This is a genomic window from Blautia sp. Marseille-P2398, assembly GCF_964240315.1.
Taxonomy (GTDB): domain Bacteria; phylum Bacillota; class Clostridia; order Lachnospirales; family Lachnospiraceae; genus Blautia_A; species Blautia_A wexlerae.
Map to the genome: position 1 here is coordinate 115,344 of NZ_CAXSTD010000006.1, position 57,671 is coordinate 173,014.

Here is a 57,671-nt window from a genome sequence, read left to right on the forward strand (position 1 = left end):
CACTCTCATAATCATCTGGTGAAACTGTATTATCAGAATCAATCACATTGCCATACTCATCGTACTCTACATCATCAGAAGCTCCTGCATTGTCAACAGGATCACCATTTTCATCATATTCTACACCATCATCTGATTCAGACTCATCATCCGCATCATCAGTATTCTCAATCTCATTTCCGTCTTCATCATACTCTACATTTTCTTCCTCTTCTGATTCAGAGTCCTGTTCCTGCTCTGCAGCTTTTGCTGCTGCCTCTTCTTCTGCCGCCTGTCTTGCAGCCTCTTCCTCAGCCTGTCGTCTTGCCTCTTCTTCTGCTGCGATTCTTTCAGCTTCCAATCTCTGAATTTCAGCTGTCTGTTCTGCTAACAGATTTGCATATTCTGTCGCCTGCTGCTGTGCATATGCAATTTCATTCTCATAATCGGCTGATTCAGATTTCTTCTGATCGATCTGGCACTGAAGATCATAAGACTGCTGTTCATAAGAAGCCTTCATCTCTTCCAGTTCTGCTTTGTCAGATTCATACTGAGTCTTTAAATTATTCACCTCATTAATAGTATTCACATATTTATCAAGATTCTTTCTGTCCTGCTCATACATCTGCTGTGTATTCTCAGCACGTGTCAGAAGTTCACTTAAATCTTCTGAATTAAGCATCATCTGAAACCACGCTGCATCCCCACCCTGTTCATACAGTGCCTGAATACGAAGCTTCATGCTCTCATACTGCTTATCTCTCGCCTTCTGAGCCTTAGCCAGATCCTGTTTTGTCTTAATAATATCTACTTCTTTATTATCGATATCTCCTTTAAGAGTATCAATAGAAACCATAACACTTACAAGATTGGAATCCAGTTCGGAAATCTCATTCTCAAGCTGTGATTTCGCATATGCAAGCTCATCCATTCTGGAATATGTAGCATCCAGCTGCTGACTTGTGATCGCCTGCTCTTCTCTCAATTCATCCTCTCTTGAAGCACTTACACTAACAACCTGTGTTGCGCTCATCAGGAGTGCTAATGTAAGACATACAATTCTTTTCTTCATGAATTCTCACCCTCGTAACATTTTCTTTCTATATCTTAATGTTTTTGCAATATCTAAGTTAATTCTTATACATATTAACACACCGCACTCAAAAACGCAAGGATTAATTACCATAAATTTTATATTTCTGTAACATTTATTAATCTTTTTGTTATTCTTCGCATTTCTTTCTACAATTCAAACATATTCCATTTCATGTTTGTAATAATTTGACACAGGACAAAGATATCTGATGCAGGGTTACTGTTCACACACCACTATCCCGAGACATACAAGCCAAAATTCCATTGCCGCAGGCAATCTGGAATGAATTTTGGCTACGTTACTGTGAACGGAGTGGACAGTAACGTAGCAGGACTTCACGCTATAGTGGACTGGATTGTTTGCATTATTTATGGAATTACTACAGAACGCAAAAAAAGAAGCAGCCTCCTTATTCGAAAGCTGCTTCCATTTTCTTAACTATTCACTTCTCAGCTAAACAGATCTGCAAGAATCTGGTCTGCGGTCATATTCATATATCCATCCGGATCAGAAAGCGTACTTCTATTCCATCTCAGATAATTACCTCTTCTGATATAGTTACCAGATGAAGTATGATAATCATATTTGGTATATCCCGGATATCTTGACATATACTTCTGTGCCAGTGCAATCGCCTGACTGGAATAACCACCGGACGGAGTAGGTGTACCTGCAATCTGAACACCTGCATTCGGGGTAGAATGCACGATCACTGCACTCTTATCAGCACACTGTCCGAGAATGATCCATGTATGTCCACTGTCATATCCCACATCTCCGGGATATACTGTCCAGTCATCACTTGCCAGATTCGCCTGAGTGAGAATACTTCCCCAGCCCATGGACTTATAATAAGAACCAATCTCACCGGAAACTACCGTATATCCGCTTCCTACACCGGACTTACTCTGCATTACCTGATAAGCTGACCATCCTACGAAACCGGAACAGTCAAAACCTTTTGCTCTGTTGGCTGTGCTGAGATCTCTGTAGTTATTGTAATCATAACTGCTGCTCTGACTGTTATAGAAATCAGTCATTGTCTGACTTGTTCCTTTTCTGGTGGAATCATTCCATCCGCCACCCCATACGTACAGAGCCTGACCAACAGGCTGTAATGCACCTGCCAGATAATTCTTGATTGTTCTGGAACCGGTCGGACTTGTAGTATTGCTCAATATACCATTGGAATTAAAATGGTATTTCTGTCCATCAATTGTTACATCTCCGGTAGCCATCACACCGGTTTCCTTATCAAAATAATACTTATTTCCGTCAATTGTCGTCCAGCCTACAGCCATCTTGCCGCTGCCTGTATTAAAGTAGTATTTCTTTCCATCCAGTGTCTGGAAACCTTTTGCCATAATTCCGTCTTCAGTTTCAAAATATCTGTATTCATTGCTGGAATTCTTTGTCCAGCCGGTAAGCATATAACATGCACTTGTAAAATATCTGGTATTTTTCTTACTGTCTGTAAGGAATGTCTTGCAGGCAGCCACTCCACTGTTACTGTAGAAATAATATCTCTTTCCCTTCAATGTCAGCCATTTCGTCTGCATGAATCCGGTAGATGGATTAAAATATCTTTTCTGATCCTTTGAATCAGTGACCCAGCCTGTCATCATGATACCAGCCTGTTTACTGAAATATCTCTTTCGTCCTTTACTGTCAGTAACCCAGCCTTTTACCTGAACACCGGTCTTTGTGTTAAAGTAATATTTCTTCCCTTCAAGTTCCAGCCAACCCTTCTGTTTAGAGCCATCTTTATTTATGTAGTATGAATCTCCGTTAATAGTTACAAAACCTGTTTTCGTTGCAGCCTGTACATTTGCCGCAGTAAAATACATGGAAACTCCCACAGCAAAAAACAGCAGAAACAGAAGTGCCCCCCAGATTTTAAACTTCCTGTTTACGTTTTGCATACATACCTTCCTTTTCTTTTTTCGTTATCAGAGCGTGTCTGAAAAGTATGAATCGTAGGTATCGCTCTGATATCTCACATACTTCTCAGATACGCTCTAAGGTTTAACAAAGTTTTTTACAATGTTGTTACGTTTCTATGACCCTATTATATTACACTTTAAATAACCCGTCAACAGACAAGTAAAATTCTGTTAAACATTCACTAATTTTTCACAGTCTGTTCCATAAAAAAAGAGACAAAGTCCACAAATACTTTGTCTCTTTTCACAAGATAACACTGTGAAATATAACCTGTATACCTGTTTTCTCTTTATTTTTTCAACAGACAGAATATTATCTTATATCCCTGATCACAACAGATGCTTTCTTAATTCAGCACCATCAGCAGCACATAAATAAGCAGGTGCCACATCAAATACGGTCTTCGCACCACTCTGTCCTTCTTTATTCATACGATATGCAGCTCTTGCATATGCAACAAGTACAGAAGATGTAAACTCCGGATTGGAATCCAGCTTCAGACTATATTCGATCACATGATTGTTCTCATCATTCCAGCCCGTTTTTCCGGATCGGATCACGAAACCGCCATGTGGGATTCCACTGTGATCTCGCTTCAGTTCTTCTTCAGAAATAAAATGTACAGTTGTATCATAGTCAGAGAAATAGTTAGGCATAGTCTTGATATCATTCTCAATCTGTGCCAGATCCGCACCTTCTTCTGCAACTACAAAGCATTCTCTTGTATGTTTCTGTCTTGTTGTAAGATCCGGATTTTCTCCGTTTCTCACTGCTTCCAGTGCTGCTTCAACAGGAATTGTATACTGTTTTGCATCTTTTACGCCTTTGATACGGCGTACTGCATCTGAGTGTCCCTGGCTTACACCCTTGCCCCAGAATGTATAATCCTTTCCGTTTGTAAGGATTGCATTTGCATAGAGACGGTTCAGTGAGAACATTCCCGGATCCCAGCCCACTGAAATAATTCCGATATGACCGCTTTCTTTTGCAGCTGCATCTACTGAATCAAAATGCTCTGGAATTCTTGCATGTGTATCAAAGCTGTCAATTACATTAAACATCTTCGCATATTCCGGTGTCTGTTTCGGAAGATCTGTTGCACTTCCACCACAGATGATAAGTACATCGATCTTATCTTTCATTTTTTCGGCATCATTGACAGAATATACCGCTGCTGTCTCTGTAAGGATTTTAACAGTTTCCGGAGCACGACGTGTAAATACAGCAACAAGCTCCAGATCCGGATTATGTTTGATTGCGCACTCTACACCGCGGCCAAGATTGCCGTAGCCTAAAATACCAATACGAATACTCATTATGATTTCCTCCTGTAACCTTAATTATATGTTTGCAACTGTTGCATATCATTACAGTTGCACATTATCACTTTACTATAGTAATATTTTCACTTTTAATTGTCAATCCAATTATTACCAAAATTCCATTGCCGCAGGCAATCTGGAATGAATTTTGACTACGTTACTGAGAACGGAGTGAACAATAACGTTTTAGCAGCAAAATATGCCGCTTCCCGGGCAACACAGACTGCATGCCATATTTGCCAGGCACAGCTTCATACAATAATCATCACCGCCTGTCGGCATACCTCCAAAAGGATTCTGCATCTCCTGATACCAGTTTCCTCCGCCTTCCATCTGCTGCAAAACCATCTGATACTGTACATTATCCGGTTCCAGACGGATAGCCTGCTTAATATCATTCAATGCATTTACGTTATTTCCAAGTCCCATGTTTGCCATGGAAGACAGATAATACCACTGTCCGTTCCTCTGTGAAAGTGACTGCAGAACATTCATAGCCTCACGATAATGACCGCTCTGGATATAATTGGCTGCCGCCTGCCTGCGCATAGACTCTTCATCCTGATAGCCAGAGTCTGCCTGTCCGGAAAATCCGCCAAAACCACCGTAATTATTGCTGCCATAATTCCCGTAATCGATTCCCTGCTCTCTTTCCTTCATAATCTGCTCATAAGCCTGCTGAACCTGCTTGAATTTCTCCTCAGCCTGTTCTTTATTCGGATTGTCAATATTGGCATCCGGATGATACTTTCTGCTCATCTTACGATATGCCTTCTTCACTTCCTCATCGGATGCATCTCTGGAAATCCCCAGTATACTGTACGGATCAATCATTATCTTTCTCTCCTGCTTCTTTTCTCTTCTTATGTATCACCTCAAACCGACACCATACCCCTGAGTAAAGAATATTTCTCAAAATATCAGTGTATTTTATAATAGGAAGTTTCTCAAACTCCCTGCAGGTCTGCGCCATCATCATAATCAGAATCCGGCGTACCTGCTCATCGAACCCTTCTATTATATATTGTTCTGAAAAAGGATTGTAATTTTTATTTTTTATATCCTCTTCCACATCATCGTATGCATCCAGAAGATAAATAAATTTGCCAAGAAAAAATCCCATTCTGCGCAGAGTATCTTCCCATACATCCTGTTTCCATGCAAAAATCTCTTCCATAATTTTTCCGAAACAGCCCGCCATTTTGTCAATGTCTTTTTCTCCGGATTTCTCCATCTCAGACAATTCACTGAGAAGCTTCTGTATTCTTCGGGATTTATCCGGATATTTCTGATCCAGTTTTTTAACTTTTCCCTGAAGAACTTTTGAATAACCAAGAGCAGTTACTTTTTTTTCATCCTCCCAGTCGTCCCGGCATTTATAATAAGTAAGAAGTACATTCATATCTGCCGCATATTCTGTCACTGTATTTCTTCTGACCGGCTGTTTACATACCGGATGAATGATACATCTTGTGCTTCCCTTTTGTGTGCGCGGCTCATAAAGCGCACTGAGAAGAATCACCACAAATGTCATATCATAAGTCAGAGAAATCTGTCCTGATATTCCATATTTACTTTTGAGTTCTCTGCACAATCCACAGTAAAAGGATCTGTACAGATCAAAATCTTTAAACTTGATTTCAGGCTTATTCATTACTATATAACCAAACATAATTCCTCCAGCCCATAACTTATGATGATCTGCCAGAGCGTGTTTGCAGCAAATCAACGTCTTTTGATAAACTTCTCATGACATTTCGGACATTCAATCTCTACCTTCTGTCCTTTTCCTCTGGGAATACGAATTTTCTGTCCACAACCCGGGCAGGTATAGATATGATGTGTTTTTCTCTGCTCCATCATATTTTTTTCTCTGGTAAACCGGCTGCGGATTTTCTGAGTATATCCCAGATATTTCTGGTTTTCCGCATATCGTGCAGAGATATTTCTGGAAAGGATTCTGAAATATGTATAAATGATAAGAATAAATCCAACTGTATCCAGAACGCCTCCGGCTGCATTTTGTCTCATAAAAGAACCTACAACAATGACGAAAAGTGCCACACCGAGAGTGAATCTTGCAAAATTATCCACTCCATAACGCCCCTGCATGAATCTGTTTAATTTGTCTTTCATTAAACTACCTCTTTTTTTACTGTTTGTAATGCATTTTTTTACTCTCTGACAAGAACTTTCAGGATCTCTGCAATATACATGGTATGGTAGTCTTTCTGCGGATACCACTTACCGTCGTTTTCCCCGGCATCAAAGCATTCCGGTTTAATCTCATCATGATACATTTTTTTGCAGACCATGATCATGTCAGCTTCTTCAATTCCGGCTGTTCCGTCTGTAAAGTAAGGAGTCAGTCCTGCTTCTTTAATCTTGTTATCCACATTTTTTCCGGAAACCTTTCCGCAATAATTTAATGCCTTGCGATACTCTTCTCCCAGAACAGAAATTGTAAATGTATCTTCCCTGTCCACAAATTCCTTGGTGTATCTCTGAGGACGGATATACACTGTCACTGCGTTCTTTCCCCACATAACACCCATTGCACCCCAGCTTGCTGTCATGGTATTGCATTTTTCTTCATTTCCGGCTGTGATCAGCAGCCATTCCTTTCCAATCTTGGTAAATGGATTCATTGTCAGTTCTTCTGCTTTTACTTCTCTGAAACTCATAATATTATTTCCTCTCTTTCTTTATTCTCAAACATCCGGAATCCTCTGCTCTGCTACAGAAATCCCTGTTTTCTCAAAAATCTTATCGTGCAAGTACACTCTGGCTCTGATATCATATTATATAATTATCTGTCATTGCATACCTGGAAGATATAGAACTTCAGATAATAAGACTCATCTGCCGCCCACAGGATTGGATGATCCGGTGCCTGTGTCCTGTATTCTACCTGGCGAAGTCTTTTATGTACATTCTTTGCTGCCTGTCCGATGGTTTTGGTAAATAATTCATAGTCCATAAAATGAGAACAGGAACAGGTTGCCAGAAATCCGCCGTCTTTTACCAGTTTCATGGCACGCAGATTAATCTCTCTGTATCCTTTTACTGCATTTTTAATGGAATTTCTGGACTTGGTAAATGCAGGAGGATCAAGAATTACAACATCAAATTTCTCACCTTTCTCTTCCAGCTCAGGGAGCAGTTCAAAAACATCCTCGCAAATAAATTTCACATTGTCGGATAAACCATTCAATGCCGCATTAGCGGTTGCCTGATCTACTGCCAGCTGAGAGGCGTCCACACCGGTTACGCTCGCAGCTCCTGCAATTCCCGCATTCAGTGCAAAAGAACCTGTATGTGTAAAGCAATCCAGAACTTTCGCATTCTTACAGAGCTTCTGAATTGCAAGCCTGTTATATTTCTGATCCAGGAAAAATCCTGTTTTCTGCCCGTCTTTTACGTCAACTTCATATTTTACACCATTTTCTTCAATCTGCACAAGTGTTGGAAACTCTGGTCCTATAAAACCCTTAACCATTTCCATTCCTTCCTGTTTGCGCACCTTCACATCGCTTCTTTCGTAAACACCGCGAATAGTGATCCCATCTTCTGCCAGGACTTTCCTGAGGAGTTCTACGATTGTTTCTTTAAAACGATCGATCCCCAGAGCCAGTGACTGAACTACCAGTACATCCGAAAATTTATCCACCACAATTCCCGGAAGGAAATCTGCCTCTGCAAAAATCAGACGACAGCACCCTGTATCTACCACTTTCTTACGATATTCCCATGCATCACGTACACGCTTCTCCAAAAGTTCTTCATTAATATCAACATTTTCATCTCTGGTCATAAGACGCACCGTAATCTTAGAATTAGTATTAATGAACCCTCTTCCCATAGGATATCCGTCAAAATCATGGACAAGTACAATATCACCGTTCTCGAAATTTCCCATGACTGTATCTATCTCATTATCAAAAATCCACATTCCGCCGGATTTCAGAAGTCTTCCCTCTCCCTTTTTCAGAGTTACTACTGCCATTCCCATTCGTATTTCTCCTTGTATTTTTATGTTTATCTTTTGTCAATTATATGACTCTGTTTTCTATAGCAGCCCTCATAAATAAGTTACTGTTCACTCCGTTCCCAGCAACACGCTTCGCGATGCAGGAAATATGAACCTCCTTGTGCAATGCCCAAGGAGTATCGTTTGCTTCGCAAACTTAATTTATGCTAATCGCATAAATTCGCGCAGTATGTCTCGGGTTTTCTGTGACCTTCGCTCACAAAAAACACCTCGTGGGATACTACCAGTGAACAGTAACATAAATAATGCATTTAAGACAGTTTCAGATTTCACACTCTGATGGGCCGGATTAAGATTCATTATTTACGAGGATTGCTATAATCACATTATTTTATCACATTCATCTCATTTTTTCCATACATAACAAAAAGCAGCCGGCAAAATCACAAAAATTTCACCAACTGCTTTCCATTGCTATTATTGTTTGCTGCTTTTCACAACCTGTGCAGGGGACTTCCCTGATTCGGTTAACTCCTTAAGAAGGATACATCTTGGCAGACCTCCGTAACAGAGTGCCGTTCTCTTAACTTCATATCCATGGATTTCCATATTATGTCTGCTGAACTGATTATCCGGATGTATGGTGCACATCAGATAATAATATTGGTCTGTATCCAGCAATCTCTCCGCTTCTTCCAGCATATGCCCCTGCAGCCCGTTTCCCCTGTATGCACAACACACAACTGCCGAATCCATAACTGCAACATGGGAAAGCTGTTCCTCATCAAAATCAAGATAAGTTCCCAGATTATCTTCCCTGTTTTCAGGATATTTAATAAGGAAGAAACCCGCAACAGAACCATCTGCTGTCTGTGCCACGATCACAAACCCCTGTTCTTCTATATGTGTCCTGACATATTCCTCATCATCAGATACAAACCAGTCCGGATGCTCTTTATCATTCTTCGCTCCATGCATAACAGCCATGATCTCATCCACATCTGACATCTCTGCTTTTCGTATTCTGAACAATACCTTTGCAGAACCATCCTTATTCTCTGAAATCTGCATGATACTTTGATTATTCTGCATTTTCCTCGCCGCCTGCAGTCTCTGTGGAATCTGCATCCGTTGTATCATAAGTCTCTGTGCTTTCTCCGTAGAGTTTCTCAAAGAACTTCATTGTTTCATTATATAAGGTCTGTCTGTCATCATCTGAAAGTTCTCCCAGTTCCGGACTTGCCTGTGCATCTGCACTTAATCCGAAGATTTCCTTCATGGACTTATCTACCATATTAAGTTCTGTACTCATGTAAGTTTCGGTTCCATCTGCCTGATAAGAATCTGTACCTTCTGTAAGAACTTTCAGATATGCCTTCTCCACATTCTTAGCAAGAGTTGCACCATTTTCAGCATCAAGAGTTACGGAAGCTGTTGCTGTTTCATCTTCCATAGCTGTTGTAAGAGCGGTGGTATCGCCTTCATATTCTCCCTTGCAGAAATTCTCAGCTTTATCAAACATGGCCTTCTGATCTTCTGTCAGTGCAGAAGTATCCAATTCATCTGATGTGGTATCATTTTCTGTATCATCTGTTCCTTCATCGGAGTCTGTATCACCTTCATCTGTATTTCCAAGCGTACTGTCATCCGTAGTTTCATCACCATCCGGCTCCTGCGGTTCCTCTGTTTCGCTGAGGTCTCCGTCACTCTGATCGTCTCCGTCGTCCTCAATCAGACCTGAATCCTCCTCCAGCGATGGATTCTCTGTGGAACTCTCTACGATATCTCCGCCTAAAGCACTGTTATCCACATTGTTCAGGATATCATCACCATCTGCGGAATCACCTGCATTTACAGTGTCATCCTCTTCATCATCAATATCACCAAGCTCATCATTATCACCGGATGTATTCTGTTCTACCTGCTCCAGTGTTGCTTTTACATCATCATAATTGTACTCCTGCTGCGCAATCTGTTTCAGAAGCTCTACGATCTTATTAATCTGGTCAGAATCCAGATTTACATTATTCTGCTGAGCAACATTTACTACGATATTATAGATATCATCCACATTCTGGACATTATCTTTGATAACCTGTATCTTGGAGTTATTCATAACAGTAGTTGCATCATTCTTTCCAACCTCATCAGCCAGATTTCCTGTTACTACCATTTCCTCTGTAGCAAGTTCTTTCTTCGTGCTGTCAAGCTGCTCACCTGTAGCTGTCTCATACGCCATCTGAATACCTGTAAGCGCTCCGGTTCCGGATACCTCAAACGGGCAGGCTGCTACCACTTCACAGTTCTTGACACCTGATGTGGAAAGTGACGTTGCGATCATGTTACATGTTACCCAGTTAAGATTGGCTGTCCTTACTTTGATACCGCCTGACTGAGTCGGCTTTACATATGCACAGCTCACTGTTCTGGTTCCGATCTGCTCTAACGGTACATAAGCACTCAGATGATCTCTCTCATCCTGATTAGTGATAGTGAGAATCTGTACCTGGTTACTGTCTACATTAAAATATTTCATCATTGTATTCTTCTGGTCCTGAGTAAGATCAGCTCCCAGCGTCACAACCTTCACTGAATCTGCCATTGTCGGTACAGCAGTTCCTGAAAGTACCAGACATGCACTGCATAAAAGTGCTGCTGCTGTTTTTACTTTTTTCATAATAGAAACCTCCCTGATATGTTATTTAAATTATTCAGGCGGATAATCATTTCATGCCTGTTCATTGATAGTAGTATTATAACACGTTTGAGTTGAGATTTGTAATTATTATTTATATCATTCCCAGTCCTTCCAGCAGGATTTTTGTACCTATGAGGATAAGGATAATACCTCCGCATAATTCCGCTTTGGATTTGTATTTCATTCCGAAAAGACTGCCTATCTTTACCCCTGCTGCTGAACAGACAAAGGTGATCACACCGATAAAGGATACTGCTGATACGATCTCTACTTTCAGAAAAGCAAATGTCACTCCCACTGCCAGTGCATCAATACTGGTAGCCACTGCAAGGATGAACATGGATTTTATATCCATATCCGCATTTACATGTTCTTCCTCTTTCGATTCTTTGATCATGCCGGCACCAATGAACACCAGAAGGACAAAAGCTACCCAGTGACTGTATCGAGTAACCTTATCTGCAAAGAATCGTCCGCCGAAATATCCCACAAGGGGCATTAATGCCTGAAATCCCCCGAACCATGCGCCTGCGATACACATATGCTTTGCATTGATTCTGCCTAGGGAAAGGCCCTTACAGACAGATACTGCAAATGCATCCATAGACAGGCCTATCGCCAGTATAAAAAGTTCAAAAATATTCATGTGTTTTTTGCTCCTTTTCCTGTATAAAATAATTTTTCAGTGACATAGAACCCTTCCCGGAAGACTTTTTTATGTTATCTGAACTGCTGTAATGTTCCTGCAGCATAAAAAAAGAGACACACAGACAGCTGTTTTAACTGTCCATGAGTCTCATCGTTTACTGTAATACCGGGTGCATATGGCACCATTATGTCGATAGTACTACACACTCTTCAAAACATATCTGAAAAATGTTCCGGAATATGCCGATTACTCCCTCGCGGAGAATGGCCTTATTTTATCATATTGATCTATATTTATCAAGTAGATTTTTTGTCAGTCTGGAGCTCATAAGCACCACCTCGTTACTGTTCACAGCAACACGCTTCACGATGCCAAAAATATGCACCTCCTAGTCAACAAATATCAATCATGTATTGACTCAAATGATGATTCTTTAAATTCCAGTCATCAGTTTCCCTGACATACGTTGACTTATATGACAATTCTTCAAATTCCAGTCATATGCTTTCCCGATATTCGTTGACTTATATGGCGATTCTTCGAATTCCAGTCATCTGCTTTCCCGGCATTCGTTGACTTATATGGCAATTCTTCGAATTCTAGTCATCAGTTTACCCGGCATTTGTTGACTTATATGGCGATTCTTCGAATTCTAGTACATCGTTTCGTAAATAACTATACCAATCGCGTAGGATGCGGATTCGAGTGTGCTGGTATAAAAACGCAGGCGTAGCGGGCTACGCTGAGGCTTTTAGACCTGTGCAATCGGATTCGCAGACAAGTGAGTGGTATAGTTATTTCGAAAACGATGTACTAGTCACCTTCTCATCCAGTTTTTATTCTAGTTTAGACAATAAAGCGCAACTTTCAACGGTACTTTCGTTGTCCCAACAAAGTTCCTGTGTCTCTCTATCTCCAAAATACACCGGAAAACGGAACTTTATGTGCTTCAGGAATCTGCCATCTGGCTGCTCCTGCTCGTAAATGTCCACCTGTTCTACAAAGCTGTTAAGAAATTCTTTCTTCTCCAGGTCGGTGAACTTATCATATAGTTTATCAAAATATAAAAGAAATTGATAGACATTTTCTTCTGATATTTTCTGTTGCCGGATATTCAACAGGCGGTTCTTGACTTCTTCTATACTGTTCTCCACGCCTTCAATCTCATCATACAAACGGTATAACCTTGTCTCCATATCCTGATATTTCTTCTCATAAAATTTATCCATGATATCCAGGCTATCCATCTGCTGTCCAAGTCTTCCTTTTGCTCCGGTCAACTGCCTGTACTGTTTTTCCAGTCTTTCAATCTCTTTTTCTATTTCTTCTGTATCAATTCTTGAACCGATTTTATTCAGAATTGCTTCTTCAAATTTCGGATTCTTCACCAGCTTCCGAATAACTTCTTCCACTGCATTATTAATCTTCTCCTCGCTCCATTGTTTACGATATCCACATTTATGACCATCTACCAGGCGACGATGTTTGCAGGCATAATAGAAATAATCCTTATATAAAGTTCCGTCTTTCTTTTTCTTTCGGTTCACGTTTCCATACATACCGCTTCCACATAACGGACATCTCAATATTCCGGATAAAATATGCTCATGATCGAGGCTATGTGTCTTTTCATATTTCACACCTGTTTTTTCCCGTTTTTGATGAGCCAGCTCCCAGTCTGTTTCTGAAATAATCCCTTCGTGGATACCATCGTGCAGCATATAATTTTCCTGCTTTTCAATGCGATATTCATTTCTTGTACCAGAGACTTTCTCGTTTTTCCTTCGTCCATAAGCCAGCTTTCCACAGTATACCGGATTATCCAGAACGCCTTTTATAAATGAAGCGGCAAATGCGTCCAAAGTGTTATTCTGTCGTTTTTTCTTTTTATATCCATGCTGGTTCAGCCATGTAGCAATCGCAGAAATTCCCATATTGGTATGAATAAATTTATCATAGATCAGACGAATAATCTCTGCTTCGTCCTCTGCGATCTGCAATTCTCCATTTACCAATTCATAGCCATACGGAGCAAATCCATCGTTCCATTTTCCTTCCCTGGCTTTCTGCTTACGTCCCTCCATTGTCTGAACAAGGATATTCTCTCGTTCAATCTCTGCCACCGCAGACAGAACAGAAATCATCAGCTTTCCGCTATCTTTTGAGCTGTCAATTCCATCTTCTACACAGATCAGATTCACTCCAAAATCCTGCATCCTCTGCAAAGAATTTAAAACATCTGCCGCATTATGCCCGAATCTGGAAAGCTTGAACACCAGTACAAACTGTACCTCATCTGTTCCATTCTCAATATTATCCAACATTCTCTGAAATTCCGGTCTGCCCTCTACGCTTTTTCCAGACTTACCTTCATCAGAATACTCATTTACGATTTCCATATTCTGAAATTCCGCATATCTCTTCAGTTTTTCTTTCTGAGCATCCAGACTGTAGCCATCCACCTGCATGGTTGTGGATACTCTGGTATATATATCGCATCTAATCTTTTTATTCTTCATAATCTTCCTCGCAATATGGCTTTGTTTTATTGTCCCAACTATATTTTAGTACTTGTTCCAACTATTTTCAATACTTCTTTTTATTTTTTATTGACATATTTTCGTTACAACCATATAATAATGATAGAGACAGGATTTCTGTCATCGAAAATATTGTTCGCCCACCGTTGGCGGCTTATAAGTAATCGGCTCGAAAATATTGTTCGCTCACCGGAAGCGTCTAATAAATGTCCGGCTCGAAAATTTCGGCCCTGCCGCATGGCAGGGCTTTTTTTATAGGTGATGAACATGATATATCAAGAAGGGTACGTTTACCATATTAAAGATGAATATTTTGAGAAAGTACATGATTCCAACTTAATGCAGAACAAAGAGGGCGGTACATACCGTCCTACTTTTTACTGTCTGCGTGACAATAAAACTTCTCTGTTATGGATGGTTCCACTCAGTTCTCGTGTAGAAAAGTTTAAAGCAATACACGATAAACAGGTGGCTAAATACGGAAAGTGCCTAACGATTGTTTTAGGTGAATTTGATGGAAAAGAAGCTGCTTTTCTTCTCCAGAATATGTTTCCAATCAGAGATTACTATCTTGACCATATACATACTCGAAATAATAATCCGGTTCCTGTTAAGCATTCCATTCACAGGGAAGTAACAACACGTATGAAAAAAATTCGTCAACTTCATTCCAGAGGCAAAAAAGTGGTATTTCCAGATATTGACCGACTTGAGCAAATTATGCTTGCAGAAGTAAAAGATAACACAACTACGCTTTCCTGACTCATCTTTTTAAACTGATACTTTGGAATCGCATATGCAATTCCACTTAATATCGGAACCATAAGCAGGCACGGCACGATTGTAAGATGCAGTTGAAAGAAAAATACCGTAGCAAACGTATTTGATAAAATCTTTTCTGCACCAAACACAACCAGTACGATTGCAATAACAAATGCATCTCCCAAATATATGAATCCTCTGCAATCAGCATTTTTGATATCTGCTTTTTCGTCATTCCTACAACTTCCAAAAGTGCCAGCTCCTTTTTCCTGCTAATCACAGAAGTTGTTGTTGTATTAAAGAAATTCATAATACATATAAAAGCTAAAATAACAACAAGGAAACCACCGATCATATAATATTTTCCGACAAACCGCCTAAAGCTCGCCTTCATATCCAATACAGAAGAAACATTTATCATATCATTTTCTTTCAAAACATTTTTATCAATGTATTCTTTTACCTGCTTATCCTCTCCCTTCTTGGCATCAATAGCAGCATACATTGCTGATTGATTTCCGTCTGGGTGATATACTCTTCTTCTGGGACCATTACTGCAATACAAACAGTAATATAACAAATAGAGTCATTATAATTAAGGAAGAAAATGAAAATGAATCCTCTTCAAAGAGATTATATGCCGGATTGATTTCCATTCCTGTCCCAGCTTTCGTAAATCCCGCTGCCTTAGATATCTTTTCCGTTTTCTTTTCCAGATTCCAAAGGTTCTTGTACCAGACAGAATACTCTTTTTCTCCATTGTAGATGCCATTTTCTAATGCCTCCTGCGTAACGGGATAACGATTCTCCTTTGCATAGTCTTTTGATACCCAGACCATCTGACCTAAAACAGCTTTATCCCCCTGCCAGAATCCACATATCTGAAACGTATCTGTCTTATATTGTTTCAGCATGGGATTTACTTCCCAGGTCAGCGTTACTTCTTCCCCAATCTTTAGTGTAACACCCAGAGATTCCAATATCATACTGCTAAGTGCTACTTCATTTTCTTTCTCTAGCAGTCTTCCTGTAGTTGACAGACAATTGAAACTTTCTGCCATATTTTCATCTGCATATCGGACCTCTACGGAAAACCCAAACCGCTCATCCATTCCAGATCCCAAGAAAATACCGGAACCATATCGCTTAACATCTTCACTCTGTTCGATTGTTTGTTGCAATCGCTTTGCACCTTCTTCTGACAGATTCTGTGCACTGGCATGAGCAGAATCCATAAACTGCTTAATTTCCGTTGCTCTTTTGGAAAGAATCATAGATACACTTCCCACAAAGAGACTTGTGAATAAAAGGGAAGTCAGCATGATTGCAATAACAGCAATAACATTCCTAGAGTGTGTCTGAAAAATGCCTCTTCTTATTTTAATCTAACATAAAATGTAGATTTCCCTCTGCCTTCCCTGCGAAGTTCTCCTTCTGCTACAAGCTTACGAAGTGAACCTTCTATCGAACTCACACTGAGTGCCGGGCATAGTTCTCGAATATCTTGCTTATTGAATTTCCCAATCCTTTGCTGTGTGGCTTTACGAACCATCTCAATTGCCGGAAGTTTCTCTTCTACAATTTCAAATCGGTCTTCAAAATCTTTGTAAGCAGCAAGAATTGTTCCAAGTAAATATTTGATAAAAGGAACTGCGTCCTCTTCTCCTTCATGCCAGCCATCCTGTGAATGGCCCAAAGCCTCATAATACAAATCCTTGTTCTTTGCAATTTTAGCTTCAAGCGAGATGTACTTACCTACATAAAATCCACTACGATAAAGCAGTAGAGTTGTAAGCAGTCTGCTCATTCTGCCGTTACCATCATTAAATGGATGGATACACAGGAAGTCATGTATAAAAATAGGAATAGCCAATAATGGCTCCACCTCATAATTTCCAATTACCCTGTTATACTCTTCACAGATTCTATCAAGAGCCTCTGGTGTTTCAAATGGTGCCAATGGTGTAAACAGCACCTCCGTATGTCCGTCTGGATATGTGGCACTAATATAATTCTGTACATTCTTGGTTCGCCCAGCGAGTGGATTATTCATATGGCTGCACAGTATTTTATGCAACTGCAAAATATAGTTTTGAGTAATAGGAATCGCATTAAAACTCTCATGGATAATATTTAATACATCACGGTATCCTGCGATTTCCTCTTCATCTCTATTCTTTGGTGTGGTCTTCTCCTCCACCAACTGCTTAATTCTTGTATTGGTTGTTACAATACCCTCTATCGCATTTGAAGCCTCGGTACTCTGAATCTTTGCTATCTCCACAAGTTTCTCCAACTCGTCTGGTCTTTGCTTAAGATATAGTTCCTGTTTCCCTGCGAACTTGTATATTGCTGCTATGAGACCAAGAATTTCTGAATCCCACTTTTCTTCTTTAATTTTTGAATAGTTAAACGGTCTCATTATTTAAGCACCTTCCTTTCATTTTTCCCTTAAAGCATCTAGTTTTCCTTAAATTATAGTCAATAATAAGGGAAAGTCAATATATTTAAGGTTGTTTTCCCTTAAACTCGTTCGTTTTTTGCGGGATAAATAATATTTTATGCGATTTACAGGGATATATTCACATTTCATTTAATATTTTTGCCGCAAACGGCATGTTTATGAAAAATGCGATGGATATTTCCGCTTTCGGATCATAATCTATGTTCGTTGCATAAATTTCCAGTGCCTGGCGATAAAATACCTTCTCGGATGCACGAATATCACGGATTCTCTCTAGCAATTCCTTAAAATATCCACCGCCACCCAAATTTTTTAAACGATCATCATCTAAGGTAAAACCTTTTCTCATGTATTCTTTTAAAATCCCGGTTGCCCAAATTCTGAACTGTGTTCCTCGGTTTGATTTTACACGATAGCCAACAGAAATAATAACATCAAGATTGTAATAGTCTACATTGTAAGCTTTTCCATCAGAAGCAGTTGTTGCAAATTTTGCAACAACTGAATCCCGCTGTAATTCACCTTCTGTAAATATATTTTTTATATGTCTGGAAATGGTTGATTTATCTCTCTGAAACAATTCTGCCATCTGATCAATGGACAACCGACTGTATCACCATCAAAAGTAGTTTCAACTTTCGTCGGACCATCCTCTGTCGTATAAATAATCATGTCTGCTTTTTCTTTGTTCATAAATCTATTTTCCTCCAAAATCAGATACATTATCAATGTGAATGATTAAAAAAATAGAAGTTCAACACGATTGCTATAGCAAAATCATCATTCTGTATCTTTACCATTTATAATACGGTAGTAATCATCCATATCCACGCTAAGTTTTATTGTGGTATCTGGTTTTCGGTTGTCCAAAAGGCAAACAGTCTCCACATGGGACGATACGTCCTGATTAATGTCTGGTTTTGTGCCCGTTCGTGGAAACATATCTTGTTAAAACGGAAACAGGTCCACACCTTCTGAAACCGCACATTCACAGCTGTAAACAGATACAATCTGTGACAAAATTGGCCTCCATATCAAAGTCTTGGCCACCCTAGAGCGTGTCTGAAAAATAAAAATTGCACAAAACGCATGTTTTATTTCCCTTTTCATGATAAAATAAAGAAAAGGGGTGTTCACTATGTTGAGACGATATGAGTTGACTGATGAAGAATGGCTTCGCATTGAACCTTTATTACCTCCTGAAAATACTGGAAAACAAGGACGTCCAAGGAAAGACAATCGTATCATTATGAATGGAATTGTATGGCTTGCACGTAGTGGGGCACCTTGGCGCGATCTTCCTGAACGTTATGGTTCATGGAAAACTGTCTATAGCCGATTCCGAAAATGGATCGATGATGGTATCCTTGATAATATTTTCCGTATTTTAAGTCTTGAAGCAGAATTGGAAGAATTATCCATTGATGCTTCTATTATCCAGGCGCACCAGCATAGTGCCGGTGCAAAAAAAGGGGGCCTTCAAATGAAATCGGGCATAGCCGTGGAGGAGCCAGCACCAAAATCCATGCGGCAGTAGATGCCTATGGATATCCAGTTTATTTAATGATCAGTGAGGGACAGCGTAATGATATCAATTATGCAATCCCTTTGCTCGATCAAATTGAAATAAACGGAAGCAATGTGTTAGCTGACCGAGGATATGACAGTAATAAATTACTTGATTATGTGTACGCCCGCGGTGGAGAGCCAACCATTCCATCCCGAAAGGGAGCTAAATTTGAACGTCATTGTGATTGGTGGTTATACAAAGAACGCCATTTAGTAGAAAAGTATTTTCTGAAATTAAAAGCATTCCGACGAATCGCTACACGTTATGACAAATTAGCTGCAACTTACTTGGGATTTATTTGTATCGCCTCAATATTAATTTGGTTAAAATAAATGTGAACTTCCAGTCTTTTTCCGCCTAAATCGAGAGTCCCGGTAGTGTAAAATAGTTTGTGTTTTTGGTAAAAAATAACTCCTTTTTGGTAAGAATTCAGATATGACAATTCTTATCGTAAAGGAGTATTTTTTATGGCAGTTGCAAAAGAACAAATTCGACAGATTATCTCAGAAAACAACATTAATAGCGTTGCAGATATATACACGCTTCTGAAAGACAGTTTCAAGGATATCCTGCAGGAGCTGATGGAGGCAGAACTGGATGCAACTCTTGGCTACGAGAAAAACCATAAGGGAGATCTACAGACAGACAATAAAAGGAATGGTCATTCTACAAAAAACTTAAAGAGTCAATACGGTGAATTTCAAATCGACGTACCAAGAGACCGTAACGGTGAGTTTGAACCAAAACTCATCCCTAAATACCAGAGAGATATTTCCGGGATTGAGGAAAAAGTGATCTCTTTATATGCCCGTGGTATGAGTACACGTGACATCCACGACCAGCTCCATGATCTTTATGGGATTGAGCTATCAGCTGAAATGGTCAGCAAGATCACAGACAAGATACTTCCTCAGGTTAAGGAATGGCAGTCCCGTCCTCTGAACCCGGTTTATCCGTTTGTCTTTATGGACTGTATTCATTATAAAGTACGTGAGGATGGCAGAATCCTGAGCCGTGCTGCGTATGTAGTTCTTGGCGTTACAGTGGAGGGATACAAAGATATCCTCAGCATCACAGTAGGCGCAAATGAAACCAGCAAGTTCTGGCTTGGGATGCTTAATGATCTTAAGAACCGCGGAGTAAAAGATGTCCTTTTCTTCTGCGTGGATGGTCTTCCGGGTTTTAAAGAAGCGATTCAGGCAGTTTATCCGCAGGCAGAGATCCAGAGATGTGTGATCCATATGCTACGCAATTCTTTCAAATATGTAAATTATAATGATCTGAAAAAGTTTTCCTCGGATTTCAAAGAAGTGTACAATGCTCCGAACGAAACAGCCGCTTTAACAGAGCTGGAGAACATGAAAGAAAAATGGGGGAAGAAATATCCGTACGCGATCAGTAACTGGGAAAATAATTGGGAAGATGTAAGTTCCTTTTTCCAGTTTTCTAATGATATCAGACGCATTATGTACACGACAAATATCATAGAAGGATTGAACCGCCAGTATCGGAAAGTCACGAAAACGAAAAGCGTATTCCCAAGCGATCCTGCATTGGAAAAGATGCTGTATCTTGCCAGCGAGAACGTAGTCAAAAAGTGGACGCAGAGATACCGGAACTGGGATCAGGTATTGAATCAGCTGATAGTCCTTTACGGAGAACGGCTTACTGCTTATCTGTAAGAGAAAAGAAAAGCAGGAATGGGGAAGCTCTTTTAAGCCCCTCATTCCTGCTCTCTGTCTATTCCTTCGGCATTTATATTATTGCCAGAAATTTCCGATCCTATTCCAGAGATCGGGTGTGGGCAGAGCCCACAAAAGGCAATAATCATGATGCCTTACTTGTCATGCAAAAAAATCGAAAATGATGTATATAATTTTCCTACATGGCAATACTGTAAGTACAAAGATATATTCGACAGCCGCATAATCATTAATTCGACAGCAAAATTTTACATATCTATTTCTTATCAGAAAGATTTACTTTCCATAGACACAAGAATTTTTACACCCTCAGATAATATACTCTTACAAATCTCTTGTTCAAAAATAAACTCCTTTCAAAAAGGCGTATGGAAATCAAAACTTCCATACGCCAATTTTATATTCCGCTCTGTAAGTTGTCTAAAAGTTGACTAAAATTATATTACCATTCATTATCATCTTTGATCAAATAAAACAACTCCTTATATCCAGACTGTATAAGTAATTGTTTAAATCCTGAAAGTACTTCTTCTTTTGTATAATTATTGTTCTCCAAGAATTCATTATCCTTCTCACTAAGGTATTGGTAAAAAAGAGCAGCTGCCATTACCTCCTCTTTATTTGTATAATCAATGTTATCTAAAAGTATGTTTTCTGCTTCATTAATTTGTCCTAAATCAATCATATCCAAAAAACTTTTCAGTTTTTTTCCTGATACTTCATATTTATTTTCTTTTTCAAGCTCAACAGAAACATATTTTTTCCCAAATACTAAAGAAAATAATACCCTTACCATTTCTTTTATCATTCGCATAATGTAATCTTTCTCATCTGTGAAGTACATTTTCATCACCCCAAACATCAATTTCTGTAAATGGACTTTATCATCAAATAAATCCCACCTATATTCCAACTGCTATAAGTAATATACCCAACATTCTTCCTAGAAGTTTTGACTTCCGATATCCTAAAAGAGCATTTGTTTCAGGAGTAGCAAATGGTAGTAAAACGATATCTATGCCCATTGTCGTAATTCCAATTCCTATTATGAAAACGTTATTGTTAGAAATAATGCCATAAAACATAACCCAAAAGCCCCCCAATAATACTAAGGTAAAATACTTAATTTTATGGCTGTCTTTATACACCATCTTTTCATAACAATTTTCACATTCACTGTTACAAAATTCAGAATAGTCATTTAGCTCTTTGCCACAGTATTTGCATTTTTTCATACTGTTCCCTCGGTAATCTCAAAAATCTCATTCAACAATTATCCCGATTTGAGTAAAAGCCCAAGGGACTTTAATGTCCCTTATGATTTTCTCTTTTCTTTCGTTGTTTCAGTTCAAACATTCGCCGTTCTTCCGCCTCTTTTTTCTTGCGGTCTTTCTCTTTGCGTTCCTGCTTGTTCTGTTCCTGTTGTAGTTTCAGCGCCTGTTGCGATTTTGTACCAATACCTATTTCTAGCGTCTGCTTTTTTGCTTCTCGCTGCATCCGTTTCGGATTTCTTTTGATATCCTTTACAACTGTTTCAACAACCGGACTGAATTTCAAACTGAAGTACCACTTTTGAATATATTCCTGCACTTCACAATCTTTCGGCTCTGCACCAAATGTTACCTTTGCCACAGATAGTTTACCATTTTCGATGTGTTCAAAGATTCCCACCCAAAACGGCTCTTCAAAAAATACTGTCAGCTTTCCATTTACTTTGTCCATAAGAATCCCTCCTAAAATTGATTGAACAAAGAATGGACAACCCGGAGGGGCAGGTTACTTACCCTATTTATATAGGACGGCCGGGCTACCTACCGGCTCTGGCACATCAAAGATGTACGTTGCGTTTTTATCTTTGCTTTTATAATCAAACCATATGGCACGATTAACGTAATTCTGTAACTTCAGTTCAAATCATACCACATGATTAATGTATTTTCTATATACTTTCTTTATAATCAGCAAAAAGCTCCCGAAGGAGCTTTCCACACTTTAAATATACACTAATTCTTTTAAAACAATCTCTTCTGCTGCATGCCATATTTCCCGTGAAGAATGTTGTAAATTAGTACTATCCATAACGGTAATCGAAAATTTAATTATTCGTATTTTTTCCCGATAATGTAAATCGAAACTACCATACCACCTAATATCATAATTAAGAAAATGTTATTTAAAATATCCCATAAAGCTATATTGAAACAATTGATTATTATAATACCTGCAAGAGGATATAGAACAACCGTTGCAAGTGTCCATATTTTTAAAGTTGTGCAGATGTACATCCAATTTCCATTGTTAAAAGATAGACCAACTAGATGTATTCTAAAAATTCCTTGTGAAACATAATTTATCTTGTTGTCATCATAATATGTTGGTAATATGTCTTTTGCAAAGAAACAAAACCATGCACCAAATAAAAGCATTACCCCAGTAACCAGCAATATATCCCCTTTCATCTCAGCTAATGAACTTCCAGATACAACTAACATAATAATTTCTGTAATAGATATAAAAAAACATAACAAATATGCTAATATCCAGTTTTTTCTATGCTGGTGAATAGAATCCCTAACAGCCATATCGAGAGATCCTACTACCAATTCCTCGATTTCTTTTTTATCAATATTTTTCTGTGTATCTATTTTTTCTCCACGTAACAATTCTGTAACGGTGACCTCTAATATATCAGCTATTGGTATGAGTAATACGACATTGGGCATACTAAGACCACGTTCCCATTTGCTAACTGTTTTATCTGATACATATAATTTTTCAGCCAAATCCTTTTGAGTTAAATTCTTTTCCTTTCTTAATTCGGTTACAAATAAACCGAATTTTTCATTACTAATCTGATACATATATCCACCTCCTGCACACATATTATAATGAGAGTGTGCATAAATCAATCGACTAGCAGTAGAATTACAGAATATTAGCACAAAATTCATCAAATAATCTCCCCATCATGATTATTTCTATAAAGTTATATTCGGATATTTTTTAAGCCATACTATGGAATAATTAAATCGGCAACTTATGACCAAGACGGAAAAAAACAGCCTTCAGAAACTTAGAAAAGATCACTTGCTATAGAATTGTAATATGCTTCTTCTTTGACCCCTTATAAATACAAAAGCTGAACAAATAGGATTTTTCGTCCTACCTGTTCAGCTCTTTGTTTACCTGTAAATCAATTCTTTCAACACAATCTCCTCTGCTACATTTCGGATATTATTTACAGCCCTGACCCATTCCATCTGATCACGAACTTTCATTTCTTCCGTAATGCCTTGCTTTTCCAACATCTGACGTACCAAAATATTCATTCTCTCCTGTGCTTCATCGTCCACAAGATTCAGATGTTCCACCAGTCTGTCTTCCAACATATACAGTGAATACATTGCCGGACGATGCTCTTTCAGATATACTTTCCGCATCATTCCATATTTTCCATAATGCGGTTCTTCATCTGTGCTGACAAGATTCGGATAATAAATTCCGTCTGTGCCAAGTGTGTAGGTTCCACCCATTTTTTCAAATGTGCTTTTCATGTGTTATTCCTCCTTGAAATCAGCGATGTTCTTAGATCATCGCAAAATATTTCAGGGCAGCCTTGATAGCATCTTCTTTCTCTTTCGGGCATTGTGGAACTCTTGTATTTTCTGATTTTGGAAGATTATAGTTTTCCCCCACTTCAATTCCACATTTGCGTTTTACCTGAGAAATATATAAATTCGAAACCTTCAGGTCAAATTCTTTCAGCACATAATCTTTGATTTCCTGATAGGTTGCTTTCAACTCGGCACTGGTGGCATCCAACTCATCCAGGTCTAAGTCGATCTCTATCGTGTCATCTGGCTTCTGTTGGGACAAAAGAACAACCGTCTCCACATGAACAGTCATCCCAAATTGATCAACCGGGCATACTTTTCTAAGCTCATATCCTCTCTCACACAGATACTTCAGATCCCTTGCCAACGTCGCACTGTCGCAACTTACATACACAATCCTCTCCGGGTTCATCTCGACCATGGTCTCCAGCAGAGTTTCATCACAGCCTTTTCTTGGCGGGTCTACAACGATAACATCTGCATAAACACCATTTTTCTTATACTCTCTTGGCAGCACTTCTTCTGCCTTACCCACAAAGAACTCTGTATTCTCCAGGCCATTAAGTTTCGCATTTTCTTTCGCATTCTCTATAGCTGCCGGAACAATTTCCACACCGCGGACAAATTTTGCTTTCTGTGTCAGGAACAGGGAAATGGTTCCGATCCCACAGTAGAGATCCCATACTGTTTCCTGACCGTGAAGATCTGCGTATTCCAGTGCCTTTGCATAAAGCTTCTGGGTCTGCATAGGATTTACCTGATAGAAAGACAGAGGAGAAATCTGATAGGAAATATCTCCGATCCTGTCTGTGATATATTCCTGACCCCAGAGCAGACGGATTTCCTCACCAAGGATTACATTGCTGTGTTTCTTATTTACATTGATGGTGATACTTGTCATTCCCGGAATCTCACACAGAGATTTTACAAGCTGCTCCTCTTTCGGGAGCTTGTTTCCGTTCAGAATCAGACAGACCATCACTTCTTTTGTGAAGTATCCGTAACGGATCAGGACATGGCGCACCAGCCCTTTGCCTGTTGCTTCATTATATGGTTCAATCCCGTATTTCTCCATATGTGCGATCACACGGTCCAGAACTTCTTTATTCTCAGCTACACCAAGTGCACAGTCACGGTTCTCGATAATATTGTGGGTTCTTCCCGCATAGAAACCTGTAACGATTTTTCCCTCTTTATTTCTGCCTACAGGAAACTGTGCCTTATTTCTGTAATGAAAAAGTTCATCCATGCCAATGATCGGCTCCATGGGGATATCTGTAAAGCCACCGATACGTTCCAGATGTCCCTTCACCTTATTTGTCTTAAATACAAGCTGTTGGTCATAGGAAAGTGCCTGAAGCTGGCATCCGCCACACTGACGGGCAAATTCGCACTTGGGCTCAACTCTGTACGGAGATGGCTTCAGCACCTCCATAAGACGTCCGTAACCATAATTTTTCTTTGCCTTGATAATTTTGGCTGTTACTGTATCTCCGATCACTGCGTCCTTGACAAAAACGGTGAAGCCATCGGCTTTTCCGATACCTTCACCGTCAATTCCGCAATCTTCTATCTCTAACGTAACAAGATCGTTCTTACGAAATTCCATAAAGATTACACCTCATCTGTTCTTCTTAAGTTGGATTCAAACAATTTATTATATCCAAGCCATTCTTTTTTGCTCTTGTTTGCTGCAAAAATCTCTGTGATGGTTTCCATTCTTGCATCTGTATTATCTGCAAGATTGAGGGCTACAGCCTCCACCAGTGCAGGTTTCTTCGGGGAACCGTATTCCAGTTCTCCATGGTGGGACAGGATACAATGGATCAGCTCATTCTTAAGCACCTCCGGAAATTCCGGTATCTGGCGTGCAAGATCATTGATCATCTGCGCTCCCATATAAATATGTCCCAGAAGCTGGCCTTCATCTGTATAATCATTTAACGGAAATGCAGATAATTCTTTTGTCTTTCCGATATCATGAAGAAGTGATGCTGTGATCAGTAAATCCCTGTTGATGACCGGGTATGCCTTTGACATATAATCGCAGAGTCTGGTCACTCCCAGAGTATGCTCCATCAGACCGCCGATAAATCCGTGATGTACTGTCTTCGCTGCAGAATGTCCTTCAAACGCTTTCACAAAAGCTTCATCTTCCACAAATAATTTCTTCAGAAGTGCAGACAGATAATGATTCTCCACACTGTCAATAAATGCTCTCAGCTGGCTGTACATATCATCTGTGCTGTTCTCACTTACAGGAAGATAATCTGCCGGGTCATATTCATCTTCGGCTGCTTTGCGCACACGCTTGATATTCAACTGCATAGCCCCTGCAAAGCTGGTTACATCTCCTACAACATCAATATAATCCAGGGCATCGAAATCATCAATTCCCAGAGAATTCGGATCCCAGATCTTGCCATCCATGATTCCGGTTTTATCCTGGAGGATAATATTCTCATAGGGTTTTCCATTCTTCGTTACCGCAGACTGTTTCTGCTTGCACAGATAAATCCCATTAATTCTGTCTCCCTCATGTAACTCATTTAAAAAACGCATAAAGCCTGCCTCTCTATCCTTTATTTTTAGTATTATAACAATTCCACAAGAAAGAATCCTGCTTGTAGGATTCTCCGCCTGTCACTATCTCTCTCCAACTGTTACCTTATAATCTTTCTCCGCATACTCACCATCGGAATTTTTGCGAAGAACCGTTATGGTAAGATTTTCTCCCTGCTTTTTTGTCTGAAGATATGTATAGTAAGACTGCATACTCTCTGTGGGAGTTCCATCAATCTTACTTATGATATCTCCACACTGTATCCCTGCCTTCATCGCAGGAGATTCTTCTTGTGTACGCTCCACGTAAAGTCCCTGATCAATTCCCAGTTTTCTACATTGTGCCTGAGTTATCTCTGTTCCATAAATACCTGTATATCTGATTGTCTCTTTGTTAGCCAGATGTTCTACCAACGGAAGAATCTGCGAAATGGAAACTGCATGAATATTATCTCCGTCGTTTTCATTCTTCTTCAGTATCATACCTGCCACATTTCCGTCAGAATCAAGCAGCACACCACTTCCATCTTCATTCCCCTGCACATCTGTAGCCAACACATTATACTCCGTATCCGCTACCGATAGTTTTTCAGAAACAGAAGTGATCATTCCATAAACCACCGCATCACTGTCACCGGCAGGACTTCCGATAGCAATTACTATATCGCTCTGTCCCAGTTTCTTTGTGTCTGTCAGATCAGATACCACGATACCTTCTCTTGTACTGTCATTGAGAAGATTTTTTCTCACAGTTGCAACTGCAAATCCGGAATCTGCATCTCCCCTGCATATCTCTCCCTGCACTGTCGAACCATCTGCAAAAGTCACCTGCAGTTCCTGCAGATTTTCCAGTTCTTCCTCATAGGTCAGGATATAAAATTGCGTCTCTGTTTCAAGAAAGACAAGACCTTCCGTATCTTCCTGCTGAAAATAAGAATTATTCAGCAAATCCTCATCCTTTGAAATTCCTCTCACGTTTACAAGAGATTTTCGGGATTTTTGAGAAACCTTCAGCACTTCCCTATACATCTCCTGACGCATTGCCAGAAGACTCTTCTCCTCTTGTTCAGAAACTGAAGCGACAGATTCCCTCTCTGTTGCCTGTTCTTCAGATATCGTCTCCGCTACATCCGATCCTGTCAGTTCGATTTTCTGCTGTGTATTCTCTTCTCTGTCCGCCATAACCGGAAACACACTGGCAAAGGTTACGGCTGCGCAGCCTCCAAACAAAACGCCACAGCCTGCTATCATAAGCAGCCTGCGCAACAGACTGCCATTCTCTTTTGGCTGTTTTTTTACCGTTTCTTTTATAAACTGATATTCCTGTGTGTCCATTTTGTTTTTTTTCATACCTGATTCTCCTGCCGCACTCCATTCAGGATAACTGCCCAGTGTCATACAAAACAGCAATCTGCCAAACAGTTACCATTCAGGTTCAATATCGCTTGTATTCAAACAAATTATATCGTAACAATCTACACATTATTTTAACAAAAAGATATGAATTTTTTATGAATATACTATAAGTAATTTCCCACAGTACAAAAAAGAAGCTCCTACTGAAACACTTATCGTATCAGCGAAACACTGAAGCTCAGGTTATTATGATGACACAAAAAAACGGTTTAAATGCACATATAATAGCATTCAAACCGTTTCTTATGCGGAAGATGGGACTTGAACCCACACGAGCGCAATGCTCACAAGATCCTTAGTCTTGCTCGTCTGCCAGTTCCGACACTTCCGCATATCGCATTTCTGTTATAAGTTTTACTTATTGTTGCGACAATTGGTACTATACCAAAAACTATATAAACTGTCAATAGCTTTTTTGAATTTTTTTTATTTTTTTGTAAAAACTATCATTTTTATGTATTTCTATCCTTTTTGCTTTCCATAGATTCCAAAATCATATATAATAGGAAAAGTATTTGTAACTGCTTATTTCACAGTAACACAGTTACAATTATGTTACTGTTCACACACCACTATTCCGCGAGGTGTTTTGGCATGAATATGCCAAAATCCCGAGACATACAAGCCAAAATTCCATTGCCGCAGGCAATCTGGAATGAATTTTGGCTACGTTACTGTGAACGGAGTGAACAGTAACACAATTATTTTTTAGAATTGCTATAATCCCGGAGTACATTTCCATAACAAAAAATGCTATAATATCAGGGACAGCAAATTATAAAGATATCTATCAGGAGATTTAAACAGACAATGAATCAGAAAGCATATAAAGCACTTGAATATTATAAAATCGTCAATATGCTGACAGACAAGGCTTCCTCTTCCATGGGAAAAGAAATCTGCCGGAAGCTGGAGCCATCCACAGATATTGATGAAATCCGACATATGCAGACTCAGACCAGAGATGCACTTACCCGTCTTTTCCAGAAAGGAAATATTTCCTTTGGCAGCGTCAAAGATGTGCGTGGTTCTCTGAAACGTCTGGAAATCGGAAGTTCTCTGGGGATTGGTGAACTTCTTGCCATCTGCAGCCTTCTTGAGAACACCAATCGTGTCAAAGCTTATTCCAGAAGTGAGCGCGGTGATTCTCTCCCGGACTCTCTGGACGGGATGTTCGAGGCACTGGAACCACTGACTCCTCTTACAACAGAGATCCGCAGATGCATCCTCTCAGAAGATGAGATCAGTGATGATGCAAGCAGCAACCTCCGCCAGATTCGAAGAAACATGAAGATTACCGGAGACAGGATCCATACACAGCTCTCCTCTCTTGTAAACGGAAGTGCCCGCAATTATCTGCAGGATTCCGTTATTACCATGAGAAACGGACGCTACTGCATTCCGGTCAAGGCAGAATACAAAGGACAGGTTCCGGGTATGGTACACGATCAGTCCTCCACAGGTTCTACTTTATTTATCGAACCTATGGCAATCGTAAAACTAAATAATGACATCCGCGAGCTGGAACTGGAAGAACAAAAAGAGATTGAAGTGATCCTTTCCACCCTGAGCCAGCAAACTGCAGAACAGACCGACTCTATCCGCGCAGATCTTAATATCATGGTACAGCTTGACGTCATTTTTGCCAGAGCATCCCTTGCCATGGATATGAATGCAACAGAACCAATCTTCAATGATGAAGGACGCATCCGTCTGAAACAGGCACGCCACCCTCTCATTGATAAGAAGAAAGCTGTTCCCATTGATATCCGTCTCGGCGATGATTTCGACTTGCTTGTTATCACCGGTCCGAACACCGGTGGTAAAACTGTATCTTTAAAGACTGTCGGACTTCTCACTCTCATGGGCCAGTCCGGTCTTCATATTCCCACACTGGACCGCTCAGAGCTTGCACTGTTTGAAGAAGTTTATGCTGATATCGGTGATGAACAGAGTATTGAACAGTCATTAAGTACATTCTCCTCACATATGACCAACGTGGTTTCTTTCCTGAAAAAAGCCAACCGTCACTCTCTTGTCCTTTTCGATGAGCTTGGTGCAGGTACAGATCCGACAGAGGGTGCTGCCCTTGCCATTGCGATCCTTTCCCATCTTCATGAACAGGGAATCCGCACTATGGCAACCACCCATTACAGTGAGCTGAAGGTATATGCACTCTCCACCTCAGGTGTAGAAAATGCCTGCTGCGAATTTGACGTGGAAACGCTCCGCCCGACCTACCGCCTGCTGATCGGTGTTCCCGGGAAAAGTAATGCATTCGCCATTTCTTCCAAGCTTGGACTTCCGGACTATATCATCGATAAGGCCAAAGAACAGATCAGTGAACAGGATGAATCTTTCGAAGATGTTCTCAGTTCCCTGGAAAGCAGCCGTATAACTATTGAAAATGAACGCCGCGAGATTGAACAGTATAAACAGGAAATTGCCTCTCTGAAATCCGAAATGGAATCCAAGCAGGAGAAGTTGAACGAGCAGCGAGACCGCATCATCCGTCAGGCCAATGAGGAAGCTCATGCAGTTCTCCGCGAAGCCAAGGAATATGCAGACCAGACTATGAAGATGTTCCACAAATTCCAGAAAGACCATGTGGATCTCTCTGCTGTGGAAAAAGAACGCCAGAATCTGCGCAAACATATGAATAAAGCAGAGAAAGGCATGACTCAGAAAACTGCTGCAAAGAAACCGAAGAAGGAACTCACAGCCAAAGATATCTCCCTCGGCGATGCAGTTAAGGTTCTCAGCATGAATCTTAAGGGGACTGTCAGCAGCCGTCCGGACAACAAAGGTTTCCTCTTCGTTCAGATGGGTATCATCCGTTCCAAGGTTCACATCTCTGATCTGGAACTGATCGATGAAGCAGAGATCACCACACCAACCATGCAGCGTACAGGTGCAGGTAAAATCCGCATGTCAAAAGCAGCCCATGTATCCACAGAGATCAACCTGCTTGGCAAAACGGTAGATGAAGCAGTTGCAGAGCTTGACAAATATCTGGATGATGCTTATATCGCTCATCTGAAATCTGTCCGTATTGTTCATGGTAAAGGAACCGGTGCTCTAAGAAAAGGTGTACACAATTATCTGAAGCGCCAGAAGCATGTGGAATCCTTCCGCCTTGGAGAATTCGGCGAAGGAGATGCAGGTGTTACTATTGTAGAATTTAAGAAATAGGAGGGACCACCATGGTTTCCAAACAGAAAATCCTTATTGTTGATGATGATAACAATATCGCAGAGCTTATTGCCCTGTATCTTACCAAAGAATGCTTCGAGACAAAAATCGTAAATGACGGAGAAGAAGCGTTAAGGGAATTTGCCTCCTTCCGCCCGGATCTGATCATTCTGGATCTGATGCTTCCGGGAATTGACGGTTATCAGGTATGTCGTGAAATCCGACATACCTCTGATGTTCCCATCATTATGCTTTCAGCAAAAGGCGAAACCTTTGACAAGGTTCTCGGACTTGAACTGGGTGCAGATGACTATATGATCAAACCCTTTGATTCCAAGGAACTGGTTGCCCGTGTACGTGCTGTCCTGCGCCGTTTCCAGGTTAAGCAGCCATCGCCTTCTTCCAGTGAAAAATGTGTTACTTACCCGGATCTGACCGTTAATCTGACAAACTATGCAGTCACATACATGGGTCGTCAGGTTGATATGCCGCCAAAGGAACTGGAACTTCTCTATTTCCTTGCAGCATCACCAAACCAGGTATTTACCCGCGAGCAGCTTCTGGATCATATCTGGGGTTACGAATACATCGGTGATACCCGTACTGTAGACGTTCATATCAAACGTCTTCGTGAAAAGATCAAAGACAATCCTCACTGGTCCATTGCCACCGTATGGGGAATCGGATACAAATTTGAGGTAAAAAATCCATGAAACAGCATCATCTTTCCACAAAATTCCTGAGATTTTATATTCTCATCGGGATTTTAGGATTTTTCCTCATAACCCTCGGCGGTTCTTATATGGTGGAAAAGCATCTGGAACACTCTTTAAGTGCCGCACTTTATACAGAAGCGCACAATATCGCATCTAACGAAGCAGTTAAAAGCAATATCTCTTCCAGTACAGTAGATACTCTTCAGGAACACTTATGTGCAATTTCCGATTTTCAGGATGCTGTATTGTGGATCATCAACAGTAACGGTGAAATCATTGTAAGTACACAGAAAAATATTGATGTCCGGGATCCAATCCCACTGGAAGAATTCGATGCTTCCAAATGGGGAAGCAACTATTATCAGATTGGAAAGTTTTATGGTTTCTTTAAAACAGATCATTTGAGTGTTATTGCCCCGATCACCTCTGATATGGAAACCAAAGGTTACGTGGCAATCCATTATTCGATGACAAACCTTTATCAGAGCCGAAGCAGTATTCTTTTTATCATGCAGGTAATCTTTCTCCTGTGCTATGCAGCCACCAGTCTTCTGCTCTGGGCTTACAGCCACTACATACGTAAGCCCCTGGCCAGGATCATGAAAGGTGCCAGTGAATATGCAGGAGGTAATCTTGCATATAAAATAGACGTTACTTCTGATGATGAAATGGGATATCTTGCCAAAACTCTGAATTATATGTCCGATGAACTGAACAAAAACGGAGAATATCAGCGTAAATTCATTGCAAATGTCTCTCATGATTTCCGTTCTCCCCTTACCTCCATCAAGGGATATGTCAATGCCATACTGGACGGTACCATCCCCTATGAGATGCAGGAACGGTATCTGAAGATCATCGCTTTTGAATCTGAACGTCTTGAAAAACTCACCCGCAGTCTTCTGACTCTGAATGAACTGGATATGAAAAAACGGATGATGCACATTCAGCGTTTTGATATCAATGATACCATCAAAAACACAGCAGCTACATTTGAAGGCATCTGCACCAGCCGCCAGATCCGTCTGGAGCTGCTTCTCTCCGGACATGAACTTTATGTCAGAGCTGATATGGAACAGATTCAGCAGGTCCTTTACAACCTTCTTGATAATGCCATTAAATTCAGCAATGATAATTCCTCTGTTCAAATTGAAACAACTGTAAAAAGCGGTAAGGTCTTCGTTTCTGTAAAAGATTACGGAACCGGCATTCCCAAAGAAAGCCTGGGCAAAATCTGGGATCGTTTCTACAAAATTGATGCATCCCGCGGAAAAGACCGTAAAGGCACCGGACTTGGACTTTCTATAGTCAAAGAGATCATCAATGCACATAACCAAAATATTGATGTGATCAGTACAGAAGGTGTGGGAACCGAATTTATCTTTACTCTGGAGAAAACGAAATAAATTTCTTTCACTTGAAAAATATTGTCTTAAATATACCTGTAACAACCCTCTTACCTGGAGCGTGTCTGAGAGGACTGCTATAAAAAATACCGTAACAAAAGTATATATCATTTACTTTTATTACGGTATTTTTTTTATTCTATGGCAATCCTCGTAAATAATGCATTTAAGACATTTCACCCACCTTAACTAAACGGTGTTCTCAGCATTCTGTCTTCATTTACGAGATAGATTCCTCTCGGTGTGATCCTGATTTCAGGAATCACAGGAAGTGCCATAAATGACAGGGTGATAAACGGATCAAATCCTTCTTTCACTCCCATCTCATGGGCCTTCGGAATCATTTTTGCAAGTGCTTCGTTTACACTCTCGTAGCCGGCATCGCTCATCAGTCCCATGACAGGAAGTGGTAAGGTTCCATAAATCTCTCCATTGCATACCAGAGTATAACCACCTTGCGTCCGCATCATTTCTTTTACAGCAACAGCCATATCACGATCATTATCTCCTACTACAATAATATTGTGGGAATCATGAGAAACACTGGAAGCAATGGCTCCGCCGCGGATTCCATAGCCTTTTATAATGCCCACTCCCATCTTGCCCGTATTCTTATGACGCTCGATCACTGCAATCTTCTGATATTCCCCGTCCGGAGCAAAATATTTCTCACCATCCGATTCTATCCATGGAACCTCTTCCAGAACATCCCTTGTCACAATCTGTTTTTCAAGCATCTGAATCACTCTTGCCTTTGTTCCCGGATGTTTCAGTTTCAGACGTTCCTCACTGAAACCTGATACATGAACTGTATTTTTCAGATATGGAGGACATGGTTTCAATTCTGCTTTCTCATCTTTAATGATCTTCTTACCACAATGATATACATCTACAACATTCAGATCTGCCACATTATCCAGAATGACAAAATCTGCCTGTCTTCCGGGTGCGATCATTCCAAGTCTGTATAAACCATAGCATCTTGCAGGCTGGATCGTTGCCATCTGCAGTGCTTTCTCAACCGGAAGTCCAAGCTGTACAGCCCGCTTCACATTATAATTGATATGCCCCTCTTTACGAATTTCTTCGATATGCTTATCATCAGTACAGAAGCAGAAACCTGACGTATCTGTATGGTGTTCCACAATCCCCTTCACAATAGCATCCAGATTTCTTGCTGCACTTCCCTCACGTATCAATACCTGCATTCCATTTCTTGCCTCAGCCATTGCATACTCATAATCCACACACTCATGATCTGTGTCAATTCCGCCAAGTACATATGCAGCCAGATCCCCAGATGCCAGAAACGGTGCATGGCCATCCTTCACTCTGTCCTGAAACAGCTGGAGCTTTTCATGCATGGCAACACTTCCGTTAATCACAGAAGGCGCATCCATCACTTCACCAAGTCCCAGAATCCTCGGATGTTCCAGATATCCCTTCATCTTTCCTGCTGTAAGAATACACCCGTTATCATCCACATGAGTCGCCGGAACACAGGAAGGCATCATTACATATACATTTGCCGGTGCATCTTCTGTCTGATCCAGGATATAATCAATTCCATCCGTACCGGATACATTTGCAGACTCATGAGGATCTACAATAAATGTTGTAGTTCCACACTGTGCAGCCTGCCGGACCAGCTCACCCGGCGTCACCAGAGTAGATTCCAGATGCAGATGACTGTCGATAAATCCCGGACAGATTACTTTTCCTTCCAGATCAATCTCTGTCTCTCCTTCATATGTACCGACTCCGATCACAATTCCATCTGCAACAGCCACATCACCATCAATAAATTCTCCCGTACCAGAGCTGAACACACGCCCATTTTTAAACACCAACTCAGCCTTCTCAATACCTCTTGCCATCTGCGAATACCTGCGATACATCTCAAGTTCCATAAAAAAACCTCCTTTCGCTCCCTTGAAAGCCCTCCTGCGCCACACATTCATTATTACAGTAAAGCTTCCAATATATTATCATATTTACTTGTTTTTTCAGACTTTTTATTGTCCCAATCATTTTTTTCTATATATTTCATTATATATTATCATCTGTCTTTTTAATTTGCAACCTGTTTTTTCTTTACCAAAGCAACTTTCCATCAACTTTTAACGGCTTTACAAAAAGGCTGCCGGATATCTCCTGCAGCCTTTTCATATCACTTACATCTCTATATTTACATCATATAATCTTTGATCACATCATGATCTCTGAGTACTTTCTCGATCACAGTTCCCTTAACAGCTTTCAGAAGCGGTTTCTTCAGCATATCCAGTGGTCCCGGAAGTTCGATCTCCAGTGGAGATTTTCCATCCATCAGCTTCACACTGCTATCCAGTAATTCTCTGATATCATAAACACTGCCCCATACTTCCGGCACACCTCTGTCAACACCCAGAAGTCCATACACAGCCTCCATAGCAGTTCTTACGGAATATTCAGTAGTAAATACAGTATCTCTTGGTGTATCGGCAAACTGTCCGAGGAATGCGAAGTTTACACAGCCATCCGGAATAACATCAGGTCTGTCACCCTTTGTTCTCGGCATAAAGAATGCTGTAATATAAGGCATCATGGTCGGTACACAAACTGCACTGTTCTCAGCCATGTCTTCAATCTGGTCAACCGGAACGCCAAGATGATAGAGCCACTCTTCTGTGATTTCCTTACCTGTACACTCCTTCATAGGCTTCTTGATATAATCACCAGGTACATCTGTAAACAGACCATATACCCATACACAAACCTTGTCTTTGTCCTGATCCTTGAACTGTCCCTGTCTATTGATCGTCCAGCTTAATAACCAGCTGGAATCCTGACAGCTTACAATACCGCCTGTAACAACCTTGCCTGTTCTCGGATCACGTTTGCAGATATCTGTAATATAAGGAATGATCTTATCATCCAGAGTAGTCACTGTTGCTGACTCCCAATTTGTCTTAGCAATATCAGAACAGAATTTCTCAGGATGTCCGAAGGACGGATCCTGTTTTGCGATATTTTTCCAGAGACTCCAGCATCCACTTGTACGAACTTCTGCATCTCCGTTCGGTGCATGATTCTGATCGCCATAGATGGTTCCCTCTGTACAGCTTCCGTTTGTCACAAATACAAAGTCGTTTTCTGTAAGAACAATTCCCTTTTCTACGCCATTCACCTTACACTCGATTGCTTTTGCAATCTTCTTATTGCCTTCAAACTCAAAAAGTACGTTTGTAACCTCTGTATTGAACTGGAATTCAACACCTGCTTCTTCCAGATATTTCTGCATTGGCAGGATCAGGGATTCGTACTGATTATATTTTGTGAATTTCAGGGCACTGAAATCCGGAAGTCCGGAAATGTGATGGATAAATCTCTGGAAGTACAGTTTCATTTCCAGTGCACTGTGCCAGTTCTCAAATGCGAACATGGTTCTCCAGTATAACCAGAATGTGGAATCAAATACTTCATCGTCAAATACATCTTCAATTGTCTTGTCATAAAGATCTTCATCCTTTGTCATGAACAGCTTCATGATCTCCATGCAGCCCTTCTGGCTCAGATTGAATTTACCGTCTGTATGAGCATCCTTGCCTCTCTCTTTTGTTGCACGACAGAGAGAATAGTTGGGGTCTTCCTTATTCAGCCAGTAATATTCATCAAGTACAGATACACCAGGTGTTTCAATGGATGGAATACTTCTGAAAAGATCCCATAAGCACTCGAAATGGTTTTCCATCTCACGTCCCCCACGCATCACATATCCGCGGCTCGGATCAAAGATACCGTCACATGCTCCGCCTGCAATATCCATTGCCTCCAGAATGTGGATATTCTTTCCGGGCATCTGTCCGTCACGTACAAGGAAACAGGCTGCTGCAAGAGAAGCCAGTCCGCTTCCTACGATATAAGCATGTTTATCATCTACGCCTTCCGGCTTTCTTGGACGTGCAAATGCTTCATAGTTACCGTTTGTATAATAAATTCCCTTACTGTTTTTCTCATATTTTCCACGTTCTGTATTGCGATATTCACTTGTATTATGAAGTGCGTCATAATCTTCTTTTTTCTTTGTCTCAGCTGTTTTATACTTCTTTCCTGCTGCCACTGCTGCCACGCCTGCTCCAACTGCCAATGCGGATACAAGTCCTAAACCTTTATTTTTACTCATAATACACATCCACCTTTCTTCAATTCTTCTTTAGAAGTTCTTTCAGCTCTGTGATTTTAAATGCTTTTCGTTCTCTCTGCTTTACCCATTTCCCGGCAAAACATCTTCATGACTTTTACATTCTTATCTGTATGTTTTCCATATCATAAGCATTTCATCCGTCTGAATGATTTGTTTGTTGCTATGGCTGTATATTAACAGTTAAAATATGATTCTACAATTTACAAAAGCCGCCGAATGATAAGTTTTTTATCACCCTGCGGTTTTTGTAAAGAATTTTTATATGATTATTTTTCCATATTATTTTTCTGAAAATTATGAATGGATGTAGTCACTGTATCGTGAAGCGTCAGATCCATCATTCTTACCAGATCTTCAATATTTTCTTTCATTCCTTCCCTGATCCACTCAAGCATGATTCCCACAAAACCATATTTATAGAAGTCTGCAATAAATTTCTTATCCTCTTCTGTGATATTCAGGCCCTTGCTTTTTTCTTCCACCACACCCACGATCAGATCATAGGTTAATTTAAAAAGATAATTTTCTATCCGCTCCCTGTCCACATTTCTGTAAACATTCATAATAAACGGTTTATTTTCCAGCACTGCCTCAAATATCTGGGTCAGCCCTTCTGTCCAGGATTCAGAAGTCTTTTTGCCCTGAAGGGCTTTTGTCCCATCTTCCACACAGGACCATTCAACCAGATCATAAATATCCTTGAAATGATAATAAAAAGCCATGCGGCTTATTCCACAGTCTGTGGTAATATCTGTTATCGTGATCTTGTCCAGAGGTTTCTTCAGAAGAAGCCGTTTCAGGGATTCTTCCAGAGCTGCTTTTGTGGTATTTGGCATATAACTCCTCCAGTCTGCTTACTGTGATTATTTCCAGTCGTAGTTTCTCAGGTGTCCTTCCAGATTCATGTGGTCAAAATTATTCTGGCGCAGTGCCTCGTACAGAACAATTGCTACGGAATTGCTCAGGTTCAGAGAACGGATATCTCCGATCATAGGAATTCTTACACAGGTTTCCTGATTATTGACCAGAATGTCCTCCGGGATTCCTGCGCTCTCTTTTCCAAACATAATGTAGCAGTCTTCTTCATAATGAACATCAATATAAGTCTGAGGTGCTTTTGTTGTTGCATAGTAAATTTTTGCCCCGGGATTCTTCTCCAGAAAGTCCTCAAAGTCCAGATATGTAGTTACATCCAGATCTTTCCAGTAATCCATTCCTGCTCTCTTTAAGGCTTTCTCACTTAAGGAAAATCCCAGAGGCTCAATAAGATGGAGTCTGGTTCCTGTTGCCACACAGGTACGGCCGATATTTCCTGTGTTTGCAGGAATCTCCGGCTCATGAAGTACAATATTTAATTTTGCCATTTTGTTTTTATTCCTCTTGTTATTAATCGTCTGTCTTTTCTTAGAAAATTGTCTCTTAAGTTTCCTGCAGTTACTCTTTGAGAAGTTGCTGCAGTTCATCCTCTGCCGGACGTTCCAGATAGCGGGCACTGCCGCCACTGTAGAGAAGCCGGTCATTACCACTGTTAGTCTGACCGATAACCTCTGCCACAAAACCCTCATTGCGAAGTCTCTGTACCAGTGCTTCACCTCCGCGGATTCCAATCAGTACTGCTCCATCTGCCTGAAGCTTATATGGATTCAGGTCAAAAATCTCGCACACTTCTATGGTCTCCTGACGAATCGGTACCTTACGGAAGTCTGCTTCCAGTCCTACTTCTGAAGCTTCTGCCATCTTCCAGAGCGCACTTAAAAAGCCGCCCTCACCCATAGCATATAATGCGCTGGCATCTGCCTCCTGCGCAATTTTCCAGACAATACTGCCGGCTCCATAAGCATCCCAAAGTGAAACGCAATTCTGAATAAAACCGGCAGAGAATCTCTCTGCCAGTTTGTCCTTTTTATTTTTTGCTATTACAGAGGTTCCTTTCAAAGCCACCGGGCATGCCACTACCAGTTCATCTCCCGGTTTCAGGCATCCGGTTATTTCTGCCCTCAGAGCCTCCATTGCCGCCTGTCCCAGTCTCATTCTTTTCCTCCGAAAATTTATTATACGATCAGAGACAGAACTGTCGGCACTACCATTGCCAGTACCAGAATGATTGCAATAATTGCTGTGATCACTTTACGGTTCTTTGGATTAAACATTCCCATTTCTCTTCACCTCTTTAATCTCTGTTCAGGTTCTCAAACACATCTTTCGTCACATCTGTCACATGAGCGTTGTTAGTCAGCGGATCACGGTCTGCATAGTTAAACAGCAGCACTGTTCCATCTGCAAATACTTCCACATGTGCATTCTTTGCCACTTTTTCCCGTTTTCTGAAGTCCCATATCTGTCTCTCAAAAGGCTTCTGATCTCTGGCAAAGCCAGGACGGCTTTTCAGGTTTTCTCTCAGATAGAGATCATATACCATCTGGTCTTTTACCTGATCCATGGAAATCTCCGGCACATCTTCAAGAAATTCCAGCAGGATCTCATATCTTCGCATTCTTGTATGAGAAACATCACCATAGCCCTTTTCCATGTAAAAGCTGCCCAGTCTCTCATAAATCGAGAAAGCATCCTGGAAAAAGTTTTCCAGATATTCAAGTGTATTCTGGAATTGTCCACTATTATAATACACTTCCACCATATTTTCCACAGTTTTCAGCTTCAAAACATGGTCATAATCCAGCCACTTCGTGGAAAGTACCTCATAAGGCTCCTGTGTTTTGTATACAATACCATATTCCCTGCACATCTCCATCATATGGGAACCCTTTAACACCTTCAAAAAGCCCAGCTGAAGCTGCTGTGGTTTCAGTGCATAAACATCATTAAAGGAATGCCGAAAGCTGTCATAATCTTCATAGGGAAGTCCTGCAATCAGATCCAGATGCTGATGGATATTTCCAAAGCTATGGATTCTGTCAACAATTCCTTTCAATTTTTCAAAATCCATAGTTCTGTGAATTGCCTTAATCGTGTCCGGATTTGTTGACTGTACTCCAATCTCCAGCTGAATCAGACCCGGGCGCATGGTGGACATTTCCTGCAGTTCCTCTTCTCTTAACAGATCTGCTGAAATCTCAAAATGGAAGTTTGTCACACCATTATCGTGTTCATTAATATACTTCCAGATTGCCATTGCATGATCGTGTTTACAGTTAAAGGTACGGTCTACAAACTTTACCTGCGGAACCTTATTGTCTATAAAAAACTGCAGCTCTTTCTTTACTGTCTCTGTATCTCTGAAACGCAGTTTCTTATCAATGGAAGAAAGACAGTAACTGCAGGAGAAAGGACATCCTCTGCTGCTTTCATAATAAATGATCCTGTTCTTAAACTCGGACAAATCTTTGTAAATGAACGGAATACTGCTTAAGTCCATAATCTGGCGCCATCCATTATGTATAATCTGATCTCCGTCTCTGTAACAGATTCCTGTCATATCTTTCAGATCCTGCGGATTTTTTTCCACATAATATCCGGCAAGTTCTTTAAATGTTTCTTCACCTTCCCCGACCATAACACCTTTAAATTCTGAGTTTTCTGTCAGGAATTTCTCCGCATCATAAGAAACTTCCGGACCGCCGGCCCAGAAGTCGACGCCCGGAAGAATCTTTATCAGATCTGCCATCAGTTCTTTTACAAAAGAAAGGTTCCAGATATAACAGGACACGCATACCACCTCAGGATGCTCTAGGTAAATATCACGCATGATATCATCTTTCTGCTGGTTGATGGTATATTCCTTTAATACAATATGATCTGCGTAATCAGATGCATATGCCTGCAGATCATAAACAGCAAGATTAGAATGAATATATTTTGCATTGCATGCCACTAATAAAATCTTCATAAATCTTTAGCCTTCCAGTGCACTCTTCAGCTCTTCTTTGGAAGTAAGACCTACGAAGCGTTTCACTTCCGCACCGTCTTTAAACAGGATCAGTGTCGGAATGCTGACTACACGAAACTGCTGTGCAAGTGCCATATTCTGATCTACATCTACTTTTCCCACTGCGTATCCCTCTTCTGCCAGTTCTTCTACAACCGGACCCTGACGCATACATGGTCCACACCATGTTGCCCAGAAATCTATAAGAACCGGTTTCTCAGATTTTAATACTTCTGTTTCAAAATTTGCTGTTGTAATCTCTTTTGCCATGATTTATATCTCCTTTGCTTATTCTTTATAAAAATTTGCAATGTAAGTTCTCTGGTTTTATAATATCAACACTATAACCCTGTTAAATTTTCAATTTTTATTTTAGATTTTTTATTTTAAAGATCTTACATACTTCCCTGCATTAATACCTGCCTGTGCTCCCTCATATACAGCTTTCGCCACCTGAAGAAGCCCGCCTGTACAGTCACCTGCCGCATAGAGTCCCGGGATGGTTGTTTCCATATTTTCGTTAACTTTAATGTTGCCTTTTTCCGTAAGTTCAGCTCCCATCTGGCGGGCAATCTCAGTACTGCCTGCAGTTCCCATTGCAATAAATACACCCTCTGCAGGACAGAAATCATTTGCCTGCTGACCTGCTTCTGCCTTTATTTCCTCTGCCTGCACATCAGGTTCAAGACGGATTCCGGATACCAGATCATCGCCCTCTACAGACTGGATCTTCATTGTGTTTACACTGATATTTTCTTCAGGTGTAAATTCCGGTTCTTCACCGTTTGTATAAATGGTTACTGTAGAAGCAGTATTAGACAATTCCTTTGCTTCATGCATGGCGAAATCACCGTTTCCAAGAACTGCTACATCCTTGCCTCTGTAAAAGAAAGCATCGCAGATTGCACAGTAACTGACACCTTTTCCCTCAAATTCTTTAACACCCGGGATCTTCGGTGCAGCGCGCTTACTTCCTGTTGCAAGAATCAGACTCTGAGTCTCGAATTCACCTTCTGTAGTTTTTACCACAAAAGTATCAAACCCGCCGACTCCCAGAACCTGTGCATCCAATATTCGTACGCCCAGTGCTTTCACCTGAGCGATTCCTGTATCATATAATTCCTGACCGGACAGCGGATGTTCCAGTCCGTAATAGTTTTCTATTTTCTCTGCTTTTTCCAAAGCACCGATCCCATTATTGACCACCAGGGGATCCAGATTTCCACGAACTGCATAAAGCGCAGCGGAAATTCCTGCAGGTCCGGCACCTATGATTATCACTTTTTCCAAATTCTGTCACCTGCTCTCTGTTATTGTTTTCAATATACTGTGATATATCATCGTTACTGTTCACTCTGTTCTCAGTAACTTATTATCAGCTATTGTTACTATACTACGTTTTCTGAAAAAAATCCATGATTTTATTTGGATAATTTTGGTATAATTTGGTTAAGGTCCCCACCCACTGCTTATTGCTTTTTGTAACCTCCACAGGGGACTTACTTGATTCGGTTAAACAGCAAAAACTGTGCTGTTTTTTCCATCAGATAGAAACTTATTTCTATTTTACTTATTATAATTTTGCCCTATAGTTAAAATGATTATAGTTTTTTAAGGAGGTTCTTTTTATGCTTCAAAATACATATCACAATCCGCTTCTTCCCGGTTTTTATCCTGACCCTTCTATCTGCCGGGTAGGAGATGATTATTATATGGTTACTTCTTCATTCGTTTATTATCCGGGACTGCCGATTTTCCACAGTAAGGATTTGGTTCACTGGGAACAGGTTGGTCATGGAATCCACAGACCTGAGCAGCTTGACTATAAAAACTGCGAAACTTCTGAAGGATTATGGGCACCAAGTATCCGTTATCATAACGGAACTTATTACATCATTAACACTTTCGTATCTGCAGGACGTGAAGCAGACCGTGACAATTATATTATTACAGCAAAAAATCCTGCCGGCCCGTGGAGTAATCCGATTGTTGTAAAAGGTGCAGACGGCATCGACTCCAGTCTTTTCTTTGATGATGACGGTTCTCTGTGGTATGTAGGCAACTACATCAGCCCTGACTGCCTTTATGAAGGACATCATGGTATCTATCTAAACGAACTTGATCCGGAAACCTTCCAGTTCAAGGGACCTCGTTACATTATCTGGGATGGTGTAAAAACACGTAGTAAATGGATTGAGGCTCCGCATATTTACAAGAAGGACGGATGGTATTATCTCCTTGTTGCAGAGGGTGGTACTTTCGTAAATCACAGTGTACAGATGGCCCGCTGCCGTACAATTCAGGGAGATTACGAAATCTGCCCGAGAAATCCGATTGTTAGTCACAGACACATGCCTCTGTTGAACCCGATTTCTGTTACAGGACATGCTGATATCGTAGAAACTCAGAATGGTGAATGGTGGATGGTCCTTCTGGCTGTGCGTCCATATGAAGGAGGACATTATAATCTTGGCCGCGAGACCTTTATGGTTCCGATTATATGGGCCGAAGACGGATGGCCTATGGTTGACAATAAAACAGGACTTGTCCAGACAGAAGACCGTCTTCCGGATTTACCTAAGACCATTTATCCATTAATGCCTGAATCTGATAACTTCGAATGTGATACTCTGCAGATGCAGTGGAATACCATTCATCCGCCAGTTAAACAAATTTATTCTCTGACAGACCGCTTCGGATATCTGCGTCTGTATACAAGAAAAGAAGTTCTGAACGAAATCTGTCTTCCTTCTTTCATAGGACGCAGACAGCGTCACAAAATATTCCTGGCAAAAGCAGCTATGGAATTTACTCCTGCAAACGAGAATGAAGAGGCCGGAATTGCTCTTGTACAGGATGACCGTTTCCATTATCTTATGGTATTAGTTCAGAAAGACGGAAAGCCATTCCTTCAGGCTTACCAAACAGAAAATGGTACAAAATCTTTGCTTGCAGAAACTGAGATCAAAGATGTAAAACGCCTCTACCTCAGTGTTCAGGGTAATACTACTGATTATGACTTCTATTACGGATACACAGATCAGGAAATGCTCCCGCTTGTCAGAGGGCTGAATGCTTCTCTGTTAAGTTCTGTAGTAAATAACGGATTTACCGGAACATACATCGGTATGTATACAAGTTCCAACCATCAGCCAAGTACTAATTATGCTGACTTTGACTGGTTCAACTATCAGGGAGAATAATCACTGTTTACAATTAACAAATCCATAAAAAATTTAAAATATAACGCAAAAACGGATTGCCGTTCAACGTGAACTTCGCAATCCGTTTTTACTGTTTGCAATATCTATATCTCTTTAATCAATCAGATAAAATCATCCGCTTCTCCACTTACCCGTAACCAAATAACTGTTCCACAATTTATTCGATTAAAATGCTTTTTTAATCTGTTTTACCAGTGCATCCACATCTTCCGCTTTCACAAGAAATCTCTCGGTTCCATTGATTTCCAGACTATCATAAGTATCATCATATGTATAATATTTCAGAGTTACTTCCGGAGCTTCTTCTGTGTTTCTGTGGAATGTTACAGTCAGCACTTCTTCCTTATCTGCTGCATCTTTTGTTTCTTCGACTTCCGAATCAAGCATTATACTTTGAAGTGCCTGATACAATTCAGTAAATTTCTCCTTCTTTACAGTTTTCTTTTCAAATTTATAATCGCTGCCGTCCAGCTTCATCGTATATGTTTTCTTTCCGATGGTCATGTCTGCACTGCCAAGTGTATCAATATTTACCAATGCCGGAATCTTCAGAATCAGATTAAACGGTTTCAGCTCCAGAAGACTGTTCACCGACTCTTTTGAAAGCATATAAACAGCCTCTTCGTATCCTTTTACACATGCATAATAGTCACCATTCTCATCTGTATTTCCGATAAGGATCGTTGCTGTTGCATCTGCATCCTGTGTTTCTTTTGCTGTGTCATCGTTAACTGTATTTACAAAATCTACTGTAAAATATGTCTTTGTATTATCCAGTCCGGTATCTGTATTTGCTGCATCGACGCCGTTGCTGAGATCAAAAGCAGCCAGCACTCCAAACATTTCATACATATTCTCTGTGTTTACTGTTGCAGTCTCATCATACGGATTGGTAATTTCCCAGTAGTCGAAATCCATCTTATAATCTGCCGGTTCCTGTTTAATCTGAAATACTTCTTCGCCGTCCTTTACAATGGAAAATCTGCGAATGGAATAGACAGACATTCTTGGATGTTCTACAGTTTTTAAATCTGTATTTTCTGTTTTATCATCTGTCTGATCAGCAATTTCTTCTTCCACAGCTGCATCTTCTGCTTTTGGCTCTTCTGCAGTCTCAGAGTTTTGTTCTGCTTCATCTGCCCATACAGGACAGGATATAACTGCTGTGCCTGCTGCACCGGCAGTAAACATGGCTGTCATTCCAAGAAGTAATATTTTTTTAATTTTGTTTTTCATGTCTGTGTTCCTCCTGTCCATATATAATATGGTTTTTATTTTATGTTACTTTTCGCAATTGAAACAGAATACTTACTCCGTTCGGTTAAAGTGCAATTTCTATCTCAGCAGGCTTATGTCCTGTCAGTTCTGCACTTCTTGTATCCGGCTGGGATACTCCTGCAAATAAACGGAAATGTTTTCCTGCAATGTAACGATTTCCATCTTCATCAACTATATTCATTGCTTTATTAGAAATTGTAAATTCTACAGATTTCTCTTCTCCCGCTTTCAGAGATACTCTCTTAAATCCGCAGAGACTGTAGTTACGAACTGCAAGCGGAGAATCAAGGTCTTTGATATACACCTGAACAACTTCATCTGTATCTACTGTTCCATTGTTCTTAACAGTTGCTTTTAACACGATATCGGACTCTGCTGATACTTCACCGACAACCTCTGCTTCTGTTACGCAGGTATCACTGTATGTAAGTCCGTATCCAAATGGATAAAGTGCCTCTTTTTCCATATAACGGTAAGTTCTGTTTTTCATAGAGTAATCTGTGAATTCCGGCATTCCTTCCAAGTCTTTATAGAAGGTTATCGGAAGTTTTCCTGATGGAGATTCTTTTCCGAAGAGAAGATCTGCTATTGCACGTCCGCCTCTTGCTCCCGGATACCATGCAAGAAGGATTCCATTACAGTTATCCTGCGCATAATTCAGGTCAATCGCACTTCCTGCCATCAGAACTACGATGGTAGGTTTTCCTACTGCTGTTACTTTCTCGATCAGTTCTTCCTGTACTTTCGGAAGATGAAGATCAACTTTGTCCCCGGATGCATCACTGTTTCCGGTATCTCCTTCTTCTCCCTCCAGAGTCTCATTAAGACCTACGCAGAGTATGACTACATCGCTGTTTTCCGCTGTAATTACTGCCTCAGAAATTCTGTCCTGATCCCATGCCAGATTTTCAACTTTGTCTTTATATAAATCACATCCCTGAGAGTAAAGGATCCTTACATCGTCACCTGCTTCTTCACGGATTCCTTCAAGAACAGTAATATATTCTGAAGATGTTCCATGATAATTTCCAATAAGAGCTGCACGGCTATCTGCATTCGGGCCGATGACACCAATAGTATTTACTTTTGTTTTATCAATCGGAAGAACTCCATCATTCTTCAGAAGTACGCAGCTCTTTCTTGCCATCTTAAGAGCTTCATCAATGTGCTCTTTGCACTCTACCACACTATACGGTATCTTATCATATTCACTTCCGTCAAACAGGCCCAGCAGATATCTGGTTGTCAGCAGTCTTACTGCGGATTCTGTAATTTTCTCTTCTGTTACCAGTCCATCCTGATAAGCTCCCATCATATGAAGATATGTATTTCCACAGTTCAGGTCACAGCCTGCATTTAATGCCATAGCAGCGGACTGTCTTGGTGTGGAAGTTACCATGTGATGTTCATGAAAGTCACGGATTGCCCAGCAGTCAGAAGTATAATGACCTTCGAATTTCCATTTTCCTCTCAGGACATCTTCCATAAGATATTTATGTGCACAGCAGGGTTCTCCGTTTGTCCTGTTATAAGCACCCATTACAGCCTCAACATCCGCTTCTGTTACAAGCGCTTCAAAAGCCGGAAGATATGTTTCCCACATATCCTTCATGCTTGCCTGTGCATCAAATTCATGTCTGAGCGATTCCGGACCGCTGTGCACTGCATAATGCTTTGCACATGCTGCCGCTTTCATTACAGGTCCATCACCCTGGATTCCTTCTACGAATTTCACGCCAAGTCTGGACGTCAGATATGGATCCTCACCATAGGTTTCATGCCCTCTGCCCCATCTCGGATCTCTGAAAATGTTTACATTGGGGGACCAGAAAGTAAGACCCTTGTAAATATCTCTGTCTTCTTTTGCAGAATATGCATTGTATTTTGCTCTTCCCTCAGTTGCAATGATATCGCCAACTTTTTTCATCTCTTCATCGTCAAATACTGCAGCCATCGCAATTGCCTGTGGGAACATGGTTGCCACACCTGCTCTGGCCACTCCATGCAGTGCTTCATTCCAGTAATTGTATGCCGGAACACCCAGTCTTTTCACGGGAGCAGCATCGTATTTTAACTGGGAAGCCTTCTCCAGAAGCGTCATCTGTGATACCAGTTTTTCTGCTTTTTTTCTTGCTTCTGCTCTTTCTTTTCTGTGATCTTTCATTTCAGATCCTCCTGTTTATATAATTTGATAATTATTCAGCAGGTATTAACAAAGCCTCAGCGCAGCCCGCTACTCCTGCATTATGTATTCTGCATTTCTTCTCTGTATTTCGTCGGAGATTTTCCTGTATGTTTCTTAAATGCCAGTGAGAAATAATTCGTATCTCTGTATCCTACCATCATAGCAATCTTTCCAGTCTTGATGCTGGTAGTTTCCAGAAGGCTCTTCGCCTTCTCAATCCTCTTTCTGACAATGTATTCATTACATCCTTCACCTGTAATCCGCTTAAATAATCTGGAGAAATAATTCGGTGTGATATAGAGACTTTCCGCAATGCTGGAAACCGAAATATCCTCTGCAAGATGCTCATCTATATAGTGTCTGGCATTGGAAATGGTATAATGTACATCCTCTTCATCATTTTCAATGAGCTGCTCAATAAACATTCTCGTAATCTCACAGGCCTCTTCTTTTCCTGCTGATGACAGACTCTTGGAGAGTGCATCCAACTTTCCTTCTTCCACCTCACACGATACTTCCATGTAGGAAAAAATCAAAGAGGAGGCAATCTCGAAACAACATCTGCGCACAGCAGAAGGGGAAAGATTATAGGATTCTGTTGCCTTAATAAAGGTATTAAATGCCTTTAGTACATAATCTGGAGTTCCTATATTGGAAATCATGATATTTCGCAGTTCTGCATAGATTTCCCAGAAGATTTTCTTCTTGTTCTGAGCCCCCATCGTCTGTATAATGTCCTGAATATTCTTTTTTTCATGTTCCAGAAGATATCTGGCATCATTGTAGGAAATTGCCAGATTTTCAAATCCTTGCACAGCACTTCCAACCGTAATCTTTGGTTTATATTCAAATTCATCCTTCAGCACATCCGACAATTCTTCAATCTGTTCCAGAACGCTGTCGTCATCATCTTTTTCAAAACAGACAATCGCAATCGTACCGTCATCATCTACAAATGTGATTCCTCTGTTTTGGGAATCCACCATGCTCATGCAGACATTTTTAACAGTCATTGCACGGAATTTTCCGTCATTCTGCTGTTCTGTATACATTCCCTGTTCCAGAAGAATCAGGCTCATTTTCTGCTTAATATCAAACTGAAAATCTTTCTGGAGAATATACAACTGCATTTCTTTATCTGCTTTTGTATGCACCAAATTTCTCATGCACTGCTCCAGTCTCATCTGCACTACAGAGCCTTGAGAGCGCCACACTCTGGCCTGATTCTGCTCTTTGTTTTCCTGCTCTTTCAGTTCTTTTATCTGCTTTTCTATCGCATTGAAAAGATCATCTTCATCAATCGGTTTCAGGAAGAAATCCTGCACCTGAAGCCGCAGGCTCTCTCTTGCATACTCAAAATTATCAAAGCCTGTAAGCACGATCACACGCAGTTCAGGTACTGATTCTCTGGCCGCTTTAATCAGTTCCAGTCCTGTCATTTCTGTCATCTGAATATCTGTAACCATAATTTCAGGACCTTCTTCTTTAAGAATCTTCAAAGCCTCGTTTCCTGATGCAGCAGTAAATACGTCATCTACTTCCAGTTTCTTCCAGTCTATGGCATTTTTCATACCCATACGTATCATCTTTTCGTCATCAACAATCAGTACTCTATACACACGTCCACTCACCTCCTGCTGTATTCTTTTTGATTTCTGTCTGATATGGCAGATGGATCACGACAGTTACCCCACCCAAATCATTCTTCTGATAATTAAGACCATATCCCTCTCCAAAAAGAAGTTCAATCCTCTTGTTTACGTTTCGCACTCCATATCCAAAGGAATCCTCGTATCTGGAGAGCTGTTCATTCATTTCATCTATCTGTTCCTGACTCATTCCTGTGCCTGTATCTGATACCTTTATGATAACTTCATCCTCATTTTTATATGCTGTAAGATAAAGTGTACCTGTTTTTCCCTCTTTTACTTTCATTCCATGATAAATAGAATTCTCCACCAGTGGCTGCAGAGTCAGCTTCGGTATCAGGCTTTCTTCCACCTGAGATTCTACAACAATCTCACTTCCGATAATGTTGTCGTATCTCATGTTCTGGATAATCATATAATTCCTGATATGCTCTACTTCTTCTCTGATCGTGATCACGTCATGTCCTTTGCTGAGACAGATCCTGTAATATTTCGCCAGCGCCTTTACCATTGTGGAAATCTCTTTATTTCCTTCGGCAATCGCCTGCCAGTGGATACATTCCAGTGTATTATAAAGAAAATGCGGCTGAATCTGCGACTGAAGGGCATTAAAACGGATCTGCTCCAGCTGATGCTGTTCCAGTTTTACCTGTTCCATCAACACCTCGATTTCATCCATCATAGAGTTAAAACCAATTGCAAGCTTTGTGAAATCTTCACCCATATTGTCAACATTGATTCTTGTTCTCAGGGAACCTGTTGCAACATAATCCATATTAGATACTACCTTATTAAGGGGCTGATACATTTTCCTGACCAGTGCTCTTATAATAATGCTTACTATGATCAGCACTATGATCAGAACCAGAATCACAACAACCATTATATGGAATCCTGATTCCATCAGTTTATAAAAAGAAATCGAACTGACTACATAATAATTCCAGTTCTTAATCTTCTGGCATACATACATATTCCCATTCTTTGTAAATATCTGTATCCCTTTTTCCATCTCATCTATATAATTTACGTAACGGCCTGTCTCCTCTTTATCATTCGAAAGCAATATCATTCCACCTGTGTCAACTACTCTTGTTTCTGCTGAAGAATCTCCTACAGCCAGCATCCTCTGTACTGCCGGATCATCGAAATTCATGCACAGAAGCCCTCTTGCATCAGATACTTTTCTGGTATCATATAATGGATAATACAGACTCAATGTATATCTGTTCCCTTTATAATAATCGTTATAATAATCGTTATTATAGGAAACTTTCAGCGTTCCTTTCTGCGCATATTTGCTTCTCTCATATGCCTGGGGATACACTTCTTCAAACTGCGTAACTGATAAAGAACCCTTTCCTCTGTAGTAGTAACTTTTATAATCCGAACTGACAATGGCAGCAAAGTTCAGACTCTCATACATATTATTCAGATTCTCCAGCTTGCTGTAAACTGCATCAATGTCTGCTGTCTTCAGCTCATTTTTCTGCACCTGCCTGCAGTAATTCTGCACAGAATCATCCATGATCGTACCCAATACGATTTCTTTATATGAATCCATTGATCCCTTAAAAGATTCCGCAACTGTATTATTCTGCATCTGCAGAAGTTCTACAGACTGCTCTTTCATCGATGCTATAGAAAAAGTCAGAGAAACACCTGCAACCGTCAGCGTTACAATAAGAATACTGACGGTCACAAGTAAAAGTATTTTTTTATCAAATTTCCAGTGGCTGAATTTTGTTTTCCATTTGTTCATGTTGTCTTTCCTCATCTGTCACATAATTTCACATATACCCACATGATCAGGGGGGGATTTTACCTCCCCAATATCATACCATGTTCAATGGTAAATGGATACAACAGATTTCGCAGAAAGAATCAACCCTTTACAGCACCTGCAGTCATACCTTTTACCAGTTTATCCTGGAAAATAATAAACATGATAACCATTGGTAAAAGTGTTAATGTAAGAACCGCCATGATCATTGGTGTATTCATAGAATACTGTCCCTGAAATTCCCAGATTGCCAACGGCAGGGTACGATTCTGGGCAGACTGTGTCAGTGTATTTACAAATGAGAATTCATTCCACATATTTACACCATTGTAAATTGCCAGTGTCGCCATTCCGGGTTTGGAAAGCGGCAGGATCATGGAGAAGAACATCTGAATCTTTCCACATCCGTCAATTTCAGCAGATTCTTCGATTTCTCTCGGAATCTCTTTCATAAAGCTGGTCAGGATAAATACGGAAATCGGAACTGCGAATGCGACATACGGTCCGATCAGTGACCAGATTGTATCATAAAGTCCTGTTGACTTTGACATTTTGAATACAGGGATCAATGTAATATGTACAGGAATAGACATACAGGCTACAATAATCGCATAAATCGGCTGTGCCATTTTAAACTTAAATCTTGCCAGAGGATAAGAAGCGCATGCTGAAATAAACAGCAGCAGGATCAGGGAAATTGCAAGAACGATCACACTGTTCTTGAAGTAATTTGCAAACCCTCCTGTAAGTACCTCAGTGTAATTGGACCAGTTCAGTTGATCAGGAAGCTGGAATACACCCTTGGTAAGCATCTCAAATTTCTCTTTGAATGAGTTCAGCACCATGAATATAAAAGGTGTAAATGATACAATTGCTGCACCGATAGCAAGAACAAAAGCAATGACCCAAGCTATGATGCTTTTTCTTCTACTTTTCTTATAGCTGTCCATCCCTTAATCCTCCTGTTTTCCGTTTATAAGTTTCATAGTAATCATAGATACCATTGTAATCAGGATAAACATACCTCCTGCAATGGCTGAGCCATAACCCATGTTAAAGTTCTTGAATGATTCTTTGTACATATAGGTTGCCATCAGCTCTGTAGCAGTACCAGGACCGCCACCTGTCATAACATAGATCAGATCGAAGTATTTCAGAGATCCAACCATTGAAAGGATAGCTGCACTCTTAATTGACGGAATAAGAAGTGGAAGTGCAATCTTCCAGAAATACTGTCCTCTTGTAGCACCATCGATTCTTGCTGCTTCAAATACATCATATGGGATGTTTGTATAACCAGCCATAAAGTAAACCATGTAGAATGGTGTAAACTGCCATGCAATGATAAGAATAACTGTGATCAATGCTAATTTCGGATTACCAAGAAGGTCAATGTTGCCCCCTCCGAACCATCCGGAAATTGTGCTGACAATACCTCCGTTTGTTGCAAGTGCGTATGTGAAAAGGAAACCAATTGCAACAGAAGACATAAGCATTGGAATAAACCAGATAACCTTGAAAATTGTAAGTTTCTTACCGCCAAAGTCAAGGAATGTTGCCATTGCAAGTCCTAACGGAATCTGGATAATGATAGATAGGATCATGATAATAACGTTGTTCTTAAATGCTATCCAGAATTTTGTATCTTTGATCAGTTTTGCCCAGTTTGCAAGTCCTACCATCTTCTTGTCTGCGGAAATACCATTCCACTGGTATCCGCTTGTAATAAATGTATCAATAATCGGATACGCGATAAATACTACTAATAAAATGATAACAGGTGCCAGAAAAAGTGCTGCTGTCTGACGTGTTTTTCTCTGTCTTAACTGAACCAGAGATATCCCTTTTTCATTCATTTTGGTGCCTCCTTTTTAATACTTTCTGATATTTGATCATCTGACCTAACGTATGCCAGAGTATGTTTGAAAAATGCTTTCGGAATATGTTAGAGATATATTTCTGAGATGGTTTTTATATATTTTCTGACATGCTGTCTGATATGTAATTTGACATTGAAATGATTTTTCAAGCACGCTCTGTGTACTCACATATTGTTTTTCAAGATAAAGGGTTCTGCACTTTCAGCATGTGCAGAACCCTTCTTTTCTACCCTTACTCAGGTCAGAATGAATGCCTGCTTTCCTTTAAAGATTATTCAGCATCATCTGCTGCTGCATCTGTAGCTTCTTCTGCAGTATCATCTGCTGCGCCGGAATCAGATTTGGTACTTAAATATTCGTCCATTGCTTTCTGCATTTCTTCCTGTGCTTCCTGAGGAGTCTTTGTCAGACCAAATACTTCCTGTAAGCCATCAAGATGTGCAGATGCAACAGATGTTGGCAGATACTGGTCATACCACAACTGGATAGAAGATGCTTCCTGGGCTGCATCAAAAATTTCCTTTACAACAGGGTCTTTGATGTGGTCTCCTGCATCTTTTACAGGAACAATCTTGTTGTTAGAGTATGTAATGTCTGCAACTTCATCAGATAAATGATCTGCTGCACATTCAAATGCTGCTGCAAGTTTATCACCTTCACAGTTGAAGGAAATGAACTGATCACCTACAGTACCGATCTGGATTGTAGGATCAGCATCGGAATCATCAATTGCAGGGAATGGGAACCAGCCGATCTTCTGATAGAATTCCTCACTGTCAGTCTGGAATGTTCCTGTATACCATGAGCCACAGAGAAGCATACCTGCTGTTTCCTGATACATTAACTGTTTTGCCTGTCCGTCATCTTCGCTTAAGGAGTTTACGCCATCCGGGAAGTATCCGTTGTTAACCCACTCCTGAATCTTCTCACCTGCTTTGATGAAGCAGTCATCTGTGAATTTACCGGTTCCTGCAACTGCATTCTGGAATGGTTCCAGTCCGCCATAACGTGCTGCCAGAGACATGAAGTACATGGAACCTGTCCATTTGGAAGCATTAGCAAGTGCAAAAGGTGTAATTCCGTTTTCTTTTAATGTTGCACAGATATTTTCCAGATCAGCTAATGTCTTCGGTTCTTCAAGTCCGTACTGTTTAAACATATCTTTGTTGTAGAAGATACCTGCCAGAGAAACATTCAGATATGGGATCGCATATACATGTCCGTTGTAGCTTCCCTGTTCAATAGCTGCATCCAGAAGTTTATCTTTAACATCGGACTGATCAAGAAGATCATCAATCGGCTGAGCAAATCCGGAATCAATATATTCATACATCGGACCACCGGACCAGCTTGAGTACATATCAGGACACTCACCGGAGCTCATCGCGATAACAAGTTTTTCCTTGTATGTATCGTTCTGGATGGCTACCTGATTTACAGTATAGCCTGACTTTGTTTCTTTGTTAAACTTGTCTACTGCTGCAGTAACAATATCTTTGTCCGGGCTCTCTACCGCGATATTCCAGTAAGTAATTTCTTTGTCGTCAGCTGCAAATGCAGTTGTCTGCGCTGCCATCGGTACCACCATAGCTGCTGTCATGGCAAGTGCCATAATCTTGCACATTCTTTTTTTCATTTCTTGTTTCCTCCTTTTTTATTCACTTTGTATATTTAAGTGTATTTATCATAGCATTCCATTCACATAATGCCCATAAAATATTCTGTCCAAAATCTATAAATTTCTGTCTTTCCGTTTTCTGTGTGCAGAAAATTATAGATATCTGTACTGGAATCTTTCCAAAAATGTCTTCTGAGAACCAGCAAAAATTACTTTCAAATTTTAATTTTTTTATTATTTTTTGACTATACTTGTTATAGCTGATCGAGGTTATGAGTCTTTCAATAGCATGGCACATATACAAAAGAAAGGCTGGTTCTTTCTCATACGTGTCAAAGATGGTATTAACGGCATCAAAAATGGTTTAGATTTGCCAGCTACAGACTGTTTTGATACCGATATTTGTCTGAAGCTCACAAGAAAACAAACGAATGAAGCGAAGGAATTATTAAAAGATAAAAATCATTATCGCTTTATTTCAGCAACACAACCATTTGATTACTTGCCACTAAAAAACAAAAATAAGTGATCCCACAGTATTTATGAGTTGAAATTTAGGATTGTAAGATTTCCCATTTCAGAAGGTGTTTATGAAACAATAGTTACAAATCTTGACAGTACAAATTATTCGTCAGATGAGCTAAAAAAACTATATGCTACACGATGGGGAATTATGCAGATATCGGCATATGGCCGATAGAAATGTTTTTCCGCCAGTGTAAGGATAAAATGGCACTGGACAGCTACCAGATACGTTCTGCGCAGGGAATCCAAAGATATTGGCTACTCATGTCAATTGCACATTTTATGTGAGTGGCAGGGACTGGTGAATTCTGTTCTTTCGAAAAAGGCTACCACCGAATTGGAAGTATTATCCAGACAGAAAAATATCAGTATCTCTTCCAATGCGCAAAAGAAAGTAATGATTTTGATGCATTTATGAAGTTAGCGGGATAATTTTGTGCAATTTTTCAAATTTGCTCATTTATAGTACTACTAATAAAATGATAACAGGTGCCAGAAAAAGTGCTGCTGTCTGATATGTGATTTGACATTGAAATGATTTTTCAAGCACGCTCTGTGTACTCACATATTGTTTTTCAAGATAAAGGGTTCTGCACTTTCAGCATGTGCAGAACCCTTCTTTTCTACCCTTACTCAGGTCAGAATGAATGCCTGCTTTCTTTTAAAGATTATTCAGCATCATCTGCTGCTGCATCATCTGCTGCTGCATCATCTGTAGCTTCTTCTGCAGTATCATCTGCTGCGCCGGAATCAGATTTGGTACTTAAATATTCGTCCATTGCTGTCTGCATTTCTTCCTGTGCTTCCTGAGGAGTCTTTGTCAGACCAAATACTTCCTGTAAGCCATCAAGATGTGCAGATGCAACAGATGTTGGCAGATACTGGTCATACCACAACTGGATAGAAGATGCTTCCTGGGCTGCATCAAAAATTTCCTTTACAACAGGGTCTGAAATGTGGTCTCCTGCATCTTTTACAGGAGCAATCTTGCCGGTAGAGTATATCATGTCTTCAACTTCATCAGATAAATGATCTGCTGCACATTCAAATGCTGCTGCAAGTTTATCACCTTCACAGTTAAAGGAAATGAACTGATCACCTACAGTACCGATCTGGATTGTAGGATCAGCATCGGAATCATCAATTGCAGGGATTGGGAACCAGCCGATCTTCTTCTGATAGAATTCCTCACTGTCAGTCTGGAATGCTCCTGTATAAAATGAGCCACCGAGCATCATACCTGCTGTCTCCTGATACAGTAACTGTTTTGCCTGTCCGTCATCTTCGCTTAAGGAGTTTACGCCATCCGGGAAGTATCCGTTTTTAACCCACTCCTGAATCTTCTCACCTGCTTTGATGAAGCAGTCATCTGTGAATTTGCCGGTTCCTGCAACTGCATTCTGGAATGGTTCCAGTCCGCCATAACGCGCTGCCAGAGACATGAAGTACATGGAACCTGTCCATTTGGAACCATTAGCAAGTGCAAAAGGTGTAATTCCGTTTTCTTTTAATGTTGCACAGATATTTTCCAGATCAGCTAATGTCTTCGGTTCTTCAAGTCCGTACTGTTTAAACATATCTTTGTTGTAGAAGATACCTGCCAGAACAACATTCATATATGGGATTGCATATACATGTCCTTTGTAGCTTCCCTGTTCAATAGCTGCATCCAGAAGTTTATCTTTAATATCGGACTGATCAAGAAGATCATCAATCGGCTGAGCAAATCCGGAATCAATATATTCATACATCGGACCACCGGACCAGCTTGAGTACATATCAGGACACTCACCGGAGCTCATCGCGATAACAAGTTTTTCCTTGTATGTATCG

Annotated in this window: 47 protein-coding genes, 1 tRNA gene and 2 pseudogenes (2 of these 50 cut by a window edge); 9 read left to right on the plus strand and 41 right to left on the minus strand. The window is 40.4% G+C overall.

What is annotated here, in order from left to right; genetic code table 11:
* Nucleotides 1–1,051, minus strand: the 5' portion of a protein-coding gene (locus tag ACESZG_RS08800; RefSeq protein ID WP_022381074.1) for an NlpC/P60 family protein. The gene continues 386 nt to the left of window position 1, outside the view; 1,051 of the gene's 1,437 nt are visible here — the first part of the coding sequence; the start codon lies at nucleotides 1,049–1,051; its stop codon lies beyond the left edge, outside the window.
* Between the two features lie 306 nt (nucleotides 1,052–1,357).
* On the opposite strand from ACESZG_RS08800, the gene ACESZG_RS08805 reads away from it, so the two are divergent.
* Complete coding sequence (locus ACESZG_RS08805) at nucleotides 1,358–1,513, plus strand: hypothetical protein (RefSeq protein WP_155512352.1); 156 nt, start codon at nucleotides 1,358–1,360, stop codon at nucleotides 1,511–1,513.
* Between the two features lie 11 nt (nucleotides 1,514–1,524).
* On the opposite strand, the gene ACESZG_RS08810 is transcribed toward ACESZG_RS08805, so the two are convergent.
* The 11 genes from ACESZG_RS08810 to ACESZG_RS08860 all read right to left on the minus strand — a co-directional run bounded on the left by ACESZG_RS08810 (nucleotide 1,525) and on the right by ACESZG_RS08860 (nucleotide 14,198).
* On the minus strand, nucleotides 1,525–2,997 hold the full coding sequence (locus ACESZG_RS08810) for an N-acetylmuramoyl-L-alanine amidase family protein (RefSeq protein WP_022381073.1): 1,473 nt from the start codon (nucleotides 2,995–2,997) through the stop codon (nucleotides 1,525–1,527).
* A 351-nt stretch (nucleotides 2,998–3,348) separates the two neighbouring features.
* Nucleotides 3,349–4,335, minus strand: a complete 987-nt coding sequence (locus tag ACESZG_RS08815; RefSeq protein ID WP_008705602.1) for a diaminopimelate dehydrogenase — start codon at nucleotides 4,333–4,335, stop codon at nucleotides 3,349–3,351.
* A 192-nt stretch (nucleotides 4,336–4,527) separates the two neighbouring features.
* Complete coding sequence (locus tag ACESZG_RS08820; RefSeq protein ID WP_022381072.1) at nucleotides 4,528–5,175, minus strand: DnaJ domain-containing protein; 648 nt, start codon at nucleotides 5,173–5,175, stop codon at nucleotides 4,528–4,530.
* On the minus strand, nucleotides 5,168–6,013 hold the full coding sequence (locus tag ACESZG_RS08825) for a DUF5685 family protein (protein ID WP_118614500.1): 846 nt from the start codon (nucleotides 6,011–6,013) through the stop codon (nucleotides 5,168–5,170). Before ACESZG_RS08825 ends, ACESZG_RS08820 begins: the two co-directional genes overlap by 8 nt.
* Before the next feature lie 53 nt (nucleotides 6,014–6,066).
* Nucleotides 6,067–6,477: a hypothetical protein gene (locus tag ACESZG_RS08830; protein ID WP_022381070.1), complete on the minus strand. Its 411-nt coding sequence runs from the start codon at nucleotides 6,475–6,477 to the stop codon at nucleotides 6,067–6,069.
* A gap of 38 nt (nucleotides 6,478–6,515) precedes the next feature.
* The gene (locus ACESZG_RS08835) at nucleotides 6,516–7,025 is read right to left on the minus strand and encodes a flavin reductase family protein (protein ID WP_227296232.1); all 510 of its coding nucleotides are present in this window, start codon (nucleotides 7,023–7,025) and stop codon (nucleotides 6,516–6,518) included.
* Between the two features lie 125 nt (nucleotides 7,026–7,150).
* Nucleotides 7,151–8,353 (minus strand): class I SAM-dependent rRNA methyltransferase, encoded by a 1,203-nt coding sequence (locus ACESZG_RS08840; protein WP_118571287.1) that lies wholly within the window; start codon nucleotides 8,351–8,353, stop codon nucleotides 7,151–7,153.
* Between the two features lie 456 nt (nucleotides 8,354–8,809).
* A complete protein-coding gene (locus ACESZG_RS08845) occupies nucleotides 8,810–9,424 on the minus strand; it encodes a GNAT family N-acetyltransferase (RefSeq protein WP_227296234.1) in 615 nt (204 codons plus the stop codon).
* Nucleotides 9,414–11,009, minus strand: a complete 1,596-nt coding sequence (locus tag ACESZG_RS08850) for a DUF1002 domain-containing protein (RefSeq protein ID WP_227296236.1) — start codon at nucleotides 11,007–11,009, stop codon at nucleotides 9,414–9,416. Before ACESZG_RS08850 ends, ACESZG_RS08845 begins: the two co-directional genes overlap by 11 nt.
* 112 nt (nucleotides 11,010–11,121) lie before the next feature.
* Nucleotides 11,122–11,676, minus strand: a complete 555-nt coding sequence (locus tag ACESZG_RS08855; protein ID WP_008705613.1) for a manganese efflux pump MntP family protein — start codon at nucleotides 11,674–11,676, stop codon at nucleotides 11,122–11,124.
* A gap of 839 nt (nucleotides 11,677–12,515) precedes the next feature.
* Nucleotides 12,516–14,198, minus strand: a complete 1,683-nt coding sequence (locus ACESZG_RS08860) for a recombinase family protein (RefSeq protein WP_173720972.1) — start codon at nucleotides 14,196–14,198, stop codon at nucleotides 12,516–12,518.
* A gap of 288 nt (nucleotides 14,199–14,486) precedes the next feature.
* Here ACESZG_RS08860 and cptIN point away from each other — a divergent pair, with 288 nt between their 5' ends.
* A complete protein-coding gene (cptIN, locus tag ACESZG_RS08865; RefSeq protein WP_173720971.1) occupies nucleotides 14,487–14,981 on the plus strand; it encodes a type III toxin-antitoxin system CptIN family toxin in 495 nt (164 codons plus the stop codon).
* Nucleotides 14,982–15,027: 46 nt separating this feature from the next.
* On the opposite strand, the gene ACESZG_RS08870 is transcribed toward cptIN, so the two are convergent.
* The 4 genes and pseudogenes from ACESZG_RS08870 to ACESZG_RS08885 all read right to left on the minus strand — a co-directional run.
* Nucleotides 15,028–15,486, minus strand: coding sequence for an FtsX-like permease family protein (locus tag ACESZG_RS08870; protein WP_055053721.1), 459 nt, complete (start codon nucleotides 15,484–15,486; stop codon nucleotides 15,028–15,030).
* A 46-nt stretch (nucleotides 15,487–15,532) separates the two neighbouring features.
* Nucleotides 15,533–16,255 (minus strand): hypothetical protein, encoded by a 723-nt coding sequence (locus tag ACESZG_RS08875; protein WP_243874301.1) that lies wholly within the window; start codon nucleotides 16,253–16,255, stop codon nucleotides 15,533–15,535.
* Nucleotides 16,256–16,356: 101 nt separating this feature from the next.
* Nucleotides 16,357–17,403: a Fic family protein gene (locus ACESZG_RS08880; protein WP_055053719.1), complete on the minus strand. Its 1,047-nt coding sequence runs from the start codon at nucleotides 17,401–17,403 to the stop codon at nucleotides 16,357–16,359.
* Nucleotides 17,404–17,605: 202 nt separating this feature from the next.
* Nucleotides 17,606–18,138, minus strand: a pseudogene (locus ACESZG_RS08885) (virulence RhuM family protein); the annotation flags it as partial.
* Between the two features lie 445 nt (nucleotides 18,139–18,583).
* On the opposite strand from ACESZG_RS08885, the pseudogene ACESZG_RS08890 reads away from it, so the two are divergent.
* Nucleotides 18,584–19,347, plus strand: a pseudogene (locus ACESZG_RS08890) (IS5 family transposase).
* Between the two features lie 135 nt (nucleotides 19,348–19,482).
* Entirely contained in the window at nucleotides 19,483–20,697 is a 1,215-nt protein-coding gene (locus ACESZG_RS08895) for an IS256 family transposase (RefSeq protein ID WP_173721070.1), read from the plus strand.
* Between the two features lie 463 nt (nucleotides 20,698–21,160).
* Here the strand turns inward: ACESZG_RS08895 and ACESZG_RS08900 are convergent, their stop codons facing one another.
* The 9 genes from ACESZG_RS08900 to ACESZG_RS08940 form a co-directional block, all read right to left on the minus strand.
* Complete coding sequence (locus ACESZG_RS08900) at nucleotides 21,161–21,562, minus strand: DUF6483 family protein (protein ID WP_055053541.1); 402 nt, start codon at nucleotides 21,560–21,562, stop codon at nucleotides 21,161–21,163.
* Between the two features lie 58 nt (nucleotides 21,563–21,620).
* Complete coding sequence (locus ACESZG_RS08905; RefSeq protein ID WP_173721031.1) at nucleotides 21,621–21,953, minus strand: hypothetical protein; 333 nt, start codon at nucleotides 21,951–21,953, stop codon at nucleotides 21,621–21,623.
* A 70-nt stretch (nucleotides 21,954–22,023) separates the two neighbouring features.
* The gene (locus tag ACESZG_RS08910; RefSeq protein WP_173721030.1) at nucleotides 22,024–22,440 is read right to left on the minus strand and encodes a YjdF family protein; all 417 of its coding nucleotides are present in this window, start codon (nucleotides 22,438–22,440) and stop codon (nucleotides 22,024–22,026) included.
* A 377-nt stretch (nucleotides 22,441–22,817) separates the two neighbouring features.
* Entirely contained in the window at nucleotides 22,818–23,579 is a 762-nt protein-coding gene (locus ACESZG_RS08915) for a helix-turn-helix domain-containing protein (RefSeq protein ID WP_173721029.1), read from the minus strand.
* Nucleotides 23,580–23,900: 321 nt separating this feature from the next.
* On the minus strand, nucleotides 23,901–24,272 hold the full coding sequence (locus tag ACESZG_RS08920; RefSeq protein WP_055053532.1) for a TnpV protein: 372 nt from the start codon (nucleotides 24,270–24,272) through the stop codon (nucleotides 23,901–23,903).
* Nucleotides 24,273–24,303: 31 nt separating this feature from the next.
* On the minus strand, nucleotides 24,304–25,941 hold the full coding sequence (gene rlmD, locus ACESZG_RS08925) for a 23S rRNA (uracil(1939)-C(5))-methyltransferase RlmD (protein WP_368211350.1): 1,638 nt from the start codon (nucleotides 25,939–25,941) through the stop codon (nucleotides 24,304–24,306).
* 5 nt (nucleotides 25,942–25,946) lie between these two features.
* Nucleotides 25,947–26,894: a 3'-5' exoribonuclease YhaM family protein gene (locus ACESZG_RS08930; protein WP_368211349.1), complete on the minus strand. Its 948-nt coding sequence runs from the start codon at nucleotides 26,892–26,894 to the stop codon at nucleotides 25,947–25,949.
* 84 nt (nucleotides 26,895–26,978) lie between these two features.
* Nucleotides 26,979–28,244: a S1C family serine protease gene (locus tag ACESZG_RS08935; protein WP_022380961.1), complete on the minus strand. Its 1,266-nt coding sequence runs from the start codon at nucleotides 28,242–28,244 to the stop codon at nucleotides 26,979–26,981.
* 312 nt (nucleotides 28,245–28,556) lie between these two features.
* Nucleotides 28,557–28,641, minus strand: a tRNA-Leu gene (locus tag ACESZG_RS08940).
* 479 nt (nucleotides 28,642–29,120) lie between these two features.
* Here ACESZG_RS08940 and ACESZG_RS08945 point away from each other — a divergent pair.
* Genes ACESZG_RS08945 through ACESZG_RS08955 form a run of 3 tightly spaced genes read left to right on the plus strand, consistent with a single transcriptional unit; the run spans nucleotide 29,121 to nucleotide 33,624 of the window.
* Nucleotides 29,121–31,502, plus strand: a complete 2,382-nt coding sequence (locus tag ACESZG_RS08945) for an endonuclease MutS2 (protein ID WP_055200002.1) — start codon at nucleotides 29,121–29,123, stop codon at nucleotides 31,500–31,502.
* An 11-nt stretch (nucleotides 31,503–31,513) separates the two neighbouring features.
* Nucleotides 31,514–32,215, plus strand: a complete 702-nt coding sequence (locus ACESZG_RS08950; protein WP_008705651.1) for a response regulator transcription factor — start codon at nucleotides 31,514–31,516, stop codon at nucleotides 32,213–32,215.
* On the plus strand, nucleotides 32,212–33,624 hold the full coding sequence (locus ACESZG_RS08955; RefSeq protein WP_008705652.1) for a cell wall metabolism sensor histidine kinase WalK: 1,413 nt from the start codon (nucleotides 32,212–32,214) through the stop codon (nucleotides 33,622–33,624). The genes ACESZG_RS08950 and ACESZG_RS08955 overlap by 4 nt, the downstream gene beginning before the upstream one ends.
* A gap of 185 nt (nucleotides 33,625–33,809) precedes the next feature.
* On the opposite strand, the gene ade is transcribed toward ACESZG_RS08955, so the two are convergent.
* From ade to ACESZG_RS08995, 8 genes are all read right to left on the minus strand, one after another.
* Nucleotides 33,810–35,534: an adenine deaminase gene (ade, locus tag ACESZG_RS08960; RefSeq protein WP_055200003.1), complete on the minus strand. Its 1,725-nt coding sequence runs from the start codon at nucleotides 35,532–35,534 to the stop codon at nucleotides 33,810–33,812.
* A 278-nt stretch (nucleotides 35,535–35,812) separates the two neighbouring features.
* Entirely contained in the window at nucleotides 35,813–37,789 is a 1,977-nt protein-coding gene (locus ACESZG_RS08965) for an oleate hydratase (RefSeq protein ID WP_173706356.1), read from the minus strand.
* Nucleotides 37,790–38,076: 287 nt separating this feature from the next.
* The gene (locus ACESZG_RS08970; protein WP_022380387.1) at nucleotides 38,077–38,646 is read right to left on the minus strand and encodes a TetR/AcrR family transcriptional regulator; all 570 of its coding nucleotides are present in this window, start codon (nucleotides 38,644–38,646) and stop codon (nucleotides 38,077–38,079) included.
* A gap of 27 nt (nucleotides 38,647–38,673) precedes the next feature.
* Nucleotides 38,674–39,174, minus strand: coding sequence for a tRNA (cytidine(34)-2'-O)-methyltransferase (locus ACESZG_RS08975; protein WP_173720881.1), 501 nt, complete (start codon nucleotides 39,172–39,174; stop codon nucleotides 38,674–38,676).
* Nucleotides 39,175–39,244: 70 nt separating this feature from the next.
* Entirely contained in the window at nucleotides 39,245–39,841 is a 597-nt protein-coding gene (locus ACESZG_RS08980; RefSeq protein WP_055057233.1) for an AIR synthase-related protein, read from the minus strand.
* 139 nt (nucleotides 39,842–39,980) lie between these two features.
* Entirely contained in the window at nucleotides 39,981–41,657 is a 1,677-nt protein-coding gene (locus ACESZG_RS08985; protein WP_173720882.1) for a B12-binding domain-containing radical SAM protein, read from the minus strand.
* Between the two features lie 6 nt (nucleotides 41,658–41,663).
* Nucleotides 41,664–41,966 carry a thioredoxin gene (gene trxA / locus ACESZG_RS08990; RefSeq protein ID WP_008705666.1) on the minus strand — a complete coding sequence of 101 codons (303 nt, stop codon included), beginning with the start codon at nucleotides 41,964–41,966 and terminating at the stop codon, nucleotides 41,664–41,666.
* A gap of 111 nt (nucleotides 41,967–42,077) precedes the next feature.
* Nucleotides 42,078–42,986, minus strand: a complete 909-nt coding sequence (locus tag ACESZG_RS08995) for an NAD(P)/FAD-dependent oxidoreductase (RefSeq protein ID WP_118614845.1) — start codon at nucleotides 42,984–42,986, stop codon at nucleotides 42,078–42,080.
* Between the two features lie 338 nt (nucleotides 42,987–43,324).
* Between ACESZG_RS08995 and ACESZG_RS09000 the strand changes: the two genes are divergently transcribed.
* Nucleotides 43,325–44,899, plus strand: a complete 1,575-nt coding sequence (locus tag ACESZG_RS09000; protein ID WP_118614847.1) for a glycoside hydrolase family 43 protein — start codon at nucleotides 43,325–43,327, stop codon at nucleotides 44,897–44,899.
* 186 nt (nucleotides 44,900–45,085) lie between these two features.
* Here the strand turns inward: ACESZG_RS09000 and ACESZG_RS09005 are convergent, their stop codons facing one another.
* From ACESZG_RS09005 to ACESZG_RS09035, 7 genes are all read right to left on the minus strand, one after another.
* A complete protein-coding gene (locus tag ACESZG_RS09005) occupies nucleotides 45,086–46,156 on the minus strand; it encodes a hypothetical protein (protein WP_118614849.1) in 1,071 nt (356 codons plus the stop codon).
* An 85-nt stretch (nucleotides 46,157–46,241) separates the two neighbouring features.
* Nucleotides 46,242–48,362 carry a glycoside hydrolase family 3 C-terminal domain-containing protein gene (locus ACESZG_RS09010; protein WP_008705671.1) on the minus strand — a complete coding sequence of 707 codons (2,121 nt, stop codon included), beginning with the start codon at nucleotides 48,360–48,362 and terminating at the stop codon, nucleotides 46,242–46,244.
* Between the two features lie 80 nt (nucleotides 48,363–48,442).
* Entirely contained in the window at nucleotides 48,443–50,002 is a 1,560-nt protein-coding gene (locus tag ACESZG_RS09015) for a response regulator (RefSeq protein ID WP_118614851.1), read from the minus strand.
* Nucleotides 49,995–51,794 (minus strand): sensor histidine kinase, encoded by a 1,800-nt coding sequence (locus ACESZG_RS09020; protein ID WP_118569449.1) that lies wholly within the window; start codon nucleotides 51,792–51,794, stop codon nucleotides 49,995–49,997. Before ACESZG_RS09020 ends, ACESZG_RS09015 begins: the two co-directional genes overlap by 8 nt.
* A 122-nt stretch (nucleotides 51,795–51,916) precedes the next feature.
* The gene (locus tag ACESZG_RS09025; RefSeq protein WP_118338709.1) at nucleotides 51,917–52,765 is read right to left on the minus strand and encodes a carbohydrate ABC transporter permease; all 849 of its coding nucleotides are present in this window, start codon (nucleotides 52,763–52,765) and stop codon (nucleotides 51,917–51,919) included.
* Nucleotides 52,766–52,768: 3 nt separating this feature from the next.
* Entirely contained in the window at nucleotides 52,769–53,671 is a 903-nt protein-coding gene (locus ACESZG_RS09030; protein ID WP_118611330.1) for a carbohydrate ABC transporter permease, read from the minus strand.
* Nucleotides 53,672–53,966: 295 nt separating this feature from the next.
* Nucleotides 53,967–55,331, minus strand: coding sequence for an extracellular solute-binding protein (locus tag ACESZG_RS09035; protein ID WP_368211097.1), 1,365 nt, complete (start codon nucleotides 55,329–55,331; stop codon nucleotides 53,967–53,969).
* Nucleotides 55,332–55,554: 223 nt separating this feature from the next.
* On the opposite strand from ACESZG_RS09035, the gene ACESZG_RS09040 reads away from it, so the two are divergent.
* Nucleotides 55,555–55,842, plus strand: coding sequence for a transposase (locus ACESZG_RS09040; RefSeq protein WP_118340615.1), 288 nt, complete (start codon nucleotides 55,555–55,557; stop codon nucleotides 55,840–55,842).
* 664 nt (nucleotides 55,843–56,506) lie between these two features.
* Here ACESZG_RS09040 and ACESZG_RS09045 read toward each other — a convergent pair.
* On the minus strand, nucleotides 56,507–57,671 hold the 3' portion of the coding sequence (locus ACESZG_RS09045; protein WP_373218006.1) for an extracellular solute-binding protein. It continues 221 nt past the right edge of the window; the window shows 1,165 of its 1,386 coding nt (coding positions 222–1,386); its start codon lies beyond the right edge, outside the window — the gene reads right to left on this strand; the stop codon is at nucleotides 56,507–56,509.

Excerpts from the sequence above, each read along its gene's own strand:
- ACESZG_RS08805 (WP_155512352.1), top strand. The coding sequence starts at position 1,358 with ATGAATTTTGGCTACGTTACTGTGAACGGAGTGGACAGTAACGTAGCA.
- ACESZG_RS08810 (WP_022381073.1), bottom strand. The coding sequence starts at position 2,997 with ATGCAAAACGTAAACAGGAAGTTTAAAATCTGGGGGGCACTTCTGTTT.
- ACESZG_RS08815 (WP_008705602.1), bottom strand. The coding sequence starts at position 4,335 with ATGAGTATTCGTATTGGTATTTTAGGCTACGGCAATCTTGGCCGCGGT.
- ACESZG_RS08820 (WP_022381072.1), bottom strand. The coding sequence starts at position 5,175 with ATGATTGATCCGTACAGTATACTGGGGATTTCCAGAGATGCATCCGAT.
- ACESZG_RS08825 (WP_118614500.1), bottom strand. The coding sequence starts at position 6,013 with ATGTTTGGTTATATAGTAATGAATAAGCCTGAAATCAAGTTTAAAGAT.
- ACESZG_RS08830 (WP_022381070.1), bottom strand. The coding sequence starts at position 6,477 with ATGAAAGACAAATTAAACAGATTCATGCAGGGGCGTTATGGAGTGGAT.
- ACESZG_RS08835 (WP_227296232.1), bottom strand. The coding sequence starts at position 7,025 with ATGAGTTTCAGAGAAGTAAAAGCAGAAGAACTGACAATGAATCCATTT.
- ACESZG_RS08840 (WP_118571287.1), bottom strand. The coding sequence starts at position 8,353 with ATGGGAATGGCAGTAGTAACTCTGAAAAAGGGAGAGGGAAGACTTCTG.
- ACESZG_RS08845 (WP_227296234.1), bottom strand. The coding sequence starts at position 9,424 with ATGCAGAATAATCAAAGTATCATGCAGATTTCAGAGAATAAGGATGGT.
- ACESZG_RS08850 (WP_227296236.1), bottom strand. The coding sequence starts at position 11,009 with ATGAAAAAAGTAAAAACAGCAGCAGCACTTTTATGCAGTGCATGTCTG.
- ACESZG_RS08855 (WP_008705613.1), bottom strand. The coding sequence starts at position 11,676 with ATGAATATTTTTGAACTTTTTATACTGGCGATAGGCCTGTCTATGGAT.
- ACESZG_RS08860 (WP_173720972.1), bottom strand. The coding sequence starts at position 14,198 with ATGAAGAATAAAAAGATTAGATGCGATATATATACCAGAGTATCCACA.
- cptIN (WP_173720971.1), top strand. The coding sequence starts at position 14,487 with ATGATATATCAAGAAGGGTACGTTTACCATATTAAAGATGAATATTTT.
- ACESZG_RS08870 (WP_055053721.1), bottom strand. The coding sequence starts at position 15,486 with ATGTATGCTGCTATTGATGCCAAGAAGGGAGAGGATAAGCAGGTAAAA.
- ACESZG_RS08875 (WP_243874301.1), bottom strand. The coding sequence starts at position 16,255 with ATGATTCTTTCCAAAAGAGCAACGGAAATTAAGCAGTTTATGGATTCT.
- ACESZG_RS08880 (WP_055053719.1), bottom strand. The coding sequence starts at position 17,403 with ATGAGACCGTTTAACTATTCAAAAATTAAAGAAGAAAAGTGGGATTCA.
- ACESZG_RS08895 (WP_173721070.1), top strand. The coding sequence starts at position 19,483 with ATGGCAGTTGCAAAAGAACAAATTCGACAGATTATCTCAGAAAACAAC.
- ACESZG_RS08900 (WP_055053541.1), bottom strand. The coding sequence starts at position 21,562 with ATGTACTTCACAGATGAGAAAGATTACATTATGCGAATGATAAAAGAA.
- ACESZG_RS08905 (WP_173721031.1), bottom strand. The coding sequence starts at position 21,953 with ATGAAAAAATGCAAATACTGTGGCAAAGAGCTAAATGACTATTCTGAA.
- ACESZG_RS08910 (WP_173721030.1), bottom strand. The coding sequence starts at position 22,440 with ATGGACAAAGTAAATGGAAAGCTGACAGTATTTTTTGAAGAGCCGTTT.
- ACESZG_RS08915 (WP_173721029.1), bottom strand. The coding sequence starts at position 23,579 with ATGTATCAGATTAGTAATGAAAAATTCGGTTTATTTGTAACCGAATTA.
- ACESZG_RS08920 (WP_055053532.1), bottom strand. The coding sequence starts at position 24,272 with ATGAAAAGCACATTTGAAAAAATGGGTGGAACCTACACACTTGGCACA.
- rlmD (WP_368211350.1), bottom strand. The coding sequence starts at position 25,941 with ATGGAATTTCGTAAGAACGATCTTGTTACGTTAGAGATAGAAGATTGC.
- ACESZG_RS08930 (WP_368211349.1), bottom strand. The coding sequence starts at position 26,894 with ATGCGTTTTTTAAATGAGTTACATGAGGGAGACAGAATTAATGGGATT.
- ACESZG_RS08935 (WP_022380961.1), bottom strand. The coding sequence starts at position 28,244 with ATGAAAAAAAACAAAATGGACACACAGGAATATCAGTTTATAAAAGAA.
- ACESZG_RS08945 (WP_055200002.1), top strand. The coding sequence starts at position 29,121 with ATGAATCAGAAAGCATATAAAGCACTTGAATATTATAAAATCGTCAAT.
- ACESZG_RS08950 (WP_008705651.1), top strand. The coding sequence starts at position 31,514 with ATGGTTTCCAAACAGAAAATCCTTATTGTTGATGATGATAACAATATC.
- ACESZG_RS08955 (WP_008705652.1), top strand. The coding sequence starts at position 32,212 with ATGAAACAGCATCATCTTTCCACAAAATTCCTGAGATTTTATATTCTC.
- ade (WP_055200003.1), bottom strand. The coding sequence starts at position 35,534 with ATGGAACTTGAGATGTATCGCAGGTATTCGCAGATGGCAAGAGGTATT.
- ACESZG_RS08965 (WP_173706356.1), bottom strand. The coding sequence starts at position 37,789 with ATGAGTAAAAATAAAGGTTTAGGACTTGTATCCGCATTGGCAGTTGGA.
- ACESZG_RS08970 (WP_022380387.1), bottom strand. The coding sequence starts at position 38,646 with ATGCCAAATACCACAAAAGCAGCTCTGGAAGAATCCCTGAAACGGCTT.
- ACESZG_RS08975 (WP_173720881.1), bottom strand. The coding sequence starts at position 39,174 with ATGGCAAAATTAAATATTGTACTTCATGAGCCGGAGATTCCTGCAAAC.
- ACESZG_RS08980 (WP_055057233.1), bottom strand. The coding sequence starts at position 39,841 with ATGAGACTGGGACAGGCGGCAATGGAGGCTCTGAGGGCAGAAATAACC.
- ACESZG_RS08985 (WP_173720882.1), bottom strand. The coding sequence starts at position 41,657 with ATGAAGATTTTATTAGTGGCATGCAATGCAAAATATATTCATTCTAAT.
- trxA (WP_008705666.1), bottom strand. The coding sequence starts at position 41,966 with ATGGCAAAAGAGATTACAACAGCAAATTTTGAAACAGAAGTATTAAAA.
- ACESZG_RS09000 (WP_118614847.1), top strand. The coding sequence starts at position 43,325 with ATGCTTCAAAATACATATCACAATCCGCTTCTTCCCGGTTTTTATCCT.
- ACESZG_RS09005 (WP_118614849.1), bottom strand. The coding sequence starts at position 46,156 with ATGAAAAACAAAATTAAAAAAATATTACTTCTTGGAATGACAGCCATG.
- ACESZG_RS09010 (WP_008705671.1), bottom strand. The coding sequence starts at position 48,362 with ATGAAAGATCACAGAAAAGAAAGAGCAGAAGCAAGAAAAAAAGCAGAA.
- ACESZG_RS09020 (WP_118569449.1), bottom strand. The coding sequence starts at position 51,794 with ATGAACAAATGGAAAACAAAATTCAGCCACTGGAAATTTGATAAAAAA.
- ACESZG_RS09025 (WP_118338709.1), bottom strand. The coding sequence starts at position 52,765 with ATGGACAGCTATAAGAAAAGTAGAAGAAAAAGCATCATAGCTTGGGTC.
- ACESZG_RS09030 (WP_118611330.1), bottom strand. The coding sequence starts at position 53,671 with ATGAATGAAAAAGGGATATCTCTGGTTCAGTTAAGACAGAGAAAAACA.
- ACESZG_RS09035 (WP_368211097.1), bottom strand. The coding sequence starts at position 55,331 with ATGAAAAAAAGAATGTGCAAGATTATGGCACTTGCCATGACAGCAGCT.